Below are 45,781 nucleotides of genomic sequence, written 5' to 3' on the forward strand. Positions count from 1 at the left end.
CACACCAAGTTCACTTCTGAAGTGTACGTACTGTCCAAAGAAGAAGGTGGTCGTCACACCCCATTCTTCAAAGGCTACCGTCCACAGTTCTACTTCCGTACCACCGACATCACCGGCACCATCGAACTGCCAGAAGGTGTTGAAATGGTAATGCCAGGTGACAACATCCAGATGGAAGTTACCCTGATCGCTCCAATCGCGATGGAAGAAGGTCTGCGCTTCGCAATCCGTGAAGGCGGCCGTACTGTAGGTGCTGGTGTTGTAGCGACCATCGTTGAGTAATCAACGGTAGTTCTATAACTGCACTAAAAAAGGCGTCCCTCGGGGCGCCTTTTTGCGTTTTTACGCCAATCCTATTGGCACCAGAGTCGGTTCTCTACCACGGTTATACCAACTTGGTATTTTTAATCATTCACATGATGTGGTGGTAACGTGGATCGCAACGCTCAATCGCTTAACACGCTGCGTGGCTTAGCCTGCCTGCTGTTGGTGTCATTTCATATCATCGGCTCAACACCGGCATTGGGGCTTAAAATAGACGCAGGGCTGTTGCGTGAAGTTAATGATCTTTTGGCGTATCTGCGGATGCCATTGTTCACTTTCCTTTCTGGGGTGGTCTATTGCTACCGCCCAGTTACCAACCTGCCGTTGCGATTTATTCGTGGCAAGGCCCGGCGTTTGCTATTGCCGCTATTGACGGTAGGTACCGGCTTTGCGCTGTTGCAGATGCTGATCCCGGCAACCAATAGCGGGGATTACCTGTGGTGGCAGATCCATATCTATCCGGTGGCGCATTTTTGGTTTATCCAATCGTTGTTTTGGGTATTTCTGCTAATCGTATTGATAGAACGCTGGGGCTGGCTTAATCGGCTCAGTACTTTTATCGGTTGTTGGCTGGCCGCTGCCGCATTATTCCTGTCACCGCTGGAAATGCCGGTGTTGTCGATCTCTGGTGCTATCTACCTGCTGCCATTTTTCTTAATGGGGGTGATGGCACAACGCTTTATCTCTCAGCACCCGCCGTCATTAAGTTTGGCGCGACTGGGATTGCCGTTGGCGTTGTTAGCCTTGCTGCTGATTGTGGTCGGTGCATTACCGCTGCAGCCGCAACGGTCCCTGCTGGGACTGTTGATTGGTGTAGTCGCTTGTGTTGGCTTGTGGGCGTGGCGCCCACAATGGTCAGGGTTGGCGCTAATTGGTCACTACTCTTACAGCATCTACTTGTTTCACGTATTTTTTACTGCTGCCACTCGAATGGGTTTGATGAAGCTGGGGATCACGGAGGTGGTGCTGTTGCTGCCGCTGTCATTGCTGACTGGGATTGTCGGTCCGCTGTTGCTAGAGCGGATCATCGTCAAGATGCCGCTATTACCGACCCTGCTGCTGGGCAAACGCTGGCCACAATCGGCACTGCAACCGCGTTCGGCGGTGCTGTAAGGTGCTATCTCGCTGATAACAGCGCCGCCTCAACTTGAGGCGGCGTTTGCTTTAGGGCGTTGCCCAGTTATCGCTTTTCCCACTTCAGCTGCGTTGCCCAGCCAAAGTAGGCGCGTGACCAATCGGGCTCACCGAAGTTGTGCAGAATAAAGCGGTTCATCTGCACAATGCGATCGTCGTACTTGGCCAGATCCGCCCAGTCATAGGTGAGGGCGATCTGATCCATCTCTGATGAGATGCCATCACCATTGACGTCGTACGATGCGATCCCTGGTGCGACGAACACCTTATCGGTGAAAGTGGTGACCATGCATTGGATCACGGCATCACTGACGTAGCCCTCTTGGTTGGCCGCTAATAAAAAGCCGACATCCATATGACCGTGGCTGGTGTCCTCAACTTTGTTGTTGCCGTTGACATCGTAGGCGTAGTTCCAACTGCAACTGCCGTCGCTGTTGAAGACCAAGTTGTCGTTAAAGAAGCCGACGATCTCATGCACTTTTTGCTTCAATGCAGGTTCGCCACCTTGACGCCATTTATTGACGTAGATCATCGCCACCGCCATGGTGAAATTATGGTTAAACGGCAGCGGATTGGAGTACAAGCCACTGTTGCCATAGCGGTCGTTTTGGTCGTTAACGTAAAAATAGGCGCCTTGGATGGCGGCATTCTTGTCGTTACTGAACGAGGTGTTGTGGTTGTTGATGACCGTTTCTGCCAACTGAAGATAGTGGTCGGCTTTGGCCATGTAGGCCTGTTTGTTGTTGGCTTTGATGTGATCAACTAACCGCATAATTGGGTTAAGGATCTGGCCATCAGACAGCACCGCTAGGCGATAGCCGCTATATGGGCGACGCCATCCGTCGCCAACTAAGTCACGGTTATTTAGGTACGCCTTAGGGGCGCTGGAATAGGGCTGACGGTGGATATTTAACTCGCCACGGGCGGCGCGGTTGCTGTCGGTGTAGTGGATCATGTGATCGACTAACTCAACGGCATAGTCTAGGTACTTATCATCCCCATAGGTTTCAGCCATGGTGATGTAGGCACGCAGCCAATAGTGGCCGTGCCACGCGTATTGATCCCAATCATTACCGATGGTGCCGTCCAACATTGGCCGACCATGACGAGCATAATGAGCAAAGTGTTGATCCCAATCGGCTTGGCTGCGGATCAGCGGGTCGGGAGCGCGGACGCTGTGGCTGACTTGCTGCCAGTCGCTGTTGGCCACGTTATACAGACGATTTTGACCGCTGGGTGCTTGGCTGTTTTCGACAATCTGCATCCGACTGTTAAAGCTGTACGCCCGCACTCGAGCATCGCTGGAGTAATCGATTAGCGCCAATCCTTGCAAGCTGCCATGACTGTAATCGCTGCCGTGGCGCATGGCGCTGTCGTAGCGTTGGTTCGCGATCGCCTGGTGTTCAATGGTGACGCTGGTTTTGCCATCGCTTACGGTGGCTTGATCGCCATCGATCAGGATATCGACATAACCGGTTGTTGCGAAATCAAAGCGGTTGTCTAACCGTACCGGTTGACCATTGAAGCGTGCCACGAAGTCATCCTTGGTGACGGCTAGATAGCCGGTGCCGCCGCTGGCTACATAAGTCAGTTGTTCATTCAGATCCTGCAACCAGGCAACCACCCGATGCTCGCCCTGCGGCTGCCAATCGGCGAAGTCAAAGTAGGCATTGCTGCCGTTAAAGCGAATCTGACGTTCGTTAGCGCCCAGCAGCGGTTTGCCGGGCTGTGGATCGGGCTCCGGGGTCGGATCCGGTTGAGGTTCAGGATCTGGCGTCGGCTCAGGATTTGGGGTTGGATCCGGTTCCGGTATCACCGGCATCTTGCCGCCGTAAGTGGCGTCCCACTTATCCTGAGTAAAGTGTTCAGGGGCAGGGTTGGTCACTACGGCTTGTTGTGGCTGAAAATCGTCGCCGCCAATGTTATGCAGTTGACCGTCATTGCCGTTGACGTCGACCATGCCGCGCTCCGGATTAAAGGCGTAGGAGCGGGAATTGCTTGGGGTATTGAGATCCAACAGCGTTAACGACTGCAAGGCACCTGCAGAATAGGCTCCGCCACGGCGGAATACCCAGTCATAACTAAGCGCGGTTGGATCGATGCCGCTGTTGTTGGTGCTGGCGCGAGTTTGGCCATCGCTGACGGTCAACTTACCGGGTTCGACGGTGTATTCAACGTATTTAGTTTGGTTGAAGCGGAACTTGCCGTAGATCCCAGGGTATTGGCGGCCCCATTGTCCTTTGGCCGTCGTGTGGCTGAAGGACAGATAGTTAGAGTTGGATGAATCGCTTAACAAGAAGGTTAAGGCGCTGGCATCGGCATTGATCTCGGCTAGATGAGCAATCACCTTGAAGCTGCCGGTTGGGCGCCACTGAGGGATACTGCCGTAGCTGTTATTGCCATTAAAACTGGCGCTGTATTGCGGCGTTGGTTCCGGCTCTGGGTCTGGATCAGGATCTGGGGTTGGATTCGGCTCAGGCGCGGGGTCTGGAGCCGGCGTCTGCTGATCACCGTAGACCGCTTGCCAATCGGCATCGGCAAAATGGTTGGGGGCCGGGTTTTGCAACTGGTGTTGTCCTGGCAGCCAATCGCTCTCGCCAATGTGATGCAATTGGCCGTGGTGGCCGTTTACTTCCACCATGCCGCGCTCAGGATCGAAGGCGTAAGAGCGGGAATTAGTTGGGTTAAGGTGATCGATCAGCGTCAGCGATTGCAGCGCGCTGTCGAAGTAGCCGTTGCCACGGCGAAATACCCAATCATAGCCCACCCGAGTTGGATCAATGGCCGCCGAGTTAACACTGGCTTCAACCTTGCCATCGCTGGCGGTAAGGCTGCCGTGATCAATGGTGAGCTTCAAGTATTTGGTCTGATCAAAGGCGAAGCGATTCCAGATCCCAGGGAAGCTTGAGCCCCACTTGCCTTGCACATTGCGATGGCTGAATGACAGGTATTCAGTGGTGTTCGAGCTGGTGAGCAACATATTTAATAGGCTGCTATCGCGGGCCGCCTCATTCAGATGGGCGATTATCGTGAATTTGCCGCTTGGAACCCAAGAGGGCATTGAGCCATAGCTGTTGTGTCCGTCAAAGCGGACGGCTTGCGGTTGGGTGCTTGGCAGAGGCGGATCGGGCGTTGGATCGGGTTCTGGTGTGGGCGGCGATGGCGTGTCATCCGGATAAAAGGCCGCGAGCCAAGCACGGTTGTCGAAATGATCGGGATCGGGGTTGGTGATGGTGTGCTGGGCGCTTTGCCAATGAAGGTGGTCAACATTGACCAAGCGCTGTTGTAGTGCTTCTTTGCCGACTTCAACCATGCCCCGCTGTTGATCAAAGGCGAACGCGCGCGAGTTGTCTGGGGTGGTGAGATCCATCAAGGCGAGGCCTTCGATGGTGCCACTAGAGAAACCGCCACCGCGGCGGAACAGCCAATCAAAGCGGCTGTCCGTTGGCTCGATACTGGCGTTATTGATTTGAGCCCGAGTTTCACCATCAGAAGCGACCATCTTGCCGTCGTGGATCTCAATCTCAAGGTACTTGGTTTTGGCGAAATTAAACTTACCCCAAATGCCGGGGTAGCTGCGGCCAAACTGCAGTTGCACCGAGTTATGGGTAACCATTAGGTACTCGGAGTTAGCACTATTGCTGAGCAGCATGGTCTTGTAGCCCGGATCGGGGTTGAGATCGCCAAGCCAGACGATCACTTTGTAGTTGCCCTTAGGTTGCCATGCTTGGATCTGGGCGTAGCTGTCTGTGCCATTAAAGGTGATTGCGTCCGCGGCATAGGAGTTGGGTGTCAGTACGGTGAGCGACAACGTCGCCACGGCGAGAGTTACAGGTCGTAATGAACAACGACCAATAGTGCGTTGAAGGGTCATAATCTGCCTCAAAACATCGGGCAGTATGCCGCATGCTCGATGTGTTGTAGGCAGCAGGAGGGATGCGTTAAACGCACTGCGGCCAGTTCATCAAAGACATGAGGTAATCCCGCTACCATCGACGCTTGGGGAAGGGTCGGAAGGCCGGAGACTTTGCGTCCCACACTTTCGTGAGGTTTGCCTTTAAACTGCTGTCAAAGTCGAATTGCTTGCAAGGAAAAGCGTAGGGTAATTTTCCCGCACTGTGCCGTAGTGGCAGCAGCAGACTGCCTTAACGGCCAAGCCTCCTCAACATACGATTTGCTTACATTTGGGCTTGTATTTTTTAATCGTGGTGGTTTTTTTAAGACCGACAACGACTTCCATTAATCCGCTGAATTGCGTTTTTTGTGACCAAGATCCAGCGATGGTTTAGCGACATATCTGTTCGACGGCTTGAACAGTTATTGCGCTATGGCAGCGATTGCTGCGACGTTTTTGCGGCGCGAGAGGGCTGGTTGCTGGCGATGATGTCAGCGACCGTTACCAGCGGTAGGCGGATCAGTTGGAACGTCTCATTGTAGTTATCGATATAGGTGGTGCGGGCGAAACGCTGATGTATCTGCTGATGGTGGCGCAGCAACCAGCGGCGCCATGGGTGTTGCTGTGCCAGTAAGGTTAAGATCGCCTGACCGATGCTGTCGCTGTTCTGTGGATCGCAGCCAATTGCCGCCTCAATGTTATCGATGAAGCCATCAATCCCGGTGTGCTTTGAATAGAGGATCGGCAGTCCGCTTAGCAGCGCTTCAACGTAAACCATGCCAAAGGTTTCGTTGCGGCTGGGTAATACCAGCCCAGCGAATTGACCGAGTTGTTGCAGCAGTTGTTGGTTATCGACGGAACCGAGCAGGGTAACGGAATCGGTGAGGTGACGCTGTGCTATCAGTTGTTGGGCGCGATTGCGGTTGTGATCAAAGCCGCCGCCGATGATCGTCAGCGTTAGGTTGGGTTGCTGCTGTTTGGCGTAAGCAAAACCGTCTAACAGTTGCGGCAGTCCCTTCTTTTCGAGGACGTTGAGATCCATCACTGACACCAAGGCGTTGGCTTGAAATTGCAGTTGCGGCTGCCATTGCCGTTCAGCGACAAAGTTCGGCAGCAGTTGCTGCTGTTGGTCAGTAAGAGCAAAGTGCCGATTGAGTATCGGTCGAAACCAGGCGGAGACGTAATAGATCCGGGTCGCACGCTGCAATATCCGCCGATATAGGGGACGATAGTGGGGCTTATAGGTTAAGGTTTTCTGTTCGGCTTCGCCTCGTACCGATAACGCCAGCGGCACCTGCAGCCACTTTGCCAGCCACCAGCCGGCAATCCCTTCAAAGCTAAATTTATGGGCGTGTACCAGCGTCGGCTTAAGCTGCTGTCGGCGTAGATCGCGTCGGATCCGCCATGCCACTATGGTCATACTGATAAATAACCAGATCCCGTAGGGAAGTCCCCAATAGCGCATCGAGGTTACGTTGGGATCGCCTTGATCGTCACCGGGCAAGGCATTGCAGCGCCAGGGGTTGGCACTGCGGCGTAGTGCATAGACGCGATAATTAACCCTCGGGTTGGCTTGGATAAAGTTGCGTACCGCCGTGGTGTTGGTATCGCGGTTACGCGAGGGGTACTCAACCGCCAGATGCAGTACTAATGGTGCCGACGTGGTCATGAGTTATCCCCAATAGCATTGTAGAGAAAGGTTAAATTGCCAATCAGGTAACGCCGCCATAGGCGTTTCGGTTCTTGCAGCAGGCGATACAGCCATTCACAACGCAGCTGTCTTACCCAGTTGGGCGCTCGGGGCACGGTGCCGGCGACAAAATCAAACAGCGCACCGACGCCGATACCCACGGTGGCGCCGCTGGCGGTCAGGTGTTGATCCAGCCATTGTTCCTGTTTCGGGTTGCCCATGGCGACAATCAACAGGTTGGCACCGCTGGCGCGGATCTGTTGGCAGATCGCTTGGTCGTCATCGAAATAGCCGTGGTGATAGCCCACCCATTGATGCTGCGGGAACTGAGTGCGCCAAGTCGCTGCACAGCCGGCCACAACGTCAGCTTTGGCGCCCAATAAAAAGATCTTTAGTGGTTGCTGGCTTTGGCTTAAAAATCGCGGCGTGAAGTCAGTGCCATTTAAGTTTTCTAAAAAACCTTGGCCATACTTCCAGCGACTCGCCAGATCCAAGCCAACGCCATCGTTAAGCACCAACAGTCGATTTAGCAGTTGTTGGTAGTGGCCGTCTTGGCGAGCAAGATTGATGGTATGGGCATTGGCGTAGGCCATCGCCAACGGTTGCTGATTCGCAATTGCTTGGTCAAGCTTGGCAATGATTGCTGCGCCGTCGCTGCCGCTGACATTAACCCCTTGGATGGTTCGTTGCCGGTGCCACAGTTGCTGATAGTGTTGGCTAAACTGCTTGGCGACCGCAGGCCATGCATAGCGCTGCGCGGCGGCGATGGTTTGGGCGCGCCAAGCGGCATGGTGCTGGTGCAATTGTTGATGAAATTCCGCGATCTGCTCGGCGGCCTGTTGCGGCTGGTCAAACTCAATCAAACGGCCTACTTGGGCTTGTTCGATGATTCGAGTAAAGCTTGGGATGGCTGAAGCCAATGGCAGCAGTCCCGCAGCCATTCCTTCAATTAGGGTCATCCCAAAGCCCTCATATTCAGAGGCGCTGACGATATAGCTATGGCGACGCAGTTCGGCTTTGATTTGCGCATCGGTTAAGCCGGTACAGATTGTCAGGCTGTCGCCGAGTGCCAGTTGTTCAGCAAGGCGTTGCAGCTTTACTAAATTATTGTCCCAGTCCTTACCGATGATCGTTAGGGTGGCTTGCGGCAGTTGCTGGCGCAGCTGCGCCAAGGTGTGCAGTAATTTATCTATGCGTTTATTGTTGGAGAAGCGGCCGATAAAGACCATGCTCGGCGCTGGGCTGTGGTTGGCGACATCGGCAAATTTGGCGGTATCAACGCCGTTTTCTATTAAACTTAACCGCTGCCGACAAAGCGGGGCAAAGCGTTCAAAGTCGTTATTGCTGCAGGCATAGATGGCGACGTAGGCCTTTAATGAGGCGCGGGTAACGCTGTTAAAAAATACCCGTTTGGTGGTGCTCGCAAAGGGGGTATGAAAGAAACCGCCATGAGTGGACAGTAGCAGTGGCTTGCGATGCCAAAGCTTGGTTAGGGCCAAAAAATCACAGAAGAAATCGACCCCATGCACATGGATAAGGTCAAACGACTGCAGGTGCTTTAGCACGCTTGGCGCAATCGGGTATTTATAGCTTCCCCAATAGCCGATCCGTCGTACTGGGATGGTTGCTACCGTTGCGGTTGCTGGCAACCGTTGTTGCTGGTCTTGATGGAAGATCCGATTCAGGGTGAGTACTTCGGCGTCAATGCCATGCTGACGCTGCTCTGAGACCAAACATTGGACGAAGTTTTCCAAGCCGCCGATGGCCGGGGCAAACTGGCGGACAATGTGTAATACCTTCATGGTTGGCCTCGACTATTTGTACATTTCAATGGGATTGGCGTTCATTAAATGGCGCAATTTCCCCAATTGGATGTGCATCCCCATCCGATAGCGAAAGCTTAAGTGGCGACCAAATGGCCGCAGTACCACGGCGGTGAGCAGATCGGTCGTGGCGCGGATCAGGGCTTTCAGTCCCATCCAATAGCGTTGGCTTGATGGTTGTGGGCTGATGAAGTTAATGGCGTAGGTTTCGCCCACTCTAGTTGACTGTTTCAGTAGGTAATCGGCATTGAGCCGATGCAGTTCGGCAGTCTCTCGGACAATCGCCTGTTGGCAGGCGATGATCCGCCCACCAGAGCGATGAATGGCACTGAAAAAAGCGCTGTCTTCGCCACCAGTGGTGCCGAGTTTTGGATCGAACGGCGTGCTTGGATGGGGTAAGGCGCTGCGACGCACTAGGGAGTTACCGGTAAGACCAACGGTCAGTTCCGTGCCAGTATCGCGGCAGCGACGCCCTAGTAAGTCGCCGCGGCGGATCCACTCTGGGGTCGCTTGCGGATATAAGGTGACCACTTGGCCAACAACTGCGGCCGCGTGGTATTGCTGGGCGCAGCGGTATAACTGCAGCAGCCAGTCGTCATCGGCTTCTTCGTCATCGTCGATAAAGGCCAGCCAATCACCACTGGCATTGGCGACGCTGACGTTACGGGTTAGGGCGATGTTTTTTTGCGGCTGAATTTGGTAGTGCACTGGTATGGCACAATGCCGCTTAAATTGCTCAACAATGACTTGGCCTGAACCGTTAGGATCGTTATCGGCGATCGATATCTCAAGCGTTACCTGGGGTGGTAAGCGCAGTTGTTGCAGGCTCGCTAAGGTGTCAGCCAATTGCGGTCGTTTGTAGGTACATAAGCAAACGCTAATCGTAGTCATGACAACATCCTTTTGTCGGTCACCAGTCGAGCCGTGCTGATAAACACCAGTAGCTGGATCATCCACATCGCGTGGCTGCCCCGCAGTAAACTGCTCTCGGTGACGTTATGTAATAGGGTGATGATCAGCAGAATCCATAACAGGAAATAAAATTGTGGATGACGCTGGCGGATTTGTCCCGATTGGCGGACGAATTGCAGCACTACCAAGCCATAGAGCACCATTCCCGTCATTCCTAGAATCGCCAACAGGTCCAGGTAGCCGTTATGGCCTTGATTCAACAATTGCAGATAGCTTTGGCCGTAGATCACGTTGGGTGAACGATCACCGATCCCCCAAAAGGAGCCGTAGCCGTGGCCGAGCAACCAACGTTCCTCGATGCGGTCCAGCAGAAACTGCCAAATATAGTCGCGGCCGGTAAAACCCGGATCATTCATAAACTGGGCGAGCAACTGCTTGATGTGCCAGTCGTGCCAACCGAGCGCCAACTGAACCGCGATCAACAGTAACAAGCAGGCCACCAGCAGCAGACTGCCTAGGTTGATGTCGAAAGTGATCGACAGTTTATGGAGGCTATAAACTAATACTGGAGCCAGCAGCATCAACGCGATTGAGGTTTTGGAAACCGACATCAGCAACAGCAATAACCACAGACCGATGTAGAGGCTGTTGAAACGTAGATTGCAGTGCTGGCGATACAAGGTGCGCACCGCAATAGCGAAATAGATCGACAGTAAAGCGACGGCGCCAAGGCTGTTTTTCTGGCCATGGATCCCATAAAAATAGCCTTTGGCGTCGAAGTTACCGGTGAGCACCGTAACGAGGTTTAGCAACAACACTGCCGCCCCGATTCGGTAGAGGATCAGCAGCAATTGTTGTGGTTGGCGTAGGTAGCCGATGCCGGCAAATACCGACGTGATGATAAACAACAGTAAAATCGAGCGGCGAAAGGCGATGCGGCCATCGATAGCCCATAAGGTGCTGAGCAGCGCCAGCACAACTATCAGCACCAGTGGCCATTGGGACTGGACGATGGCACCAAAGCGCCGTGGATCTCGTAGGGCGCAGATGCAGGCGATCGCCATTAGGCTAACCCACAGCAATTGGTTAAAGCGGTTGCTACCGGAGGTGCTGCTGGTAACGGTTGCCAGCTCCATCTCGGCTAATTCGAGCGCCGGTTGCATCTGTGGTTTGAGCAGATCGAAACTCAACGCAAACATGACGGTCAGCAGCAGCACCGCCAACAGATTGTTGAGGGTGTAGTGGCGACAGTCATCACCGATAAACCAATTAAAGGCTCGGGTTAACATTGTTGTGGTTCCACCTTATCGCGAGCAGGCAGCAACAATCGCAACACATACAGCAATACCAAGGTTTCAGCTGCTAGTACGCCAGCAATAACCCATTGCGGTTGATTAACTAGTCCTACCAGCACTAACACCAACAGCGACAGCAGCGCGCCCCAGATGGTCGCCATCGCCAATTCTTGAAAGCGATTTTGCGCCTGTACTGCGGTGCTGTAGCTGCCACGAACATGAAATAGCAGCGTAGCCAGCGCCCATTGGGCAACGACCCACTCGATCCCAGGGTACTTGTCGGCGAAAAATTGTTGTTGTAACCATGGCCAGCTGAGCCACAACGCGCTTGCAAATACCACGTTAAACAGCAAAAAGCCCAAGCCGCCCAGGTGGGTTAAGCGGATAAATTGCGGCCATTGGTGCTGGCCATGCAATTGCGCCAAGGTGGGTTTAGCAACCCGCGTCCACGCTGAGGTGATGACATTTAACGGCCCAAAAAATACCCGCCCAGCTTGCACAAATCCGACGACGGCTGCGCCAAAGAATGCGCCAATAAACAGCACATAGCCGCGATTTTGCAATTCGGTGGTAAGGGCGCCAACCAGTGACCAGCGGGATTGTTGCCAGATGGGTTGGTACTGTTGCCACCAATGGTGCTGACCGCCACTGCGCAGCAATTGCAGTTCGTGCCACAGCATCGGTAGTGAACACAGCAACTGACTGAGCGACATCAGGTAAAGTAGCTCGGTTACGCCAACCGCTGACCAGCCCCAATGCAGACCGATTGCTGTGATGCCGGCGGCGAATAGTCCAATCCCAAGCAGATCTGAGGTCAGGATCGGCAACAGTTTGAACTCGGCCGCCCAACGATTGCGCAGATATTCCCTTAACCAGCGACTGCAGAAGTAGGCCGCGGCTGCCAGCGACAGTGACAGCGACCAACCGAACGGCAATAGCGGCAGGAGCATTAGCAGCAATACCGCCAAGATCAATAACGAACCCAGATGGCCCCAGGCGAGGGTGCGCCGCAGTGGTTCGGGGTTGTCGCTGGCGGGGACCAGTACCGAGTACGGCGTAGTGATCAACGCATTCTGGATGCAGAGGATCATAAAGCTGGCGCTGAATAAGATGCTGTAGAGACCGAAATCCTCGCTACTCCACCATTTAAGCAGAGCCAAATTCAGCGCAAAGTTAAACGCGCTCATCAATCCTTGATCTATCACCGAGATGGTCACATTTCGCCGCAATTTCCCCTCCTTGTGGTCACCGCGAATGCCGCTGAGGCCGATTCAAGTGTAGACCTAAGCAGCAGATCTTCGGCGAGAAATTTGCCCTGCACAAAATCCAATCGACGTCTATGTTTAGGTAACGCACCTCGATGCGAAAAAAGGACACCATGGGGGAAAGATGATGGCGACAACGATGGTACCGGTGGTGCTCGCCGGTGGTAGTGGTTCCCGTTTATGGCCGCTGTCGAGAACCCAGTACCCAAAGCAGTTTTTGCCGCTGTGCAGCGATGGCGATTCCCAGCACAGCATGCTGCAGCAAACGTTATTGCGATTACAGGGCTTGCCAGTGGCACCACCGCTATTGATCTGTAACGAAGACCACCGCTTTATCGCCGCTGAACAGTTGCGCGCCATCGACCAACTTGGGCCAATTTTACTCGAACCGGCTGGGCGCAATACCGCTCCCGCGCTAGCGCTGGCGGCAATGCAGAGCATGCCGCAGCATGATCCATTGCTGTTGGTGCTGGCGGCTGATCATCGCATCGCCGCTCCACAGGCCTTTCGAGAAGCCGTTACCGCAGCGATGCCATTAGCCGAGCAGGGGAAGTTGGTGACCTTTGGGGTGGTGCCGGACCGGCCCCATTGCGGCTACGGCTACATCCGTCAGGGGCAAGCTATAGAGGGAGGCTTTCACGTTGACGCTTTTGTTGAAAAGCCCAATCAGCAGGAGGCGCAGCGGCTGATCGACGCTGGCGACTGCCTGTGGAATAGCGGCATGTTTCTGTTTCGCGCCAGTCGCTATCTGGCGGAATTGAAACGCCATCGGCCAGACATTGCTACCGTTTGCCGGCAAGCGATGGCGAACACCAGCGCTGATCTCGACTTTATTCGAGTCGACCAAGATAGCTTTGCCCAGTGCCCATCGGAATCGATTGATTACGCGGTAATGGAACATACCGACGATGCGGTTGTGGTACCTCTGCAAGCAGGCTGGAGCGACGTAGGAGCGTGGTCGGCATTGTGGGATTGTCACAATAAAGATGCGGCCGGTAACAGCATCAATGCCGATGTCTTACTGCACGAAGTTAGTGACTGCTTGATTCACAGCAAGCACCGGCTGATCGCCGGGCTTGGGGTAAGTGATCTGATCATTGTCGATACCGCCGATGCGCTGCTGGTGGCCAATCGCCATCGCAGCGAGGAGGTGAAACATCTGGTGGAACAACTCAAAGGCCTGCAACGCACCGAGTTGGATAATCATCGCAAAGTGTATCGCCCGTGGGGTAACTATGACTCGATCGATAACGGTGCCCGCTATCAGGTGAAGCGGATCACGGTAAAGCCGGGGGCTCGCTTAAGCGTGCAGATGCATCATCACCGAGCTGAACACTGGGTCGTGGTATCGGGAACCGCCAAGGTGACCAACGGTGAGCACACGTTTTTGGTGACCGAAAATCAATCCACTTACATACCAATTGGCACTGTGCATTCATTAGAGAATCCCGGCATGGTGCCGCTGGAGCTTATCGAGGTTCAGTCTGGCTCCTATCTGGGGGAAGACGACATCATCCGTTTGGAGGATAACTATGGCCGAGCGGAATCATGACTGAAACAGTGCAGCTGCCAAGCTGCTTCAAGGCTTATGACATCCGTGGTCGCCTGGGCGAAGAGCTTAATCCGGAATTGGCGTTTCGTATTGGCCGGGCGATGGCGCAAGTGCTGCAAGCCAAACTGGTGATTGTTGGTGGCGATATTCGCTTAAGCTCGCCCGAGCTAAAGCAGGCGCTAACTGAAGGATTGCTGGCCAGTGGCAGTGATGTAATCGATATCGGTCTGGTGGGTACCGAAGAGATCTACTTTGCGGTCCGCCATCTAAATGCCGACGGTGGCGTAATGGTCACCGCATCGCACAACCCGATAGATTACAACGGCATGAAACTGGTGCGAGAGCAGAGCAAGCCGATTGCGCCGGACAGCGGGTTAACCGAGATTGGCTTACTTGCTCAAGCCGGAACCTTTGCTGCGGCAACGCCAGGTTCGCTGCAGCAGCGTTCGATATTGGCGCCGTACATCGATCACCTTTGCGGTTACTTTGATCGGCATGCACTGCGGCCGATGACATTGCTAGTTAACGCCGGTAATGGCGCGGCAGGGCATGTGATTGATGCGCTGGAGCTGCGATTTAACCAGCAGCGGATCCCAATTCGCTTTATCAAACTGCATCACCAACCGGATGGTAACTTTCCCAACGGTATCCCTAATCCGTTATTGCCCGAGTCGCGTCAGGATACCAGCGCCGCGGTGGTGGCTGCGGGTGCCGATATGGGGATTGCATGGGATGGTGATTTTGACCGCTGTTTCTTGTTTGACCACCAAGGCCAATTTATCGAGGGTTATTACATCGTTGGCCTGCTGGCGGCGGCATTTGCCGCGAAAGAGCCGGGTGCCAAGATCATTCACGATCCGCGGCTGCTTTGGAATACCCAGCAGATCGCTGAACGGCATCAAGCGACCGCGATCCAAAGCCGAACCGGGCACGGTTTTATCAAACAGCAGATGCGACAGCACGATGCCGTTTACGGTGGTGAAATGAGTGCCCATCACTATTTCAGAGAGTTCGGCTATTGCGATAGCGGCATGATCCCATGGTTGTTGGTCTGTGAACTGATCAGCCGTCGCGACACCAGTCTGCAGCAGTTGGTGGCGCAGATGCAGCAAGACTACCCGAGCTCCGGCGAGCTCAACTTCGAAATTGCCGAGCCGCCGTTGGCGCTGGCGGCGATCCGCGATCACTTTCAATCACGAGCGTCACAGGTGGATACCACCGATGGCGTCAGCATGTGCTTTAGTGAGCCCCGTGGCCAGTGGCGCTTTAACTTGCGTGCATCCAATACCGAACCGTTGGTTCGGCTGAATGTTGAAGCGCGATCCGACCTAGCTCTGATGCACGCGGTGACCGCCGAACTGACGCAACGGTTGCAGCCGTTTTTAATTTAGCTGCAGTGACCTGTGGATCAATGCGCCAGACTTGGTTCACACGCTAGCGGCAATCAAGATGACGAGTACCTATGGTTCATAATCCTAAGCAGCACCGAGGTTTAACGTTTTCTCGTTCGCATGGCTTTGCCATCTTATTCCGCCTGCTGGATCTGCTGGTGGTGCAATGGTCATTGCACTTGGCGTTATCGATTCGACAAAGCGATTTGGGCAGCGAACAGTTGCTAACGGCGGTATTAACGTCGTTGGCGTTTATGTTTTTTGCTGAGTCGCTTGATCTGTACCGTTCGTGGCGTTCCACCCGACTGCGCGAGATGTTGCTCACCAATGCCATCAGTTGGGCGCTGGCATGCTGCGTGATGGAACTGGCCACATTTGCGTTCCCAGAACAGTTCAGCATCGATCGATTCACGGTGTTGTGGTGGGGCGGTTGCGGACTGGTGATGTTTCTCTCCATGCGTATGGCGGCTCGGCAGGTGATCTTCTCTCTGCGTCGGCGCGGCTTCAACACTCAGCGGGCGGTGATCTTGGGGATCACCGACGCAGGCAAAGCGATGGCACGTAATCTTGAGGATAACCCGCAATTGGGGATCCACTTCGTGGGTTTCTTTGATGATCGTGCTCCAGAGCGGATTATCGAGCAAGAAGGTCGTGGGCCGGCGCCACTTGGTGATATGGAGCAAGCGCTGCAGTTGGCAAAAAATAACGCCATTGACGTTATCTACATTGCGATGCCGATGCGGGCAGAAAAGCGGATCACTGAGATCTTAATGCGCTGTGGTGACAGTACCGCAGCGGTACATATCATCCCCGATTTTTTTGTCTATAACCTACTGCACGCCCGTTGGCATGAAGTCGGAGAGGTGCAATCGCTGAGCGTCTACGACAGCCCGCTGGATGACTTGGCTAGCTGGCTAAAGCGAGTGGAAGATATTGTTTTAGCAACTACTATTTTAATGTTGGTGAGCATCCCGATGGTGCTGATCGCCATCGCCATTAAGTGGACGTCACCGGGGCCGGTGATCTTTAAACAGCATCGTTACGGCATTGATGGTCGCAAGATAAACGTTTGGAAATTCCGCTCGATGAGCGTGCAAGACAATGGCGAGCAGGTAAAACAAGCCACCAAAGGCGACGCCAGAGTTACGCCGCTTGGGCGGTTTCTGCGACGCACCTCGTTAGATGAATTACCGCAGTTCTTTAATGTGCTGCAAGGGCAAATGTCGGTGGTTGGCCCGCGGCCACACGCGGTGGCGCACAATGAACAGTATCGGCAACTGATTGGCGGTTACATGTTGCGCCATCACATGAAGCCAGGGATCACCGGCTGGGCGCAAGTTAATGGTTGGCGTGGAGAAACCGACACCTTAGAGAAAATGGAGAAACGGCTAGAGTTCGATTTGGCCTACATTCGCAATTGGTCATTGTGGTTCGATCTGAAGATAGTCGTCAAAACCGTAATCAGAGGGTTTAACGATTCAAACGCCTATTAATACAGGTGTTTGCAGGGATATAGGGGATAACAATGAAAGCAACACTTGCTGCAATGACGGTTGTGCTGGCACTGCCAGCGGCGGCCAATAATCTGCCCAAAGCCTATGAACCGGCGGCAATGGATTTGACCGAAAGTTGGGACTTTACCCCGCAGTTATCGGTGGGGCTGGGGTATGACGATAATACGGCGTACAGCAGCGCCAATGAGATTGACAGTTGGTTTGTGCGTACCGCCCCTGAATTACTGGTGCATGCCGGTAACGATCGTACCCGCTACGAAGTCGGCTATCGACTGGTGGATGGGCGCTATTTCGACAGTAGCGAAGACAACTATACCGACCACTCGCTGCACCTTGGCTTGAAGCATCATTTTACTCGCCGCCATCGGATTGATCTGTTTTACAACTATCGGCGCCAGCATGAGGCTCGCGGCACTGGAATTGCTGAAGGGCGTGGCCAGTTACTTGATGGCGTGGTTGAAATGAATGTCCATGACGCCAAGTTTGTCTACGGCTTCGGTGCTCGCAGTGCCCGTTTTAACGCCGATCTCGAACTGGGTTATTACGATAAAGAACACACTAACTTTCGTGAATTCTCGCGTTTTCGCGATTACGACACGCAACGAGCAATCGTCACCTTATATACCCGCGTCGGCAGTCGCACCCAAGTCTTTGGCGAATGGCGCGGTTACGACAATAACTACAAGCATACGGAACCTGGGGTTTCCTCTCGCGACAGTGTTAATCAGCAGTTGTTTGCTGGTCTGCGCTGGGATGCCACCAGTAAAACCTCTGGTTCGATTCGTTTAGGGATCGAAGATCGTAATTTTGATGCCGCTGACCGTGAAGACTTTGATGGCGCCACGTGGCAGGTCAGCGTTGACTGGAAGCCGCGCAGTTATTCGGTATTCACCTTTGAAAGCGGTTCTCGTAGCAAAGATCCAGATACCTTGGGCGATTTCGTCGAAGAGGATAGCTATCGCTTAGGTTGGCAGCACGATTGGCGTGAGCGGATATCAACTAACGCCGACATCGAATATATCGAAAACAGCTTCACTGGATTTGATCGCCAAGACCAACTATTGCAACTGCGCCTAGGGGTAGCGATGGCGTGGAAACGCTGGTTGGTCACTGAACTAAGCTATCAACTGGCAGATCAAGATTCGAATATCGGTGCGGTGACGTATGACAAAAATCTGTTTATGGCTACAGCGCGGATCAGCCTGTAGCGCGCTATTGTTGATGCTATGGTCAGCACCGTTGCTGGCCAATGCCAACTATCGGTTAAACGCCGGTGATCTAATAGCCATCCATGTCTATGGCGAAGACGATCTGACTTTGGAAACCCGCTTGGGCGAATCAGGGATGATCAACTATCCCTATTTAGGCTTGCTGAATGCCAAAGGGATGACCGTGGCTGAATTGGAGCGAGCCGTCACCAATGGCCTGCGCGGTGATTACCTAATCAACCCGAGCGTTCACGTCAGCGTTACCGAATATCGCCCCTTCTACATTTACGGTGAGGTCAATCAGCCAGGCGGGTATCCCTATCAACCGGGATTAACGGTTGAACGGGCAGTGGCGCTGGCCGGGGGGTTAACAGAGCGAGCCTCGACCAGCAGCATTACCGTCAACCGGATGGTGGCAGGGCGCAAGGATACGTTGAGTGTGCGGCTGTCAGCATCGGTGTATCCAGATGATTCGATTGTGATTAAAGAGAGCTTCTTCTAGTGAGTAATATGGCCTTGAAAGTAGACACGGATCTGTTTGCTCACGAGAAGGATATCGATCTCGGCCACTACCTTCTGGTGTTATGGCGCTATAAATGGCGCATCGGCAGTTTCGTGATGTTAATGGCGGCACTGGCGGTGGCGGTGCTGGTCAATATCGCGCCGCAATACGTTGCTTCTGGGCGACTGATGATCGAATCCGAGCAAGCCAAAGCGGTTTCGATTGAGGACGTTTATGGCCTCGACTCCGGCAACAAAGACTATCTGCAGACGCAATTTGAGATCATTAAAAGTCGGCGTTTGGCAGAGCAAGTGATTGAACGGTTAAACCTAACTGTACACCCCGAATTTTTACCCAAACCGCCACCGCGTTGGAAAACGTGGTTGCTCAGCCATGTCGATACCGCCCCCAATCAAGATCCGATGGAGGTGGTACGGGGATCGCTGCAACCGTATTTCGGTTGGCTGCCGCTGAATTGGAACCCCGCCCCAGCGGATCCCGCCGCCGACTTAGAGCGTCGGCGGGTGAAATTATTGTATGAATTTTCAAGGCGGCTGGTGGTCTCGCCGGTGCCCAATACCCAGTTGGTTGATATCGGCTTTTATGCCCACAGCCCGCAGTTGGCGGCTCTGGTCGCCAACACGATGGGGGATGTCTACATCGACAACCATCTGGATGCGAAGCTCAATGTCACTCGTAAAGCGTCCGAATGGTTAAGCGCGCGCCTTGATGAATTGCAACAGGGATTGCGATTATCTGAAGAGCGTCTGCAACGCTTTAAAGAGGATAATCAGCTGCTGGAGATCGACGGTACCGTTGGGCTAGTCAGTCGTGAAATGAGCGAGCTAACAGCACAGCTGGCGGCGGCGAGACAGCGCCGAGATGACGCCAGATCGTTGCTGAATGTTGTGCGTCGCCGTGGCGCCGACAGTTTGGATGACATTAACGGCATTAGCGAAATCAGCGGCCATCGTTTAATCCAAGAGATGCAAAAGTCGGAAGTTACCGCCGCTGCCAACGTCGCTGAACTGTCGAAGCGATATGGTCCTAAACACAACAAGATGATCGCCGCCAGAGCGCAATTGGCTGAAGTACGCAGCACCATGCGTTCGCAGGTACGTAAACTGGTCTCGGGGATTGAACAGGAGTATCAAACCCTAAACGCGTCAACCATTGCCTTAGAGCAACAACTAGAACGCGCCAAAGGCCAGTATCAAGAGCAGAGCAGGGTAGAGGTGCAGTTTCGTGAGCTGCAACGGGAAGTTGAATCCAACCGCCGGATCTATGAAACCTTTCTTAACCGGATGAAAGAGACCGGCGCCGTGGCTGATTTTAATGCGGCGCACGCGCGCTTCACCGACGTTGCCGAGCCGCCGCTGTATCCGGCGAAGCCAAACAAAAAAATGTTGCTGCTGCTGACCGTGGTCGGATCCTTTGTGCTGGCGTGTGTGGTGGCGTTGGCGCATAACGCTCTGACTGACACCATCACCTCCGGCGATCAAGTTGAAGCCAAACTCTCTAGCAAGTTGCTGGGGGTGATCCCACTGCAAAAGATCAAAAAGGATCAGCGTTTGTCAGCGCAGCTGTTCTTCTCTGAACAAGCGGCGAGCTTTTCCGAGGCTTGGCGTACCGTGCGCACCAGTTACTTGATGTCGCACCTGGATGACGGCGCTAAGCGGATCTGCGTCACCTCGACGGTGCCAGGGGAGGGCAAAAGTACCTCGTCCTATAATCTGGCGTTGGCATTGTCGCAGTTAGAAAAAGTGCTGCTGATCGAAGCGGATCTGCGTAAGCCAGTATTGGCTGCCTCGTTAAAGTTGCCCAGCTATCAACCCGGCTTGGCCAACCTAATCAGCGGTACCCATAATGATCACGATTGCATCATTGGCGTGCCAGATACCGATTTGGATGTGATGGTGGCTGGTACCGCCGTGGCTAACCCGTTGGAGCTGTTATCGTCCGAACCATTCAAAGCGCATTTGATGCGATTATCGCAGCAGTACGACCGGATCATCATCGATACCGCGCCGGTCGATGTCGTCAGTGATGCCTTGGTGGTATCGCCGTTGGTCGACAGCATCATCTATGTGGTGAAATATGGCAAAGCACGGCGGGAATTGATCCGCCGCTCGCTGGCGCGCTTGTTTGCATTGCACGCCAAAGTAGATGGGGTGGTGTTGAATGGCTTGCCAAGGCAAGAGAGCAGCTACAAGCGCTACAAGAGCTACTACGGCAACACTCGTAATGCCTAATTGGCCCAGTCATAAGCGACTTTTGTTAGCCAGTTTAATCACTTGCATTTATCAAAAAGGCGGGCATAATGCCCGCCTAATTTGATTCCGCAGCAGCACCTCTGATTGAGGCGGGAAGTGGTGATAAAAAACTCACTGCGCCCCTTGCTTCTGCGAAGCATGAGCGTATAATGCGCTCCACTGTCGCGATAAGCGCAGTGGTTGCTTCGGCAACATGAATAGCACTTGCAATATGCAGTGCACTTACAGCGGCCCCGATTTGGGGTCGAATGACTGGTAAATCATCGTCTCCCCTCTTGTAGTATTTAGAGTGGTGGGGCGGTTGGTTTGTGTGTTTTTTAGAGTTGGAGCTCTGGTCAATGCAGAACCAAAGAATCCGTATCCGCCTGAAGGCGTTCGATCATCGCCTGATCGATCAGTCCACCGCGGAAATCGTTGAGACTGCTAAGCGTACAGGTGCTCAAGTTCGCGGTCCTATCCCGCTGCCCACCCGTAAAGAACGCTTCACCGTACTGATTTCTCCTCACGTGAACAAAGATGCACGTGACCAATACGAAATCCGTACTCACAAGCGTTTGGTGGACATTGTTGAGCCTACCGACAAGACTGTTGACGCGCTGATGCGTCTGGATCTGGCTGCCGGCGTAGACGTGCAGATCAGCCTGGGTTAATCCCCTGGCTCGGTAAATAGAGGTTTTAAATAATGGCTATCGGTCTTGTAGGTCGCAAAGTTGGTATGACTCGCATCTTCACTGAAGAAGGCGTGTCTATCCCTGTGACCGTTATCGAAGTAGAACCGAACCGTGTAACCCAGGTTAAAGGTTTGGACAGCGACGGTTACCGCGCTATCCAGGTGACCGTAGGTGCTAAGAAAGCATCTCACGTGAACAAGCCTGCTGCGGGCCACTTCGCGAAAGCTGGCGTAGAAGCCGGTCGCGGTCTGTGGGAACACCGTCTGGGTGAAGGTGAAGGCGAAGGCATCGAACTGGGTGCTGAGCTGAAAGTCGACATCTTTGCTGATGTTGCAAAAGTAGACGTTACTGGTCAATCCAAAGGTAAGGGCTTCCAAGGTGCTGTTAAGCGCTGGAACTTCCGTACCCAGGATATGACTCACGGTAACTCCTTGAGCCACCGTGCTCCTGGTTCCATTGGTCAAAACCAAACTCCAGGTAAGGTATTCAAGGGCAAGAAAATGGCTGGCCACATGGGCGCTGAGCAGGTAACTACTCAGAACCTGGAGCTGGTACGTGTAGACGCTGAGCGTAACCTGCTGCTGATCAAAGGTGCCGTACCTGGCGCCAACGGTAGCGACGTTATCGTTAAGCCTGCCGTTAAGTAACGTCTGAGGAGATAGTAATGGAATTGGTAATGAAAGACGCGCAGAGCGCTCTTGAAGTTTCCGAAACTACCTTCGGTCGTGAATTCAACGAAGCTCTGGTACACCAAGTAGTAGTAGCTTTCGCTGCTAACGCTCGTCAGGGTACCCGTGCTCAGAAGACCCGCGCTGAAGTTGCTGGCACTGGCAAAAAGCCATGGCGCCAGAAAGGTACTGGTCGTGCACGTTCCGGTAATGTTAAGAGCCCAATCTGGCGTTCTGGTGGCGTAACTTTCGCTGCTAAGCCGCAAGATCACGGCCAAAAAGTTAACAAGAAGATGTACCGCGCAGCAATGCGTAGCATTCTGTCTGAGCTGGTACGTCAAGATCGTCTGATCGTTGTTGAGAACTTCACTGTTGAAGCTCCAAAGACCAAAGAACTGGTTGCGAAGCTGAAAGAGATGGAACTGAACGACGTGCTGATCGTAACCGCAGAAGTTGATGAGAACCTGTTCCTGGCTTCTCGCAACCTGTACAAGGTTGACGCTCGCGATGCAGACGGTATCGATCCGGTTAGCCTGATCGCATTCGACAAGGTGCTGATGACTGCTGCTGCAGTTAAGCAGATTGAGGAGAAGCTGGCATGATCCGTGAAGAACGTTTGCTGAAAGTGCTGCTGGCTCCGCACATCTCTGAAAAGAGCACCATGGCTGCTGAACTGAACAACACTGTTGTTTTCAAAGTAGCCCTGAACGCGACCAAAGCTGAGATCAAAGCAGCGGTTCAAAAGCTGTTCGAAGTTGAAGTTACTGGTGTTCGCACCACCGTAGTTAAAGGCAAGACTAAGCGTACTGGCGCTCGTTTCGGTCGTCGTTCCGACTGGAAGAAAGCGTACGTTACTCTGGCTGAAGGCGCGGAAATCGACTTCGTCGACGGCGGCGCTGAGTAAGCAGTAGGAGTTTAAAAATGGCTATTGTTAAGTGTAAGCCTACCTCTGCAGGCCGTCGCCACGTAACCAAAGTGGTTAACGCTGAACTGCACAAAGGTAAGCCTCACGCCGCCCTGCTGGACAAAAAGTCCAAGACTGGCGGTCGTAACAACGCTGGTCGTATCACCACTCGCCACATCGGCGGTGGTCACAAGCAGCACTACCGTATTGTTGACTTCAAGCGCAACAAAGATGGCATCGCTGCCAAGGTAGAGCGCATTGAATACGATCCAAACCGCAGCGCAAACATCGCGCTGGTTCTGTACGCAGACGGTGAGCGTCGTTACATCCTGGCTCCTAAAGGCCTGCATGCTGGTGATACCATCATGTCCGGTCAAGCAGCCGACATCAAGGTAGGTAACACCCTGCCAATGCGTAACATCCCTGTAGGTTCTACTATCCACAACGTAGAACTGCAGCCTGGCAAAGGTGGTCAGCTGGCTCGTTCCGCTGGTGCATACTGTCAGCTGGTTGCGCGTGATGGTGCATACGTAACCCTGCGTCTACGCTCTGGCGAGATGCGTAAAGTACAGGCCGAAGGCCGCGCTACTTTGGGTGAAGTTGGTAACGCTGAGCACATGCTGCGTCAGCTTGGTAAAGCTGGTGCAAACCGCTGGCGTGGTGTTCGTCCTACTGTTCGTGGTGTTGCCATGAACCCAGTAGACCACCCACACGGTGGTGGTGAGGGTAAAACTTCCGGTGGTCGTCATCCTGTAACTCCATGGGGTGTACCAACCAAGGGTAAGAAGACCCGCTCCAACAAGCGTACTGACAAGTTTATCGTACGTCGTCGTACCAAGTAATTTAGAGGATTCACCATGCCACGTTCTCTCAAGAAAGGTCCATTTATCGACCTGCACTTGCTGAAGAAGGTAGAGAAAGCGGTGGAAAGCGGAGACAAAAAGCCTGTTAAGACTTGGTCCCGTCGTTCGATGATCATTCCTGATATGATTGGTCTCACCATCGCTGTCCATAATGGTCGCCAGCACGTTCCAGTATTCGTTACTGAAGACATGATCGGCCACAAACTGGGCGAATTCGCGCCGACTCGCACTTACCGTGGCCATGCTGCGGATAAGAAAGCGAAGAAACGCTAAGAGGTAATAGAGATGGAAGTTTTAGCTAAACACCGTTTTGCACGTACCTCTCCACAGAAGGCACGTCTGGTTGCTGACCAGATCCGTGGTCTGCCTGTGGATCGCGCACTGGACATCCTGACTTTCAGCAACAAAAAAGCTGGCGCTCTGGTAAAGAAAGTACTTGAGTCTGCTATCGCAAACGCTGAACACAATGAAGGTCTGGACATCGACAACTTGAAGGTTGCAAAAATCTTCGTTGACGAAGGTCCAACCATGAAGCGCATCATGCCGCGTGCCAAAGGCCGTGCTGACCGCATCCTGAAGCGCTCTAGCCACATCACTGTGGTTGTGGCCGATAAGTAAGGGGAGTCGCTATGGGACAGAAAGTACATCCTAATGGTATCCGCCTTGGTATCACCAAGCCTTGGTCCTCGACCTGGTACGCGGAAAAGAAAGATTACGCTGACAACTTGTTCGGCGATCACGAAGTGCGTCAGTTCCTGAAAAAGGAACTGAAAAACGCTTCTTTGTCTCGCATTACCATCGAGCGTCCTGCTAAGAGCATCCGTGTGACCATTCACACTGCTCGCCCAGGCGTTGTAATTGGTAAGAAGGGTGAAGATGTTGAGAAGCTGCGCAAGCAAGTTGCAAAACTGGCTGGCGTTCCTGCTCAGATCAACATCTCCGAAGTTCGTAAGCCAGAACTGGACGCTCAACTGGTAGGCGATTCTATCGCTTCTCAGCTGGAGCGCCGCGTAATGTTCCGTCGCGCTATGAAGCGTGCGGTACAAAACGCAATGCGTCTGGGTGCCAAGGGCATCAAGATCGAAGTTTCTGGCCGTCTGGGTGGCGCTGAGATCGCACGTACCGAATGGTACCGTGAAGGTCGTGTGCCACTGCACACCCTGCGCGCAGACATCGACTACGCTACTTCCGAAGCTCACACCACCTACGGTGTAATTGGTATCAAGACTTGGATCTTCAAAGGTGAAGTTCTGGGCGGTATGCCAGTTGTTGAAGAGCAGCCGAAGCAGCAGCCGAAGCGCAAAGGTCGTGGTAAGTAAGGGGAACCGAGATGCTGCAACCTAAACGTATGAAATTCCGCAAGATGCACAAAGGCCGTAACCGTGGTATCGCTACCACTGGTGATAAGGTTTCCTTTGGCACCTTCGGTCTGAAAGCGACCACCCGTGGCCGCATGACCGCTCGTCAAATCGAAGCGGCTCGTCGTGCCATGACCCGTCACATCAAGCGTCAGGGTAAAATCTGGATCCGTGTGTTCCCAGACAAGCCAATCACTGCTAAGCCGCTTGAAGTTCGTCAGGGTAAAGGTAAGGGTAACGTTGAGTACTGGGTAGCACAGATCCAGCCGGGTCGTGTTCTGTACGAAATGGAAGGCGTATCTGAAGAGCTGGCTCGTGAAGCCTTCTCTCTGGCTGCGGCTAAACTGCCTATCCAGACCACCTTTGTAACTCGTAAGGTGATGTGATGAAAGCACAAGAACTACGTGAAAAAAGCGTTGAAGAACTGAACGCAGAGCTGCTAAACCTGCTGCGCGAACAGTTCAACCTGCGTATGCAGAACGCAACTGGTCAGCTTAAAGCGACTCACGAAATGAAGAAGGTACGCCGCAACATTGCTCGCGTTAAAACCATTCTTACTCAGAAGGAAGGTGCGTAATGTCTGATACTATCCGTACCATTCAGGGTCGTGTGATCAGCGATAAGATGGACAAGTCCATCACCGTAGCAATCGAGCGCAAAGTTAAGCACCCGATCTACGGTAAATTTGTGAAGCGTACCACTAAGGTTCACGCTCACGATGAAACCAACCAGTGTGGCATCGGCGATCTAGTAGAGATCAAAGAGTGTCGTCCACTGTCCAAGACCAAATCTTGGATGTTGGTAAACGTTGTAGAAAAAGCTTAATTATCTAAGCCTTAATCTACAGTTAGAAGTAACCGGTTCGAGCGTGCTCGAACCGGTTAATTTTTTATCTACCCTTTTCGATTTTGTGTGGTTATAATGGCGCGCCTTTTTAAGAGGGGCAGCCAACTTAGCCCGTTAAGGGTGTTTTAGAAAAAGTAAGCGGAGCATTGAAATGATCCAAATGCAATCTGTGCTGGATGTTGCCGATAATTCCGGCGCGCGCAGCGTACAGTGTATTAAGGTCTTGGGTGGCTCTCACCGTCGTTACGCCCACATCGGCGACATCATCAAGGTTTCTGTAAAGGAATCTATTCCTCGCGGTAAAGCGAAGAAAGGTGACGTATACAACGCGGTAGTAGTTCGCACCAAGAAAGGCGTACGCCGTCCTGACGGTTCTGTTATTCGCTTTGACCGTAACGCTGCTGTTTTGCTGAACGCAAACCACCAGCCAATCGGTACCCGTATCTTCGGCCCTGTGACCCGCGAACTGCGCAACGAGCAGTTCATGAAGATCGTGTCCCTGGCGCCAGAAGTACTGTAAGGAGCGAACCATGGCAGCAAAAATCCGTCGCAACGACGAAGTAGTTGTATTGGCAGGCAAAGACAAAGGTAAGCGCGGTAAGGTTACCAAAGTTCTGTCTACCGGTAAGGTACTGGTCGAAGGCGTAAACCTGGTAAAGAAACATCAAAAGCCTAACCCACAACTGGGTGTTCAAGGCGGTGTTGTTGAGAAAGAAGCCCCAATCCACGCCTCCAACGTGGCACTGTTCAACCCTGCTACTGGCAAGGCTGATCGCGTAGGCTTCAAGATTGAAGACGGCGTAAAAGTTCGTTTCTTCAAATCCAACAACGAAATTGTTAAGTAATTGGAGTTAACGATGGCGAAACTGCATGATTACTACAAAGAAGCTGTAGTAAAAGAACTGATGCAGCAGTTCGGCTACAAGAGCATCATGCAAGTCCCACGGATCGAAAAGATCACCCTGAACATGGGTGTCGGTGAAGCCGTAGCGGACAAGAAGGTGCTGGAAAACGCTGTAGCTGATATGGCAGCTGTTTCTGGTCAGAAACCTCTGATCACTAAAGCTCGCAAGTCTGTTGCTGGCTTTAAGATCCGTGAAGGTTACCCGATTGGTTGTAAAGTCACCCTGCGCGGCGAGCGTATGTGGGAGTTTTTCGAGCGTCTGGTATGTATCGCGGTTCCTCGTATCCGTGACTTCCGTGGCCTGAACCCGAAAGCGTTCGATGGTCGTGGTAACTACTCCATGGGCGTTCGTGAGCAAATCATCTTCCCAGAAATCGATTACGACAAGATCGATAAAATTCGCGGTATGGACATCACCATTACCACTTCCGCGAAGTCTGACGAGGAAGGTCGTGCTCTGCTGGCTGCCTTTAACTTCCCATTCCGCAAGTAAGGTGTAGGGACAATGGCTAAACAATCAATGAAGGCGCGCGACGAAAAGCGCACCAAGCTGGTTGCTAAGTACGCTGAAAAGCGTGCCGCGCTGAAAGCTATCATCAACGATGTTAACGCGTCTGAAGAAGATCGTTGGAATGCAGTGCTCAAGCTGCAAACCCTCCCGCGTGACTCCAGTGCCATCCGTCAGCGTAACCGCTGTAACATCACTGGTCGTCCACACGGCTACCTGCGCAAGTTCGGCCTGAGCCGTATCAAGCTGCGTGAAGCCGCTATGCGTGGCGAAGTTCCTGGCCTGAAAAAGGCCTCTTGGTAAGCATTCGGGAGTAAGCGAATATGAGCATGCAAGATCCGATCGCGGATATGCTGACGCGCATCCGTAACGGCCAGGCTGCAAGCAAAGTATCTGTAACCATGCCTTCTTCTAACCTGAAGAAAGCTATTGCTGCAGTACTGAAAGCAGAAGGCTACATTGCAGACTTCGCCGTTTCTGGCGACGTTAAACCTACTCTGGAAGTTACTCTGAAGTACTTCCAAGGTAAGCCGGTAGTTGAATCTATCGAGCGTGCCAGCCGCCCAGGCCTGCGCATCTACAAGAAAAAAGATGAGCTGCCAAAAGTAATGGGTGGTCTGGGTATCGCAATCGTATCCACCTCTAAAGGTGTGATGACCGACCGTGCAGCCCGTAACCTGGGTATGGGCGGCGAGATCATCTGCTACGTAGCATAAGGGAGGAGCACTAATGTCTCGTGTAGCTAAGGCACCTGTTGCTATCCCTGCAGGCGTAGAAGTGACCATCAACGGTCAAGAGATCACCGTTAAAGGTGGTAAGGGTACTCTGACTCGTGTAATCCACGATGCAGTAGTTCTAACCAAAGAAGAAGCTGAAATCACTTTCGGTCCACGCGAAGGCGCTGCCAACGCATGGGCACAAGCTGGTACCGCTCGCGCTTTGGTTAACAACATGGTTCAAGGCGTAACCGAAGGCTTCACTCGTAAACTGACCCTGCTGGGTGTTGGTTACCGTGTGGCTGTTGCAGGTAACACCGTAAACCTGACTCTGGGTTTCTCTCACCCTGTAGCTTACGAGCTGCCAGAAGGTGTGAAAGCCGAGTGCCCAAGCCAAACTGAAATCGTGCTTACTGGCGCCGACAAGCAGGTTGTAGGTCAAGCTGCTGCTAACATCCGCGCATACCGTGCTCCTGAGCCTTACAAAGGCAAAGGTGTTCGTTACGCTGATGAAAACGTGCGTCGTAAAGAAGCCAAGAAGAAGTAAGGTAATACGATGGACAAGAAAGCAGCTCGTCTGCGTCGCGCTACTCGCGTACGCAAACAAATTCAGGAAATGGGCGCGACCCGTCTGGTCGTGTTCCGTACTCCACGCCACATCTACGCCCAGGTTATCGCTGCGGATGCAACCGTAGTGGCTGCCGCTTCTACCGTAGAGAAAGCGATCGCTGGTGAACTGAAAGGTACCAGCAACATCGCCGCCGCTATGGCAGTTGGTAAAGCAGTGGCTGAGCGCGCTCAAGAAAAGGGCATCACTGCTCTGGCCTTCGATCGCAGTGGCTTTAAGTATCACGGTCGCGTTAAAGCTCTGGCTGACGCTGCTCGTGAAGCTGGCCTCCAGTTCTAAGTTGGGAGTGGACAATGGCGAATCATGAGAATCAAGCCGGTGATCTGCAAGAGAAGCTCATTGCAGTAAACCGCGTTTCTAAAGTAGTTAAAGGTGGTCGCATCTTTAGCTTTACCGCACTGACTGTAGTTGGTGACGGTAACGGTAAGGTTGGTTTCGGTTACGGCAAAGCACGTGAAGTGCCTGCTGCTATCCAAAAAGCGATGGAAAAAGCTCGTCGCAACATGCTGACCGTGAACCTGAACAATGGCACTCTTCACCACCCAGTGAAGGGCCGTCACTCTGGCTCCAAGGTATACATGCAGCCTGCTTCTGACGGTACCGGTATTATCGCTGGTGGTGCAATGCGCGCCGTTCTGGAAGTTGCTGGTGTACACAACGTACTGGCAAAAGCCTACGGTTCTACCAACCCGATCAACATCGTACGCTCTACCGTTGACGCTCTGACTTCTATGAACTCTCCGGAGAAAGTAGCAGCTAAGCGTGGCCTGAGCGTTGAAGAACTGCGAGGTTAATCGAGATGGCTAAGACTATTAAGGTTACCCAAACCAAATCCAGCATCGGTCGTCTGCCTAAGCACAAGGCAACTCTGACTGGTCTGGGTCTGCGCAAAATCGGTCACACTGTTGAACTGGAAGATACCCCTTCTGTTCGCGGTATGATCAACAAGGTTTACTACATGGTGAAGGTGGAGGACTAAGATGCGTCTGAATACTTTGTCTCCAGCTCCAGGTGCTAAAACCGCTGCCAAGCGTTTAGGTCGCGGTATCGGTTCTGGCCTGGGTAAAACCGGTGGTCGTGGCCACAAAGGTCAGAAGTCCCGCTCCGGCGGCGGCATCCGTCCTGGCTTTGAAGGCGGTCAAATGCCTATCAAACAGCGTCTGCCTAAGTTTGGTTTTACTTCCCGTAAGTCTCTGGTTTCCACTGAAGTGCGTCTGCACGAAATTGCGAAAGTAGAAGGCGACGTGGTTTCTCTGGCTACCCTGAAAGAAGCTGGCCTCGTAACTGCTAACATTCAGTTTGCGAAAGTTGTGCTTTCAGGTAAAATCGAGCGCCCAGTAACCATCTCTGGTCTGAAAGTGACCAAAGGTGCGCGCGCTGCCATTGAAGCTGCGGGCGGCAAAATCGAAGAATAACGGGAAGTAGAGTAAGCAATGGCAAAACCAGGACTTGAATTAAAAAGTGCGAAAGGGGGCCTTTCTGAATTGAAAGCGCGCCTGTTGTTTGTCCTTGGAGCCATTATTGTGTTCCGAGCTGGTTCTTTCGTACCAATTCCTGGTATTGACGCTGCTGTTCTTGCCGAGTTGTTCAATCAGCAACAGGGCACCATCGTAGAGATGTTTAACATGTTCTCCGGTGGCGCCTTGGAGCGTGCTTCTGTGTTTGCTTTGGGCATCATGCCGTACATCTCTGCATCGATTATCATGCAGTTATTGACCGTGGTGCACCCAACTCTCGCAGAGTGGAAGAAGGAAGGGGAGACTGGTCGTCGTAAGATCAACCAGTGGACTCGCTACGGCACTTTGGGCCTAGCCTTCTTCCAATCTATCGGTGTCGCAACCGGCCTACCTTCAATGGTTCCTGGTCTGGTTGTAAACCCAGGTTTCGGTTTCTACTTTGTAGCAATCGTCTCCTTGGTCACCGGTACCATGTTCCTTATGTGGCTGGGTGAGCAAATCACCGAACGCGGTATTGGCAACGGCATTTCGATCCTGATCTTTACAGGTATCGTTGCTGGTCTGCCTTCTGCGATCGGTCAAACGGCTGAACAAGCTCGTCAAGGTGAACTGCATCTACTCTTGCTGCTCGGTATTGTGGCTCTAATCGGTCTGGTTACTGCCTTTGTGGTATTTATGGAGCGCGGCCAACGCCGTATCGTGGTAAACTACGCCAAGCGTCAGCAAGGCCGTAAAGTGTTTGCCGCACAAAGCACCCATTTACCACTTAAGGTAAACATGGCTGGTGTGATTCCGCCGATCTTCGCGTCCAGTTTGATCCTGTTCCCAGGCACTCTGGCCCAGTGGTTTGATAAAAACTCTGGTGGCATCCTGTCAGATATTTCTCTGGCACTGTCTCCAGGTCAACCGCTGTACGTGTTGATTTATGCTGTGGCAATCGTGTTCTTCTGTTTCTTCTACACGGCGTTGGTTTTCAACCCGCGTGAAACAGCTGACAACTTGAAAAAGAGTGGTGCGTTTATCCCTGGAATTCGTCCAGGCGAGCAAACTGCCCGCTACATTGATAAAGTGATGACCCGCCTAACTTTGGTTGGTGCTGCGTACATTACCTTTATCTGTCTGGTTCCGGAGTTCTTGATGATCACCACCAATGTGCCGTTCTACCTCGGTGGAACTTCACTGTTGATTATGGTGGTAGTGATCATGGACTTCATGGCCCAGGTCCAAACTCATCTGATGTCATCTCAGTATGAGTCTGTCCTGAAAAAGGCCAACCTTAAAGGCTACGGCCGTTAAGCGCGCCAACCCACGGAGTATCAAAATGAAAGTTCGTGCATCAGTTAAGGCAATGTGCCGCAACTGTAAGGTGATCAAACGTAATGGTGTTGTTCGTGTAATCTGCTCTGAGCCGAAGCACAAACAGCGTCAAGGTTAATTGACTTAGTCATTAACCAAACAAAGTGCACAGGGCTGACCAAACTGGTCAGCCCCTGTGTTGTTGCAATGTAGTTGGCTGTTGAGTATCCTACCGGGCTTTTCGCAGTCAACCAGAAAATGTAGGAGTGCTATAGTGGCCCGTATCGCTGGCATTAACATTCCAGAGCATAAACATGCGGTGATCGCTCTAACCGCCATTTTCGGCATTGGTGCCACTCGCGCAAAACTCGTTTGCGCAGAGGCCGGTATTGCTGAAGATGCCAAGTTTAAGGATCTAGACGAATCCACTATCGATAAAGTGCGTGAAGTCGTTGGCCAGTTCATCGTAGAAGGTGACCTGCGTCGTGAGATCTCCATGAACATCAAGCGTCTGATGGACCTGGGCTGCTACCGCGGTCTGCGTCATCGTCGTAGCTTGCCGCTTCGTGGTCAACGTACCAAAACCAACGCGCGTACCCGTAAAGGTCCGCGTAAGCCGATTAAGAAGTAAGGGGATTATAAGCAATGGCTAAAGCTCCTTCTCGTACTCGTAAGAAGGTACGTAAACAGGTCGCAGACGGTATCGCACACGTTCATGCTTCCTTCAACAACACCATCGTGACCATCACTGACCGTCAGGGCAACGCTCTGGCGTGGGCTACCGCAGGTGGCTCTGGTTTCCGTGGTTCTCGTAAGTCTACTCCGTTCGCTGCACAGGTTGCTGCTGAGCGTTGCGCTGAAATCGCAAAAGAGTACGGCCTGAAGAACCTGGAAGTAGAGGTGAAAGGTCCTGGTCCAGGTCGTGAGTCATCCATCCGTGCTCTGAATGCTGCGGGCTTCCGCATCACCAACATCACCGATGTTACTCCGATCCCACACAACGGTTGTCGCCCGCCTAAAAAGCGTCGCGTGTAACCTTTAGGACAGTTGGAGAAGAAACATGGCAAGATATTTGGGTCCTAAGCTCAAACTAGCCCGTCGCGAAGGAACTGATCTGTTCCTGAAGTCTGGCGTTCGAGCGATCGATTCTAAGTGTAAGATTGATACCGTACCTGGTCAGCACGGCGCTCGTCGCGCTCGTCTGTCTGACTACGGTGTTCAGCTGCGCGAAAAACAAAAAGTTCGTCGTATCTACGGCGTACTGGAAAAGCAGTTCCGTAACTACTACAAGGATGCGGCACGTCAGAAGGGCAACACTGGTGAGAACCTGCTGGTTCTGCTGGAAACCCGTCTGGACAACGTAGTTTACCGTATGGGCTTTGGTGCAACTCGCGCTGAAGCACGCCAGCTGGTAAGCCACAAGGCCATCAAGGTTAACGGTCGTGTTGTAAACATCCCATCCTTCCGCGTATCTCCGAACGACGTTATCGCTGTTCGTGAGAAGTCTCAGAAGCAGGCGCGTATCAAAGGCGCTCTGGAAGTTGCTGAGCAGCGCGAGAAGCCAACTTGGGTTGAAGTAGACGCAGCTAAGATGGAAGGCACTTTCAAGCGCTTCCCAGAGCGTAGCGACTTGTCTGCTGACATCAACGAACAGCTGATCGTAGAGCTTTACTCCAAGTAAAGCTTAACCGTTAAGAGAGGACAAAATGCAGGGTTCTGTTACCGAATTTCTAAAACCACGACTTGTCGATATTGATCAGGTTAGCCCTAACCGGGCTAAAGTGACTCTGGAGCCGCTGGAGCGTGGTTTTGGCCACACTCTGGGCAACGCTCTGCGTCGCATCCTGCTCTCTTCCATGCCTGGTTGTGCAGTGACCGAAGTTGAAATCGACGGTGTACTGCACGAGTACAGCAGCAAAGAAGGCGTTCAAGAGGACGTTCTTGAAATCCTGCTGAACCTGAAAGGGTTGGCTGTAAAGCTAGAAGGGAAAGAGGAAGCTACTCTGACCCTGAGCAAGTCCGGTGCGGGCCCTGTCACTGCAGCAGATATCACCCATGACGGTGATGTAGAGATCGTTAATCCCGATCATCTGATCTGCACTCTGACCGGTGCTGATGCTGAAATCAGCATGCGCATTAAAGTTGAGATCGGTCGTGGCTACATGCCAGCGTCTGCTCGCGCACAGGTTGAAGAGGACGAACGTCCTATCGGCCGTCTGCTGGTAGATGCGTCTTTCAGCCCAGTGGTTCGCATTGCTTACAATGTTGAAGCCGCTCGTGTTGAACAGCGCACCGATCTGGACAAGCTGGTTATCGACATGCACACCGACGGCACCCTGGATCCTGAAGAAGCGATCCGCCGTTCTGCCACTATTCTGGCAGAACAACTGGAAGCCTTCGTTGACCTGCGCGATGTCAGCGAGCCGGAAGAGAAAGAAGAGAAGCCGGAATTCGATCCGATTCTGCTGCGTCCTGTCGACGATCTGGAACTGACAGTTCGTTCGGCTAACTGCTTGAAAGCGGAAGCCATCCACTACATTGGCGATCTGGTACAGCGTACCGAGGTTGAGCTACTGAAGACCCCTAACCTGGGTAAGAAGTCTCTGACCGAGATCAAAGACGTATTGGCTTCCCGTGGTCTGTCTCTGGGCATGCGCCTGGAAAACTGGCCGCCGGCGTCTCTAGTCGACAACATGTAACCAGATCTTAAAGATTTAGGTTAGAAGGATAAGGTCATGCGCCATCGTAAGAGCGGTCGTCAACTGAATCGTAATAGCAGCCACCGTAAAGCTATGTTTAAGAACATGGCTGTGTCGCTGATTAACCACGAAGTTATCAAGACGACCCTGCCTAAGGCAAAAGAGCTGCGCCGTGTAGTAGAGCCAATGATCACTTTGGCTAAAACTGACAGCGTTGCAAACCGCCGTCTGGCATTCGCCCGTACCCGCGACAACGCGGCTGTAGGCAAACTGTTTAATGAACTGGGTCCACGTTACCTGGAGCGCGCTGGTGGTTACACCCGCATCCTGAAGTGTGGCTTCCGTGCTGGTGATAACGCTCCTATGGCGTACATCGAGCTGGTTGACCGCCCAGCTGCTGAAGTTGCTGCTGCTGACGCAGAATAAGCTTCTTAAGCACTAAAAAAAGCGAGCTTCGGCTCGCTTTTTTTATATCAAAAATCCGCTGATGTAGCCCCATGGTTCGCAGCCATGAGGCAGTCATCACAGCCATCAAATCGCTACTATCTCATGGCATGGTGATACCAACTCACCTAAATATCTGATCACTATTGCTGGATTAAATCGCCTCACTCTGCGTTACTCAACTTACTGGTAGAGCCACTAGCAGCGGCGTTGAATGCCTTGATTGAGACGATTTCTCCTTCGCACTAGATAGACCATTTACTTAAGCGAATTGGTATAAGAGCGGAACCGGCTACCTAACCTAATTACTGCTTTAGTGATTCAGACGTGGGTGTTGCCTCGGTGTAAGATTTTAGTTCGTCGTTGCTGCTAGCAAGCACCATTTGGTCGGCGAACAGATAGATGTCTCGACCTGCACGTACGGCGCTGTAGATCAGAATCAGCAGATTCGCGGGTTGTAGCCATAATTCCCACGGCAATACCCCTCCCACAAACCACGGTAGGGCCATTAGGCCGAACAGTGAAACGGTAAGCAGGTGGTTTGGCAAGCCGATGCCGCTGCCGTTGTAGCGGTAGACGAAGTACGGTACCCATTTGCCGACCGCCCAGCTTATGGCATATAACGCCGCTAGCGGCGTTGTTGCAAACACGACAATGTAGCCAATAGTTCTTGCTGACTGGAGCAAGAAGAAGCTGATAATGCGGCCCTTGAAGCGCAACCGGTTATGCCACCAAAACGCGCCAGCGGTTGCAGCGAATAAGCCAATCAATCCCAACCCAACGCCGACGTATGCCGCAAGCCCCTGTAATTGGTAGTGTGCGGGAATCCAGCTCACTGGCGTCGCTAAGTAGGTGGCCAATAGCCACAACAGCACTCCGCAGCCAATCGCAAAAGCCGGCTTGAAGTTGCCGTGCAAGGCTTGGTAAGTGTTGGAGATCCTAGCTTTCTTTTCTAACAGCACACCCCGGCGGTCATTCTCGTAATAGCCCAGTTCGTACAGGCTAAAAAATGCCAGCATCGTTGCGGCAATCGCTATGGCGCTTAGGAACGGCTGATCACTGGTCAGGGCAAACACCAGCACCAGCAATAGGTAATCGTGCGCGATGAGGGTGTTGCGAAAGTAACGCTCGTTGCTGCGTTTCACCTTGAGGGTATAGGCCAGGGGCAACATCGGCTTCAACCCTGCTTGATAGCTTACAGCGTCGGGCCATTGCGGGCGCATGATGTCGACGTAAGTGAGATAAGCGGCTAATTGGGGTTTTCGTTGCGTTAGCCATAGCGGGCGGCTATTACTTGCGAGTTCCGCCAGGGTGGTGAGGCGCTCTGGTTGCGGGGAAGTTTGCCAATACCAGCGTTGATGGGCTGGTAGCCCTTCAATGGCGTCCAGTAACGGACCGATGATCCGAGAGGGGCCTGCGCAAACGATGGTGAGCGGCCTTTGGTGCTGTGCCAAAGCTTGCAATAGGGGGCGATTAACGTATTGATTGGCGAGGGTGTGGCATCGTTTTAACCATTGCTGGTAGAGACCAGGATTAAGCCGTTCATAAAGGGCAATACGGAAGCGCTGCTGACAATCATGGCCATAACGTCGGCTTAGCCATTGCCATGGTAAAAGGATCTCCACTAACTGCAGCATAATCGCCAACCACGCCGGTTGTTTGGCGAGCAGCAGATACGTTTCGATGGGATCGCGCAGCCACAGATTCAGCTCGAAATCGACGATAACTGGCGCGTTGGATTGTGATAGATGCTCCAGTGCTGACTCGGCGGCAACTTCGGTTTGTTGTGCAAGTCGTACAGTTTGATCCTTCACAATCATATCAGGCCTCTACAGCAACATATGCCCTTGTTACTTTCCTACTTAGGATTAGAAAGTTAGTGCAAATTTACGGTTGTTGAGGCCAAAAAAAACCGAGCCCTAGGCTCGGTTAATGATTTCAAAGCGGTGGCTTAGTAGCCGCCGCCTTTCATCTGCTCTTCGGAGTAGCCCATCTTTTGATGGCCTTCGCCCATCGCCTCAGCGACTTCCGGTGGCATGTAGTTCTCATCGTGCTTAGCCAGCACTTCAGAGGCTTCCAGTACATGCGGTTCAACCAAGGTGCCTTGGGCGACGATGCCTTGGCCTTCACGGAACAGATCCGGCAGCATGCCGTCGTATAACACGGTTACCGCTGGACCAGTATCGGCAACTTGGAAAGCGATCTTGAGGCTATTTGGATCGCGCTCGACTGAGCCCATCACTACCATGCCACCGATGCGGATACGCTGACCAACTTCTGGCTTCATACCACCATCTTTACGGCCTTCAACCACTTCAGTTGGGGTAAAGAACAGGTCCAAGTTGGAGTTCAGAGCGAACACCAACAGTGAGCCAACGGCGGCAACACCCCCTACCAGAGCGGATGCGAATAACAGGCGCTTTTTACGGCGTGGGTTCATTGGTTTTGGCTCCTATGTTGGCGCAGGCGCTCTTCACGAGCTTGCTTGCTGGCAATTTGTTTTAGTACAGCTTTGCGTTTGCGAACTGAGGCAATGGTGATGCCGCCTAAGCTGATGATAGCAGTACCGTAGGACAGCCAAACATAGATGCCGTAGCCGCCCATATTAAAAAACTCACTGATGGAGGAAAACTGTAAGCTGAACTCCATTATTTGATCTCCTTAGCAACCAGCGCGCGCACCCAAGGGCGCATGCTGTTACGGGCCAGAACCTCTGCACGGAAGCGCAGGGTGCTGAGGGCGGCAATCAGCATCATAAAGCCGAAGATGTTGCACAGCAGTGGCATCAGCATCTCTGGCGGCATGTTGTTGCTCTTACCAACGGTAATGGCGTTTGGCTGGTGCAGAGTGTTCCACCACTCAACGGAATACTTAATGATAGGTAGGTTAATCACGCCGACGATGGCCAAAATGCCAGCGGCTTTGGCGGCCATCACTTTATCTTCAAATGAGGCGTACAGGGCGATTACCCCCAAGTACAGGAACAACAGCACCAATTCTGAGGTTAGGCGAGCGTCCCACACCCACCAAGCGCCCCACATCGGTTTGCCCCAAGAGGCGCCAGTGACCAAAGCGATCAAGGTTAGCACTGCACCGATCGGTGCAATTGCGGCGGCGGCGATATCAGCCAGTTTGATCTGCCACACCAAGCCGATAAAGGCACACACCGCCATTGCCATATAGGCGGACATCGACATCGATGCCGCTGGCACGTGAATAAAGATAATGCGGTAGGAGTCGCCCTGTTGATAGTCCACTGGGGCAAAGCCCAAACCTAAAATGGTGCCGGTGGCGATCAATAGGGTCGCAAGGGTGGCGAACCACGGTAGTAGGGTGCCAGCGAGTGCGTAAGCGCGCTCAGGGTTGGCGTAGGGGTGTAACCACTTCCACATAATCAGTTGGTACTCACTCGTAAAGCCGCACTAATGGCGACAGGGGCTAGAACTAAAGAACCGACAAAGAGCGCCGCCAAGATAGCTAAGTGCCCAGTGAACGGCAAATTCATCGATGCGGCATCAATTGCACTGGTGGCAAAAATCAATACCGGAATATATAGCGGCAGGATCAGCAGACTAAGCAAGACGCCGCCTTTCGGCAGCCCAACGGTCAGTGCCACCCCAATTGCCCCTAACAAAGATAGGATCGGGGTGCCGATCGCTAAGGTTGACATCAATGCCAGATAGGCGTTGTCGCTCAAATTCAGCAGCACGGCCAGCAGCGGTGACATTAGGATCAATGGCACTCCGGTGACCAACCAATGGGCCAACACTTTGGCCAGCACCATCAGTGACAGCGGTTGCGGGCTCAGCATCATCTGCTCTAGCGAGCCATCGGCGTAGTCAGATTTAAACAGCCGCTCTAACGACAACATCGACGAGAGCAGTGCCGCAACCCAGATGATCCCCGGGGCGATCTCCATCAGGGTGTTTGGTTCTGGGCCGATGCCCAATGGAAACAGGGTCACCACCATCACGAAGAACATCAGTGGGTTAAAGATGTCACCGCGATGACGGAAGGCGATCTGCAGATCCCGTTTTAATACGGTGGAAAACGCCTGATAGTAGTTAATTTCACGCATGGCGTTACTCCTCGGCAAACTGGTATTCAAGGCGCAGTTTGCGCAGGCGATCAGCACCGATCTGCAGCAGATCTTGGTGGGTGGTCAGGATCACGCAGCCGCCGTTGTCGGCGTGGCGTAGAAACAGCTTTTCCAGCTCCTCAACGCCGCGCTTATCAATAGCGGTCATCGGCTCATCAACAATCCAGATTTTAGCTTCGGTGTGCCACAGTCGTGCCAGAGCGATCCGCCGGTGTTGACCAGCCGATAAGTGCCCGGCAGGGTGATCCTCAAATCCAGTAAGATTTACCTTGGCCAGCGTTGCGGCAATTGGTGCGTCATTGTAGCCGGCCATCTTCATGTTGAAGGTGAGGTTTTCTTCGGCGGTCAATTCGCTTTTTACCCCAGGCAGGTGGCCGAGATAGAGCAGTTGCTCGTGGTATTCATCGCGACATTTGTCGATGGCGGTGTTGTCGAAATAGACGTCGCCAGCGTAGGGACGAGACAGCCCGGCGAGGATGCGCAATAGGCTGGATTTACCGGCGCCATTAGGCCCTTCAATCTGAATAATATCGCCCGCGTTCACGTCAAAGCTCAGTTCATCAAACAGGATCCGCTCTTCGCGGATGCAGGTCAGCGCCTTGGCTTGCAGTAGCGGTTGTGGACGGGTTTGAGTCACCGGATCCTCTTGACGGGTTCGTCGTCTTTAATCTAGGGAAGCGATATTAACATAGCGTCGAAATCGGTCGCTGTAGCAACTCGCAATTCTGAGGTTACCTCTAGTTGATTAGAGGAAATTCCTTCGAGTTGTGAGCTAACTAACGAAACCTACTCGGCACTTTACTTGAGCTTATTGACCTAGGATTTGAACAAAGGTTTCCGGCGGTGGATGCGATTGTGACAGGGCTCAAAAAACGTGGCAGTATTGCAAACAGTGGCGGGGTTGAGGCGGCATGCAAGCCTTGCTGGCGATAAACCGATTGGAAACCGCCGCTTTGCGGGTTTCTCTATGGAATGGGATGGATCAAATGAAAAAGCAATGGTTGATGGTGGCTGCAGCGGCAGCGGTATTCAGCGTAAACGTAGCGGCGGCCGATGGTAAGGCGGTGTATGAAAAAGCCTGTAAAACCTGCCATGAAATCGGCTTGGCTGGCGCGCCGGTGAACCAGGACAAAGAACAATGGGCACCGCGTTTGCAAAAAGGCATGGATGCGTTGGTCGCCAGCGTCAACAACGGCCTGAACGCGATGCCATCCAAAGGCGCTTGCTTTGATTGCAGTGATGAAGACTTCAAAGCGGCCATCGAATATATGGTTGGCAAGTAAGCCGGCTTAAACCGCAGCTACAAAAACGCCGCTTCGATTGAAGCGGCGTTTTTTGTTACCTAAACCAAGCTCGATTACTGCAGGACGGTATCGATAGTCAGGGTGATTTCACTACCCAGCTTTACCCCAGCCAGTTGGCCTTGCATATCACCAGCGGTTGGCTTTTTGTCGCCATCCAGATCAATTGCTGCCATTACGTCAACGGTTTCATGGGCGCTGATCACGTTGGCGGCAGACATGGCAAAACTGTCATCCAGCACGATGGTGCTTGGCAGCTTACCGACGGTGGTGCGGGCCACTGCAACAGGGGTTTCAGAACCGGCTGGACGGGCAAACAGGAAGACCGCGGTGCTGGAATCTGCAGTTAGGCTGCCATCCAATTGCAAGCTAACGGTCACTGCCGCGCTGTTGTCAGCTTTTGGCGCCGACTTGGCGGACTCAACGAACATCTTGGCTTGGTTGATGGCGTTCATCAGACCGTCGCGATCGATGTCTTGTCGTGGGCTGGTGAGGATCAGCTCCCAATGCATGATGGCGTCTTCGTAGTTAGCACCAAAGAAGGCGTCCATACCCAGCAGCAGACGGGTTGATGGGTCTTTATCGTCATCGGCCAGTGCTTGGTCGATAACAGTGCGAACCTCAGCGGTGATGTTCTGATCCGCTGCGTAGTACATTGCGGTGGCCTTAGGCCCCAACAGATCGGCTTTGGCACCAACCAGCTCAATCGCTTTATCAAACGCTTTGATGGAATCGGCGTAGCGGCTGGATTCCATGTAGGCGTGACCCAGCTCGAACCAACCTAGGCTGTTCTTTGGATCGTTGGCTTGGGCTTGCTCCATCTGCTCGATGCGCATCGCCATCATCTGCTCTGGGCTCATGTTGTTGTGCGGGCTGCCGGCGTTTGGCATATCACGCAGGTTCCAGTCGTTGGCTCGACCCAGATCCATGTAGACGTAACCGCTCAGCGCCAGTAACACCACGCTCATTGCGGCTGGCCATACTGGGCTGCCGTGACGAGCACTCAACTTATCGTCTTCTTGGGCAACGTTTTGCAGCAGGTTCAGCTGCAGTTCTTGTTCCAGCGCCTGGTATTCGGCTTGATTGATACGACCTTCTTGCAGCTCGCGCCCCAGCTCTTCGATGCGCTCGTTGTATAGGTTAAGGTTGGTCTGCTTACGGACTTCCGCATCAGTAGCCTTGTTGGCAGTGGCGGCGCGGCGGATAAACGGCAGCCAAATCACTAAAAGAGCCAATGCCGTAATGGCAGCGATAGCAATCCAGAAGTTTGTCATAGCAATCTCACGGTGGTGAATACGCAGTAGCCTATGCTACGGGCGTGAAGTTCAGTCGAATCACTGAACATAAAATAGGTAATAGCGTTGGATTATACGGCTCTGACTTGGCATGACCAGATCTGTTCCCAGCCATCAAGCCTGTTGCTTTAGGGATATGGGCGGATAATCACAAATCCCTGAATAAGCGTAAATGTACGCGCAACTTTATTGAACTTTTGGCGTCTTACCCGCTAACGCACGGTCTGGTGTCACTTTGACGTGATGTCTGTCCGAAAAAAAAGTTGCTGTGAACTGAGTTGGCAAAACTCGGCGGTGGCGGCAGACATCTTCAAGGTTCCTGCCTAAAATGGCGACAATGACCCCAGTTCGAATGCGGTAACGTAGGAACTGGATACTTTTCCTCCTGAGGTAAGCTAATGATTCCTGAACTTGGACATTATTCTCTCATCATCGGTTTGGCCTTCGCCGTGCTGCTATCGGTGGTTCCACTGGTCGGTGTAGCGCGCAAGGACGCCTATCTTGTCAGTTTCTCTCGGCCATTGGCCTATGGTGTGTTTGGCTTTATGGCTCTCGCCGTAGTGTGCTTGGGTTATGCCTTTGCCACCGATGACTTCTCGGTGATGAACGTGGCGTCGAACTCCAATAGCCAGTTGCCGATTTACTTCAAAATCGCCGCGCTTTGGGGTAGCCATGAAGGTTCGTTGCTGTTCTGGGTATTCTCTATTGCCGTTTGGGTTGGCGCCATTGCCACCTTTAGCAAAGGTTTAGAAGATACCTTTACCGCCCGTGTTTTGGCGGTATTAGGGATGGTGATTGTCGGCTTTAGCTTGTTCATGATTCTGACCTCTAATCCATTTGAGCGCCTGTTGCCAAACGCGCCGATGGAAGGTCGCGACTTGAACCCAATGCTGCAAGATGTTGGTCTGATCTTCCACCCGCCGTTGCTGTACTTAGGCTACGTTGGTTTCTCGGTAAGTTTCGCGTTTGCGATTGCTGCACTGTTGTCTGGCCGATTGGATTCAGCGTGGGCGCGTTGGTCGCGTCCATGGACTTTGACCGCGTGGGCCTGTTTGACTGCCGGTAACGCACTGGGTTCATGGTGGGCATACTACGAACTGGGCTGGGGCGGTTGGTGGTTCTGGGATCCAGTAGAGAACGCTTCCTTTATGCCATGGTTGGTCGGTACTGCACTGGTGCACTCACTGATCGTGACTGAAAAGCGCGGTACTTTCCGCAACTGGACCATCCTGCTGTCGATTTTCGCCTTTAGCTTGAGCTTGCTGGGTACCTTCTTGGTGCGTTCCGGCGTGCTAACCTCGGTGCACTCGTTTGCGTCCGATCCGTCTCGCGGGATGTTCATTCTGATCCTGCTTGGTCTCGCCGTTGGTGGCTCGCTGACGCTGTTTGCACTGCGTGCTACTGAGCTGAAATCACCAGCCCGTTTTGAACTGCTGTCGAAAGAGAGCATGTTGTTGGTGTGTAACGTACTGCTGGTGGTAGCCACCGGGGCGGTACTGTTGGGTACCTTATATCCGCTGCTGGGTGATGCGCTGGGTCTGGGTCAGATCTCGGTTGGTCCTCCGTACTTCAACACCGTATTCAACCCGATCGTCCTAGTGATGTTCGTGTTCATGGGTATTGGTCCGTTCATCCGTTGGAAGAAGTCCAAAGAGGGTGAGCTGAAGAAACTGCTGCCATCGGCGATCATCGCCTTGGTGGTGGCAGTGGTACTTCCATACGTGCTGGGCGGTAAAACCAATGGTTGGGTGATCTGCGGTATCTTCACTGCGGTTTGGATCATCTGCACCCTAATTCAAGATCTGTGGCGCGTTACCCGCGACGGCAACGGTGGCAGCACCACTCGTAAGCTGACTCGCAGCTACATGGGCATGCAGATCGCGCACTTGGGTGTGGCGATGTCGATCATCGGCGGTACTGTGGTATCTAACTACGAGATGGAGCAATCCGTACGTATGGGTCCAGGTATTACCGGTGAGTTGGCTGGTTACACCTTTACCTACGAGCGCACCCAAGCAGTACAAGGCCCGAACTTTACCGCTCAACAAGGGGTTATCCGCGTTGAGAAAGAGGGCGAGTACGTAACCACCTTGTACCCGGACCGTCGTAAGTACAACGTACGTACCATGGACATGACTGAATCCGGCATCGATTGGGGCTTCACTCGCGATCTGTACGTCACTATGGGTGATCCGCTGAACGCGACCCAATACGCTGTGCGCTTGAACTACAAACCAATGGTTCGTTGGATCTGGATCGGTGGCGTGTTCATGATCATCGGCGGCTTGATTTCCGCTGCGGACAAACGCACCAGCGGTCGCAAGGCTTCCAAGTCAAAAGCCAGTGAATTGGCTAACGCTTAAGTAGAAAGGAAAGATGATGAAGCGTGTTGTGCTGTTTATCCCTCTGGCTATCTTCTTAGGGGTTGCTGCATTTCTGTTCAAGGGTCTGTACATGGACCCTTCAGAACTGGACTCGGCATTGGTTGGTAAACCAATGCCACAGTTCCAACTGCAGCAACTGGAAGATCCAGACAAGATCATTACTGCCAGTGATCTGAAGGGTGAGGTGTATCTGATCAACGTCTGGGCGACTTGGTGCCCATCGTGTAAGTATGAGCACCCATTCCTAAACCAGTTGCAAACTCAGAATGTGCTGCCTATCTATGGCATTAACTACCGTGACGAGCGAGTACCGGCGTTGCAGTACCTGCAGATGAGTGGCGATCCATACAACATCAACATCTTTGATCCAGAGGGCAAGCTGGCCTTCGATCTGGGTGTGTATGGTGCCCCGGAAACCTTCGTTGTCGACCACAATGGCGTAGTGCGCAAGCGCTTCGCTGGGGTGTTGGCGCCACAGGTTTGGGCGGAAGAGTTTATGCCGCTGATCAATAAGATCCGCGCAGAAGCACAAGCGCAGGGAGCGCAATCATGAGAAAGTTAGTCATTGCGGCTTGCGGTATGGTGTGGGCGGCCTTGGTTGCCGCTTCGCCAATCGATACTTATCAGTTTAACGACGAGCAGCACCGTGAGCGGGCCCAAAGCCTAGCAGCGGAGCTGCGCTGCCCACAGTGTCAAAACCAGAATCTGCACGATTCCAACTCTCCAATTGCCATGGACATGCGCCTACAGGTGTATGACATGGTCGGCGAGGGGATGAGTAACGACGAGATCGTGACCTACTTTACCGATCGCTACGGTGACTTCGTGCGTTACCGTCCGGCTTTTGACAGCCGTACCATGGTGTTGTGGCTGGGACCGGTAGCGTTCTTTGTGCTTGGTGGTATTGGCGCCTTTATCTTTGTTCGTCGTCTGCGTACTCAAAGCGCAGCGGTTGAAGGCGTATCCGCTGAAGATAAAGCCAAGCTAGACGCACTGCTGAAGGATCAGAAGTAAGATGCGAGCGTGGTTGTTGGTGGTGGCGCTGTTCAGCGCCTCCGTTTACGCGTTTCCTGGTGCCGGTAGTGCTGGCGCCGATCCTGCGGTGCAGCGTTTTATTCAATTGTCTAAACCGCAGGCACTAGAGAGCGTCGGCTTCTTTGATGCCCACGGTCGAGAAGTGCAGCTGCAGGACTATCGCGGTGAGATGGTGATGATCAACCTGTGGGCAACGTGGTGTCCGCCATGTGTTCGTGAATTACCATCGCTGGAACGCTTTGCTGCGGATTATGCCGATCAGGGCTTAAAGGTGATCCCGGTGGCCACTGATCGTGATCCATCGGTGGTAATGCCATTCCTAAAAGAGTTAGGCATGCCGCAGATGCGCACCCACTACGATAACCGCAATAGCTTTGGCCAGATCTTGCCAACCGATCTGATCCCAGCTACCTATCTATTAGATGAACAGGGCAATCTAGTGGCCTTTGTCCGCAGCTTTGTGGATTGGGACAACGCCTCGGTTCGACAGCTAATTGATGGCTATCTTAAGAAATAAGCGATAACAGCTTACTTCCTAAACGCAAAAAGCAGATCCGGTGAAACTCTCACCAAACGATCTGCTTTTTTCATTTTTAGGGTTGCGCCAATTCAACGGCTCCCTATAATGCGCCTCCATCGACGGGGCACAGCGGTAACGCGGTTGGCCGCGGTTGATAAGGCAGCAGCCACTAAGAAAACTTTCAAAATAAGTCCTTGACTTCGGAAGTTAACTTAATAAAATGGCGCTCTTCTTTAAGAGTTGAAGCGAAACGCTCAAAACTTAAAGAAAACCGAAAAGTAAGAAAGTTTAAAATTCTGCTTGACGGTGAAAAATAGGAAGCGTAAGATTCGCGTCCTGTCTCGAACGAGACAAGCTCTTTAAAAATTAGTCAGACAATCTGTGTGGGCACTCACGTGGAACGAGAA

Annotated in this window: 54 protein-coding genes and 1 riboswitch; of the genes, 41 read left to right on the forward strand and 13 right to left on the reverse strand. The window is 52.9% G+C overall.

Going from position 1 to position 45,781, the window contains the following annotated elements:
• Nucleotides 1-282 (forward strand): EF-Tu C-terminal domain-related protein (locus G506_RS19605; RefSeq protein WP_035387303.1); only part of this gene is annotated, 282 nt, incomplete at its 5' end.
• A gap of 150 nt (nucleotides 283-432) precedes the next feature.
• Nucleotides 433-1,437 (forward strand): acyltransferase family protein, encoded by a 1,005-nt coding sequence (locus G506_RS0112075; protein WP_028117092.1) that lies wholly within the window; start codon nucleotides 433-435, stop codon nucleotides 1,435-1,437.
• Nucleotides 1,438-1,504: 67 nt separating this feature from the next.
• On the opposite strand, the gene G506_RS21105 is transcribed toward G506_RS0112075, so the two are convergent.
• The 6 genes from G506_RS21105 to G506_RS0112105 form a co-directional block, all read right to left on the reverse strand.
• Entirely contained in the window at nucleotides 1,505-5,332 is a 3,828-nt protein-coding gene (locus G506_RS21105; protein ID WP_205619506.1) for a hypothetical protein, read from the reverse strand.
• 99 nt (nucleotides 5,333-5,431) lie between these two features.
• A riboswitch (cyclic di-GMP riboswitch) is annotated at nucleotides 5,432-5,524 on the reverse strand.
• A gap of 259 nt (nucleotides 5,525-5,783) precedes the next feature.
• Nucleotides 5,784-7,022, reverse strand: coding sequence for a glycosyltransferase (locus G506_RS0112085; protein ID WP_028117094.1), 1,239 nt, complete (start codon nucleotides 7,020-7,022; stop codon nucleotides 5,784-5,786).
• On the reverse strand, nucleotides 7,019-8,845 hold the full coding sequence (locus G506_RS19610; protein WP_051202095.1) for a WecB/TagA/CpsF family glycosyltransferase: 1,827 nt from the start codon (nucleotides 8,843-8,845) through the stop codon (nucleotides 7,019-7,021). The genes G506_RS0112085 and G506_RS19610 overlap by 4 nt, the downstream gene beginning before the upstream one ends.
• Before the next feature lie 12 nt (nucleotides 8,846-8,857).
• Nucleotides 8,858-9,757 carry a glycosyltransferase family 2 protein gene (locus tag G506_RS19615; protein WP_051202096.1) on the reverse strand — a complete coding sequence of 300 codons (900 nt, stop codon included), beginning with the start codon at nucleotides 9,755-9,757 and terminating at the stop codon, nucleotides 8,858-8,860.
• Complete coding sequence (locus G506_RS0112100) at nucleotides 9,754-11,067, reverse strand: O-antigen ligase family protein (protein WP_028117095.1); 1,314 nt, start codon at nucleotides 11,065-11,067, stop codon at nucleotides 9,754-9,756. Before G506_RS0112100 ends, G506_RS19615 begins: the two co-directional genes overlap by 4 nt.
• The gene (locus G506_RS0112105) at nucleotides 11,061-12,260 is read right to left on the reverse strand and encodes a lipopolysaccharide biosynthesis protein (RefSeq protein WP_028117096.1); all 1,200 of its coding nucleotides are present in this window, start codon (nucleotides 12,258-12,260) and stop codon (nucleotides 11,061-11,063) included. The genes G506_RS0112100 and G506_RS0112105 overlap by 7 nt, the downstream gene beginning before the upstream one ends.
• Nucleotides 12,261-12,462: 202 nt before the next feature.
• Here G506_RS0112105 and G506_RS0112110 point away from each other — a divergent pair, with 202 nt between their 5' ends.
• From G506_RS0112110 to rplQ, 34 genes are all read left to right on the forward strand, one after another.
• Nucleotides 12,463-13,890, forward strand: coding sequence for a mannose-1-phosphate guanylyltransferase/mannose-6-phosphate isomerase (locus G506_RS0112110; protein ID WP_240473425.1), 1,428 nt, complete (start codon nucleotides 12,463-12,465; stop codon nucleotides 13,888-13,890).
• Entirely contained in the window at nucleotides 13,887-15,281 is a 1,395-nt protein-coding gene (locus tag G506_RS0112115) for a phosphohexomutase domain-containing protein (RefSeq protein ID WP_035387305.1), read from the forward strand. The genes G506_RS0112110 and G506_RS0112115 overlap by 4 nt, the downstream gene beginning before the upstream one ends.
• Nucleotides 15,282-15,352: 71 nt before the next feature.
• On the forward strand, nucleotides 15,353-16,774 hold the full coding sequence (locus G506_RS0112120; RefSeq protein WP_028117099.1) for an undecaprenyl-phosphate glucose phosphotransferase: 1,422 nt from the start codon (nucleotides 15,353-15,355) through the stop codon (nucleotides 16,772-16,774).
• 32 nt (nucleotides 16,775-16,806) lie between these two features.
• Nucleotides 16,807-18,003: an outer membrane beta-barrel protein gene (locus G506_RS0112125; RefSeq protein WP_084631355.1), complete on the forward strand. Its 1,197-nt coding sequence runs from the start codon at nucleotides 16,807-16,809 to the stop codon at nucleotides 18,001-18,003.
• Nucleotides 18,004-18,016: 13 nt separating this feature from the next.
• Nucleotides 18,017-18,505: a polysaccharide biosynthesis/export family protein gene (locus G506_RS0112130; RefSeq protein ID WP_051202097.1), complete on the forward strand. Its 489-nt coding sequence runs from the start codon at nucleotides 18,017-18,019 to the stop codon at nucleotides 18,503-18,505.
• Nucleotides 18,506-18,513: 8 nt separating this feature from the next.
• The gene (locus tag G506_RS0112135) at nucleotides 18,514-20,757 is read left to right on the forward strand and encodes a GumC family protein (RefSeq protein WP_051202098.1); all 2,244 of its coding nucleotides are present in this window, start codon (nucleotides 18,514-18,516) and stop codon (nucleotides 20,755-20,757) included.
• 359 nt (nucleotides 20,758-21,116) lie between these two features.
• Nucleotides 21,117-21,428 carry a 30S ribosomal protein S10 gene (rpsJ, locus tag G506_RS0112140; RefSeq protein WP_005307944.1) on the forward strand — a complete coding sequence of 104 codons (312 nt, stop codon included), beginning with the start codon at nucleotides 21,117-21,119 and terminating at the stop codon, nucleotides 21,426-21,428.
• Between the two features lie 32 nt (nucleotides 21,429-21,460).
• Nucleotides 21,461-22,096: a 50S ribosomal protein L3 gene (rplC, locus tag G506_RS0112145; RefSeq protein ID WP_028117103.1), complete on the forward strand. Its 636-nt coding sequence runs from the start codon at nucleotides 21,461-21,463 to the stop codon at nucleotides 22,094-22,096.
• Between the two features lie 17 nt (nucleotides 22,097-22,113).
• Nucleotides 22,114-22,719 carry a 50S ribosomal protein L4 gene (gene rplD, locus G506_RS0112150; RefSeq protein WP_028117104.1) on the forward strand — a complete coding sequence of 202 codons (606 nt, stop codon included), beginning with the start codon at nucleotides 22,114-22,116 and terminating at the stop codon, nucleotides 22,717-22,719.
• Nucleotides 22,716-23,021 carry a 50S ribosomal protein L23 gene (gene rplW, locus G506_RS0112155; protein WP_028117105.1) on the forward strand — a complete coding sequence of 102 codons (306 nt, stop codon included), beginning with the start codon at nucleotides 22,716-22,718 and terminating at the stop codon, nucleotides 23,019-23,021. Before rplD ends, rplW begins: the two co-directional genes overlap by 4 nt.
• A 17-nt stretch (nucleotides 23,022-23,038) precedes the next feature.
• Nucleotides 23,039-23,863, forward strand: a complete 825-nt coding sequence (gene rplB / locus G506_RS0112160; RefSeq protein ID WP_028117106.1) for a 50S ribosomal protein L2 — start codon at nucleotides 23,039-23,041, stop codon at nucleotides 23,861-23,863.
• Between the two features lie 15 nt (nucleotides 23,864-23,878).
• Entirely contained in the window at nucleotides 23,879-24,157 is a 279-nt protein-coding gene (gene rpsS / locus G506_RS0112165) for a 30S ribosomal protein S19 (RefSeq protein WP_013343793.1), read from the forward strand.
• Nucleotides 24,158-24,169: 12 nt separating this feature from the next.
• On the forward strand, nucleotides 24,170-24,502 hold the full coding sequence (gene rplV / locus G506_RS0112170) for a 50S ribosomal protein L22 (RefSeq protein ID WP_028117107.1): 333 nt from the start codon (nucleotides 24,170-24,172) through the stop codon (nucleotides 24,500-24,502).
• Between the two features lie 11 nt (nucleotides 24,503-24,513).
• Nucleotides 24,514-25,203: a 30S ribosomal protein S3 gene (gene rpsC, locus G506_RS0112175; RefSeq protein WP_028117108.1), complete on the forward strand. Its 690-nt coding sequence runs from the start codon at nucleotides 24,514-24,516 to the stop codon at nucleotides 25,201-25,203.
• 11 nt (nucleotides 25,204-25,214) lie between these two features.
• A complete protein-coding gene (rplP, locus tag G506_RS0112180; RefSeq protein ID WP_028117109.1) occupies nucleotides 25,215-25,628 on the forward strand; it encodes a 50S ribosomal protein L16 in 414 nt (137 codons plus the stop codon).
• Nucleotides 25,628-25,819, forward strand: a complete 192-nt coding sequence (gene rpmC / locus G506_RS0112185; RefSeq protein WP_028117110.1) for a 50S ribosomal protein L29 — start codon at nucleotides 25,628-25,630, stop codon at nucleotides 25,817-25,819. Before rplP ends, rpmC begins: the two co-directional genes overlap by 1 nt.
• Nucleotides 25,819-26,067: a 30S ribosomal protein S17 gene (gene rpsQ / locus G506_RS0112190; protein ID WP_028117111.1), complete on the forward strand. Its 249-nt coding sequence runs from the start codon at nucleotides 25,819-25,821 to the stop codon at nucleotides 26,065-26,067. Before rpmC ends, rpsQ begins: the two co-directional genes overlap by 1 nt.
• 172 nt (nucleotides 26,068-26,239) lie before the next feature.
• Entirely contained in the window at nucleotides 26,240-26,608 is a 369-nt protein-coding gene (rplN, locus tag G506_RS0112195; protein WP_028117112.1) for a 50S ribosomal protein L14, read from the forward strand.
• Nucleotides 26,609-26,618: 10 nt separating this feature from the next.
• On the forward strand, nucleotides 26,619-26,933 hold the full coding sequence (gene rplX / locus G506_RS0112200; RefSeq protein WP_028117113.1) for a 50S ribosomal protein L24: 315 nt from the start codon (nucleotides 26,619-26,621) through the stop codon (nucleotides 26,931-26,933).
• Between the two features lie 12 nt (nucleotides 26,934-26,945).
• The gene (rplE, locus tag G506_RS0112205; RefSeq protein WP_028117114.1) at nucleotides 26,946-27,485 is read left to right on the forward strand and encodes a 50S ribosomal protein L5; all 540 of its coding nucleotides are present in this window, start codon (nucleotides 26,946-26,948) and stop codon (nucleotides 27,483-27,485) included.
• Nucleotides 27,486-27,497: 12 nt separating this feature from the next.
• Complete coding sequence (rpsN, locus tag G506_RS0112210) at nucleotides 27,498-27,803, forward strand: 30S ribosomal protein S14 (RefSeq protein ID WP_028117115.1); 306 nt, start codon at nucleotides 27,498-27,500, stop codon at nucleotides 27,801-27,803.
• Nucleotides 27,804-27,823: 20 nt separating this feature from the next.
• Nucleotides 27,824-28,216 carry a 30S ribosomal protein S8 gene (gene rpsH / locus G506_RS0112215; protein ID WP_028117116.1) on the forward strand — a complete coding sequence of 131 codons (393 nt, stop codon included), beginning with the start codon at nucleotides 27,824-27,826 and terminating at the stop codon, nucleotides 28,214-28,216.
• 13 nt (nucleotides 28,217-28,229) lie between these two features.
• Entirely contained in the window at nucleotides 28,230-28,763 is a 534-nt protein-coding gene (gene rplF / locus G506_RS0112220; RefSeq protein ID WP_028117117.1) for a 50S ribosomal protein L6, read from the forward strand.
• Nucleotides 28,764-28,772: 9 nt separating this feature from the next.
• Nucleotides 28,773-29,123 (forward strand): 50S ribosomal protein L18, encoded by a 351-nt coding sequence (gene rplR, locus G506_RS0112225; protein WP_028117118.1) that lies wholly within the window; start codon nucleotides 28,773-28,775, stop codon nucleotides 29,121-29,123.
• 14 nt (nucleotides 29,124-29,137) lie between these two features.
• Nucleotides 29,138-29,638, forward strand: coding sequence for a 30S ribosomal protein S5 (gene rpsE / locus G506_RS0112230; protein WP_028117119.1), 501 nt, complete (start codon nucleotides 29,138-29,140; stop codon nucleotides 29,636-29,638).
• Between the two features lie 5 nt (nucleotides 29,639-29,643).
• Nucleotides 29,644-29,823 (forward strand): 50S ribosomal protein L30, encoded by a 180-nt coding sequence (rpmD, locus tag G506_RS0112235; RefSeq protein ID WP_028117120.1) that lies wholly within the window; start codon nucleotides 29,644-29,646, stop codon nucleotides 29,821-29,823.
• A gap of 1 nt (nucleotide 29,824) precedes the next feature.
• Nucleotides 29,825-30,259, forward strand: a complete 435-nt coding sequence (gene rplO / locus G506_RS0112240; protein ID WP_028117121.1) for a 50S ribosomal protein L15 — start codon at nucleotides 29,825-29,827, stop codon at nucleotides 30,257-30,259.
• An 18-nt stretch (nucleotides 30,260-30,277) separates the two neighbouring features.
• On the forward strand, nucleotides 30,278-31,597 hold the full coding sequence (gene secY / locus G506_RS0112245) for a preprotein translocase subunit SecY (protein WP_028117122.1): 1,320 nt from the start codon (nucleotides 30,278-30,280) through the stop codon (nucleotides 31,595-31,597).
• Nucleotides 31,598-31,622: 25 nt separating this feature from the next.
• Complete coding sequence (rpmJ, locus tag G506_RS20730; protein WP_073326189.1) at nucleotides 31,623-31,736, forward strand: 50S ribosomal protein L36; 114 nt, start codon at nucleotides 31,623-31,625, stop codon at nucleotides 31,734-31,736.
• A gap of 135 nt (nucleotides 31,737-31,871) precedes the next feature.
• Complete coding sequence (gene rpsM / locus G506_RS0112250; RefSeq protein WP_028117123.1) at nucleotides 31,872-32,228, forward strand: 30S ribosomal protein S13; 357 nt, start codon at nucleotides 31,872-31,874, stop codon at nucleotides 32,226-32,228.
• Between the two features lie 14 nt (nucleotides 32,229-32,242).
• Entirely contained in the window at nucleotides 32,243-32,632 is a 390-nt protein-coding gene (gene rpsK / locus G506_RS0112255; RefSeq protein WP_028117124.1) for a 30S ribosomal protein S11, read from the forward strand.
• A gap of 25 nt (nucleotides 32,633-32,657) precedes the next feature.
• Nucleotides 32,658-33,278: a 30S ribosomal protein S4 gene (gene rpsD, locus G506_RS0112260; protein ID WP_028117125.1), complete on the forward strand. Its 621-nt coding sequence runs from the start codon at nucleotides 32,658-32,660 to the stop codon at nucleotides 33,276-33,278.
• 25 nt (nucleotides 33,279-33,303) lie between these two features.
• A complete protein-coding gene (locus tag G506_RS0112265) occupies nucleotides 33,304-34,296 on the forward strand; it encodes a DNA-directed RNA polymerase subunit alpha (protein ID WP_028117126.1) in 993 nt (330 codons plus the stop codon).
• A gap of 36 nt (nucleotides 34,297-34,332) precedes the next feature.
• Nucleotides 34,333-34,722, forward strand: a complete 390-nt coding sequence (rplQ, locus tag G506_RS0112270; RefSeq protein ID WP_028117127.1) for a 50S ribosomal protein L17 — start codon at nucleotides 34,333-34,335, stop codon at nucleotides 34,720-34,722.
• A gap of 323 nt (nucleotides 34,723-35,045) precedes the next feature.
• Here rplQ and G506_RS0112275 read toward each other — a convergent pair whose 3' ends face one another.
• The 6 genes from G506_RS0112275 to ccmA form a co-directional block, all read right to left on the reverse strand.
• Nucleotides 35,046-36,560 carry a hypothetical protein gene (locus G506_RS0112275; protein WP_028117128.1) on the reverse strand — a complete coding sequence of 505 codons (1,515 nt, stop codon included), beginning with the start codon at nucleotides 36,558-36,560 and terminating at the stop codon, nucleotides 35,046-35,048.
• Between the two features lie 131 nt (nucleotides 36,561-36,691).
• Complete coding sequence (gene ccmE, locus G506_RS0112280) at nucleotides 36,692-37,180, reverse strand: cytochrome c maturation protein CcmE (protein WP_028117129.1); 489 nt, start codon at nucleotides 37,178-37,180, stop codon at nucleotides 36,692-36,694.
• Complete coding sequence (ccmD, locus tag G506_RS0112285; protein WP_028117130.1) at nucleotides 37,177-37,389, reverse strand: heme exporter protein CcmD; 213 nt, start codon at nucleotides 37,387-37,389, stop codon at nucleotides 37,177-37,179. The genes ccmE and ccmD overlap by 4 nt, the downstream gene beginning before the upstream one ends.
• Entirely contained in the window at nucleotides 37,389-38,132 is a 744-nt protein-coding gene (locus G506_RS0112290) for a heme ABC transporter permease (RefSeq protein ID WP_028117131.1), read from the reverse strand. The genes ccmD and G506_RS0112290 overlap by 1 nt, the downstream gene beginning before the upstream one ends.
• A 2-nt stretch (nucleotides 38,133-38,134) precedes the next feature.
• Complete coding sequence (gene ccmB / locus G506_RS0112295; protein ID WP_028117132.1) at nucleotides 38,135-38,818, reverse strand: heme exporter protein CcmB; 684 nt, start codon at nucleotides 38,816-38,818, stop codon at nucleotides 38,135-38,137.
• A gap of 4 nt (nucleotides 38,819-38,822) precedes the next feature.
• Entirely contained in the window at nucleotides 38,823-39,476 is a 654-nt protein-coding gene (ccmA, locus tag G506_RS0112300) for a cytochrome c biogenesis heme-transporting ATPase CcmA (RefSeq protein WP_028117133.1), read from the reverse strand.
• A gap of 349 nt (nucleotides 39,477-39,825) precedes the next feature.
• Here ccmA and G506_RS0112305 point away from each other — a divergent pair, with 349 nt between their 5' ends.
• A complete protein-coding gene (locus tag G506_RS0112305) occupies nucleotides 39,826-40,122 on the forward strand; it encodes a c-type cytochrome (RefSeq protein ID WP_028117134.1) in 297 nt (98 codons plus the stop codon).
• Nucleotides 40,123-40,196: 74 nt separating this feature from the next.
• Here the strand turns inward: G506_RS0112305 and ccmI are convergent, their stop codons facing one another.
• On the reverse strand, nucleotides 40,197-41,414 hold the full coding sequence (gene ccmI / locus G506_RS0112310) for a c-type cytochrome biogenesis protein CcmI (protein WP_028117135.1): 1,218 nt from the start codon (nucleotides 41,412-41,414) through the stop codon (nucleotides 40,197-40,199).
• 419 nt (nucleotides 41,415-41,833) lie between these two features.
• Here ccmI and G506_RS0112315 point away from each other — a divergent pair, with 419 nt between their 5' ends.
• Genes G506_RS0112315 through G506_RS0112330 form a run of 4 tightly spaced genes read left to right on the forward strand, consistent with a single transcriptional unit; the run spans nucleotide 41,834 to nucleotide 45,371 of the window.
• Complete coding sequence (locus G506_RS0112315; protein ID WP_028117136.1) at nucleotides 41,834-43,798, forward strand: heme lyase CcmF/NrfE family subunit; 1,965 nt, start codon at nucleotides 41,834-41,836, stop codon at nucleotides 43,796-43,798.
• A 16-nt stretch (nucleotides 43,799-43,814) separates the two neighbouring features.
• Entirely contained in the window at nucleotides 43,815-44,372 is a 558-nt protein-coding gene (locus tag G506_RS0112320; RefSeq protein WP_028117137.1) for a DsbE family thiol:disulfide interchange protein, read from the forward strand.
• Nucleotides 44,369-44,833 (forward strand): cytochrome c-type biogenesis protein, encoded by a 465-nt coding sequence (locus G506_RS0112325; RefSeq protein ID WP_028117138.1) that lies wholly within the window; start codon nucleotides 44,369-44,371, stop codon nucleotides 44,831-44,833. Before G506_RS0112320 ends, G506_RS0112325 begins: the two co-directional genes overlap by 4 nt.
• Before the next feature lies 1 nt (nucleotide 44,834).
• Nucleotides 44,835-45,371 (forward strand): TlpA family protein disulfide reductase, encoded by a 537-nt coding sequence (locus G506_RS0112330; protein ID WP_035387309.1) that lies wholly within the window; start codon nucleotides 44,835-44,837, stop codon nucleotides 45,369-45,371.
• Nucleotides 45,372-45,781 lie beyond the last annotated feature (410 nt).

It is taken from the genome of Ferrimonas senticii DSM 18821 (assembly GCF_000422665.1).
Lineage (GTDB): Bacteria > Pseudomonadota > Gammaproteobacteria > Enterobacterales > Shewanellaceae > Ferrimonas > Ferrimonas senticii.

Excerpts from the sequence above, each read along its gene's own strand:
- G506_RS21105 (WP_205619506.1), bottom strand. The coding sequence starts at position 5,332 with ATGACCCTTCAACGCACTATTGGTCGTTGTTCATTACGACCTGTAACT.
- G506_RS0112085 (WP_028117094.1), bottom strand. The coding sequence starts at position 7,022 with ATGACCACGTCGGCACCATTAGTACTGCATCTGGCGGTTGAGTACCCC.
- G506_RS19610 (WP_051202095.1), bottom strand. The coding sequence starts at position 8,845 with ATGAAGGTATTACACATTGTCCGCCAGTTTGCCCCGGCCATCGGCGGC.
- G506_RS19615 (WP_051202096.1), bottom strand. The coding sequence starts at position 9,757 with ATGACTACGATTAGCGTTTGCTTATGTACCTACAAACGACCGCAATTG.
- G506_RS0112100 (WP_028117095.1), bottom strand. The coding sequence starts at position 11,067 with ATGTTAACCCGAGCCTTTAATTGGTTTATCGGTGATGACTGTCGCCAC.
- G506_RS0112105 (WP_028117096.1), bottom strand. The coding sequence starts at position 12,260 with ATGAGCGCGTTTAACTTTGCGCTGAATTTGGCTCTGCTTAAATGGTGG.
- G506_RS0112110 (WP_240473425.1), top strand. The coding sequence starts at position 12,463 with ATGATGGCGACAACGATGGTACCGGTGGTGCTCGCCGGTGGTAGTGGT.
- G506_RS0112115 (WP_035387305.1), top strand. The coding sequence starts at position 13,887 with ATGACTGAAACAGTGCAGCTGCCAAGCTGCTTCAAGGCTTATGACATC.
- G506_RS0112120 (WP_028117099.1), top strand. The coding sequence starts at position 15,353 with ATGGTTCATAATCCTAAGCAGCACCGAGGTTTAACGTTTTCTCGTTCG.
- G506_RS0112125 (WP_084631355.1), top strand. The coding sequence starts at position 16,807 with ATGAAAGCAACACTTGCTGCAATGACGGTTGTGCTGGCACTGCCAGCG.
- G506_RS0112130 (WP_051202097.1), top strand. The coding sequence starts at position 18,017 with ATGCTATGGTCAGCACCGTTGCTGGCCAATGCCAACTATCGGTTAAAC.
- G506_RS0112135 (WP_051202098.1), top strand. The coding sequence starts at position 18,514 with ATGGCCTTGAAAGTAGACACGGATCTGTTTGCTCACGAGAAGGATATC.
- rpsJ (WP_005307944.1), top strand. The coding sequence starts at position 21,117 with ATGCAGAACCAAAGAATCCGTATCCGCCTGAAGGCGTTCGATCATCGC.
- rplC (WP_028117103.1), top strand. The coding sequence starts at position 21,461 with ATGGCTATCGGTCTTGTAGGTCGCAAAGTTGGTATGACTCGCATCTTC.
- rplD (WP_028117104.1), top strand. The coding sequence starts at position 22,114 with ATGGAATTGGTAATGAAAGACGCGCAGAGCGCTCTTGAAGTTTCCGAA.
- rplW (WP_028117105.1), top strand. The coding sequence starts at position 22,716 with ATGATCCGTGAAGAACGTTTGCTGAAAGTGCTGCTGGCTCCGCACATC.
- rplB (WP_028117106.1), top strand. The coding sequence starts at position 23,039 with ATGGCTATTGTTAAGTGTAAGCCTACCTCTGCAGGCCGTCGCCACGTA.
- rpsS (WP_013343793.1), top strand. The coding sequence starts at position 23,879 with ATGCCACGTTCTCTCAAGAAAGGTCCATTTATCGACCTGCACTTGCTG.
- rplV (WP_028117107.1), top strand. The coding sequence starts at position 24,170 with ATGGAAGTTTTAGCTAAACACCGTTTTGCACGTACCTCTCCACAGAAG.
- rpsC (WP_028117108.1), top strand. The coding sequence starts at position 24,514 with ATGGGACAGAAAGTACATCCTAATGGTATCCGCCTTGGTATCACCAAG.
- rplP (WP_028117109.1), top strand. The coding sequence starts at position 25,215 with ATGCTGCAACCTAAACGTATGAAATTCCGCAAGATGCACAAAGGCCGT.
- rpmC (WP_028117110.1), top strand. The coding sequence starts at position 25,628 with ATGAAAGCACAAGAACTACGTGAAAAAAGCGTTGAAGAACTGAACGCA.
- rpsQ (WP_028117111.1), top strand. The coding sequence starts at position 25,819 with ATGTCTGATACTATCCGTACCATTCAGGGTCGTGTGATCAGCGATAAG.
- rplN (WP_028117112.1), top strand. The coding sequence starts at position 26,240 with ATGATCCAAATGCAATCTGTGCTGGATGTTGCCGATAATTCCGGCGCG.
- rplX (WP_028117113.1), top strand. The coding sequence starts at position 26,619 with ATGGCAGCAAAAATCCGTCGCAACGACGAAGTAGTTGTATTGGCAGGC.
- rplE (WP_028117114.1), top strand. The coding sequence starts at position 26,946 with ATGGCGAAACTGCATGATTACTACAAAGAAGCTGTAGTAAAAGAACTG.
- rpsN (WP_028117115.1), top strand. The coding sequence starts at position 27,498 with ATGGCTAAACAATCAATGAAGGCGCGCGACGAAAAGCGCACCAAGCTG.
- rpsH (WP_028117116.1), top strand. The coding sequence starts at position 27,824 with ATGAGCATGCAAGATCCGATCGCGGATATGCTGACGCGCATCCGTAAC.
- rplF (WP_028117117.1), top strand. The coding sequence starts at position 28,230 with ATGTCTCGTGTAGCTAAGGCACCTGTTGCTATCCCTGCAGGCGTAGAA.
- rplR (WP_028117118.1), top strand. The coding sequence starts at position 28,773 with ATGGACAAGAAAGCAGCTCGTCTGCGTCGCGCTACTCGCGTACGCAAA.
- rpsE (WP_028117119.1), top strand. The coding sequence starts at position 29,138 with ATGGCGAATCATGAGAATCAAGCCGGTGATCTGCAAGAGAAGCTCATT.
- rpmD (WP_028117120.1), top strand. The coding sequence starts at position 29,644 with ATGGCTAAGACTATTAAGGTTACCCAAACCAAATCCAGCATCGGTCGT.
- rplO (WP_028117121.1), top strand. The coding sequence starts at position 29,825 with ATGCGTCTGAATACTTTGTCTCCAGCTCCAGGTGCTAAAACCGCTGCC.
- secY (WP_028117122.1), top strand. The coding sequence starts at position 30,278 with ATGGCAAAACCAGGACTTGAATTAAAAAGTGCGAAAGGGGGCCTTTCT.
- rpmJ (WP_073326189.1), top strand. The coding sequence starts at position 31,623 with ATGAAAGTTCGTGCATCAGTTAAGGCAATGTGCCGCAACTGTAAGGTG.
- rpsK (WP_028117124.1), top strand. The coding sequence starts at position 32,243 with ATGGCTAAAGCTCCTTCTCGTACTCGTAAGAAGGTACGTAAACAGGTC.
- rpsD (WP_028117125.1), top strand. The coding sequence starts at position 32,658 with ATGGCAAGATATTTGGGTCCTAAGCTCAAACTAGCCCGTCGCGAAGGA.
- G506_RS0112265 (WP_028117126.1), top strand. The coding sequence starts at position 33,304 with ATGCAGGGTTCTGTTACCGAATTTCTAAAACCACGACTTGTCGATATT.
- rplQ (WP_028117127.1), top strand. The coding sequence starts at position 34,333 with ATGCGCCATCGTAAGAGCGGTCGTCAACTGAATCGTAATAGCAGCCAC.
- G506_RS0112275 (WP_028117128.1), bottom strand. The coding sequence starts at position 36,560 with ATGATTGTGAAGGATCAAACTGTACGACTTGCACAACAAACCGAAGTT.
- ccmE (WP_028117129.1), bottom strand. The coding sequence starts at position 37,180 with ATGAACCCACGCCGTAAAAAGCGCCTGTTATTCGCATCCGCTCTGGTA.
- ccmD (WP_028117130.1), bottom strand. The coding sequence starts at position 37,389 with ATGGAGTTCAGCTTACAGTTTTCCTCCATCAGTGAGTTTTTTAATATG.
- G506_RS0112290 (WP_028117131.1), bottom strand. The coding sequence starts at position 38,132 with ATGTGGAAGTGGTTACACCCCTACGCCAACCCTGAGCGCGCTTACGCA.
- ccmB (WP_028117132.1), bottom strand. The coding sequence starts at position 38,818 with ATGCGTGAAATTAACTACTATCAGGCGTTTTCCACCGTATTAAAACGG.
- G506_RS0112305 (WP_028117134.1), top strand. The coding sequence starts at position 39,826 with ATGAAAAAGCAATGGTTGATGGTGGCTGCAGCGGCAGCGGTATTCAGC.
- ccmI (WP_028117135.1), bottom strand. The coding sequence starts at position 41,414 with ATGACAAACTTCTGGATTGCTATCGCTGCCATTACGGCATTGGCTCTT.
- G506_RS0112315 (WP_028117136.1), top strand. The coding sequence starts at position 41,834 with ATGATTCCTGAACTTGGACATTATTCTCTCATCATCGGTTTGGCCTTC.
- G506_RS0112320 (WP_028117137.1), top strand. The coding sequence starts at position 43,815 with ATGAAGCGTGTTGTGCTGTTTATCCCTCTGGCTATCTTCTTAGGGGTT.
- G506_RS0112325 (WP_028117138.1), top strand. The coding sequence starts at position 44,369 with ATGAGAAAGTTAGTCATTGCGGCTTGCGGTATGGTGTGGGCGGCCTTG.
- G506_RS0112330 (WP_035387309.1), top strand. The coding sequence starts at position 44,835 with ATGCGAGCGTGGTTGTTGGTGGTGGCGCTGTTCAGCGCCTCCGTTTAC.